37 protein-coding genes are annotated in these 44,901 nt (G+C 66.2%); 23 read left to right on the top strand and 14 right to left on the bottom strand.

Annotation, left to right across the window (positions count from 1 at the left end; genetic code table 11):
• Window positions 1–72 precede the first annotated feature (72 nt).
• A complete protein-coding gene (locus DESFRDRAFT_RS17265; protein ID WP_043795183.1) occupies window positions 73–825 on the top strand; it encodes an RNA methyltransferase in 753 nt (250 codons plus the stop codon).
• 161 nt (window positions 826–986) lie between these two features.
• Window positions 987–2,117 (top strand): DUF362 domain-containing protein, encoded by a 1,131-nt coding sequence (locus DESFRDRAFT_RS17260; RefSeq protein ID WP_005996085.1) that lies wholly within the window; start codon window positions 987–989, stop codon window positions 2,115–2,117.
• A gap of 52 nt (window positions 2,118–2,169) precedes the next feature.
• Here the strand turns inward: DESFRDRAFT_RS17260 and DESFRDRAFT_RS17255 are convergent, their stop codons facing one another.
• The 3 genes from DESFRDRAFT_RS17255 to DESFRDRAFT_RS17245 all read right to left on the bottom strand — a co-directional run bounded on the left by DESFRDRAFT_RS17255 (window position 2,170) and on the right by DESFRDRAFT_RS17245 (window position 6,361).
• On the bottom strand, window positions 2,170–2,496 hold the full coding sequence (locus DESFRDRAFT_RS17255) for a hypothetical protein (RefSeq protein WP_144005073.1): 327 nt from the start codon (window positions 2,494–2,496) through the stop codon (window positions 2,170–2,172).
• Window positions 2,497–2,662: 166 nt separating this feature from the next.
• Window positions 2,663–5,308: a c-type cytochrome gene (locus tag DESFRDRAFT_RS17250; RefSeq protein ID WP_005996083.1), complete on the bottom strand. Its 2,646-nt coding sequence runs from the start codon at window positions 5,306–5,308 to the stop codon at window positions 2,663–2,665.
• Window positions 5,309–5,311: 3 nt separating this feature from the next.
• The gene (locus tag DESFRDRAFT_RS17245; RefSeq protein ID WP_005996082.1) at window positions 5,312–6,361 is read right to left on the bottom strand and encodes a hypothetical protein; all 1,050 of its coding nucleotides are present in this window, start codon (window positions 6,359–6,361) and stop codon (window positions 5,312–5,314) included.
• Window positions 6,362–6,655: 294 nt separating this feature from the next.
• On the opposite strand from DESFRDRAFT_RS17245, the gene DESFRDRAFT_RS17240 reads away from it, so the two are divergent.
• From DESFRDRAFT_RS17240 to DESFRDRAFT_RS17225, 4 genes are all read left to right on the top strand, one after another.
• Complete coding sequence (locus DESFRDRAFT_RS17240) at window positions 6,656–6,841, top strand: hypothetical protein (protein WP_005996081.1); 186 nt, start codon at window positions 6,656–6,658, stop codon at window positions 6,839–6,841.
• The gene (locus DESFRDRAFT_RS17235) at window positions 6,834–7,559 is read left to right on the top strand and encodes a ubiquinone/menaquinone biosynthesis methyltransferase (RefSeq protein WP_005996079.1); all 726 of its coding nucleotides are present in this window, start codon (window positions 6,834–6,836) and stop codon (window positions 7,557–7,559) included. The genes DESFRDRAFT_RS17240 and DESFRDRAFT_RS17235 overlap by 8 nt, the downstream gene beginning before the upstream one ends.
• A gap of 120 nt (window positions 7,560–7,679) precedes the next feature.
• Window positions 7,680–8,111 (top strand): MarR family winged helix-turn-helix transcriptional regulator, encoded by a 432-nt coding sequence (locus DESFRDRAFT_RS17230; protein ID WP_052303504.1) that lies wholly within the window; start codon window positions 7,680–7,682, stop codon window positions 8,109–8,111.
• A 52-nt stretch (window positions 8,112–8,163) separates the two neighbouring features.
• Window positions 8,164–9,180 carry a class I SAM-dependent methyltransferase gene (locus DESFRDRAFT_RS17225; RefSeq protein WP_005996075.1) on the top strand — a complete coding sequence of 339 codons (1,017 nt, stop codon included), beginning with the start codon at window positions 8,164–8,166 and terminating at the stop codon, window positions 9,178–9,180.
• A gap of 214 nt (window positions 9,181–9,394) precedes the next feature.
• Here DESFRDRAFT_RS17225 and DESFRDRAFT_RS17220 read toward each other — a convergent pair whose 3' ends face one another.
• Window positions 9,395–9,598: a DUF2065 domain-containing protein gene (locus tag DESFRDRAFT_RS17220; RefSeq protein ID WP_043795172.1), complete on the bottom strand. Its 204-nt coding sequence runs from the start codon at window positions 9,596–9,598 to the stop codon at window positions 9,395–9,397.
• A 122-nt stretch (window positions 9,599–9,720) separates the two neighbouring features.
• On the opposite strand from DESFRDRAFT_RS17220, the gene DESFRDRAFT_RS17215 reads away from it, so the two are divergent.
• The 9 genes from DESFRDRAFT_RS17215 to DESFRDRAFT_RS17175 all read left to right on the top strand — a co-directional run bounded on the left by DESFRDRAFT_RS17215 (window position 9,721) and on the right by DESFRDRAFT_RS17175 (window position 21,008).
• Window positions 9,721–11,034 (top strand): nucleotide sugar dehydrogenase, encoded by a 1,314-nt coding sequence (locus DESFRDRAFT_RS17215; RefSeq protein ID WP_005996071.1) that lies wholly within the window; start codon window positions 9,721–9,723, stop codon window positions 11,032–11,034.
• A 10-nt stretch (window positions 11,035–11,044) separates the two neighbouring features.
• On the top strand, window positions 11,045–11,770 hold the full coding sequence (mqnB, locus tag DESFRDRAFT_RS17210) for a futalosine hydrolase (protein WP_043795176.1): 726 nt from the start codon (window positions 11,045–11,047) through the stop codon (window positions 11,768–11,770).
• A gap of 14 nt (window positions 11,771–11,784) precedes the next feature.
• Window positions 11,785–12,657, top strand: coding sequence for an MqnA/MqnD/SBP family protein (locus DESFRDRAFT_RS17205; protein WP_005996068.1), 873 nt, complete (start codon window positions 11,785–11,787; stop codon window positions 12,655–12,657).
• A 10-nt stretch (window positions 12,658–12,667) separates the two neighbouring features.
• The gene (locus DESFRDRAFT_RS17200; RefSeq protein WP_005996066.1) at window positions 12,668–13,636 is read left to right on the top strand and encodes a polyprenyl synthetase family protein; all 969 of its coding nucleotides are present in this window, start codon (window positions 12,668–12,670) and stop codon (window positions 13,634–13,636) included.
• A 55-nt stretch (window positions 13,637–13,691) separates the two neighbouring features.
• Window positions 13,692–16,688, top strand: coding sequence for a phosphoribosylformylglycinamidine synthase subunit PurL (locus DESFRDRAFT_RS17195; RefSeq protein ID WP_005996064.1), 2,997 nt, complete (start codon window positions 13,692–13,694; stop codon window positions 16,686–16,688).
• A 228-nt stretch (window positions 16,689–16,916) separates the two neighbouring features.
• A complete protein-coding gene (locus tag DESFRDRAFT_RS17190) occupies window positions 16,917–17,420 on the top strand; it encodes a cytochrome c family protein (RefSeq protein WP_005996062.1) in 504 nt (167 codons plus the stop codon).
• 339 nt (window positions 17,421–17,759) lie between these two features.
• Window positions 17,760–19,772 (top strand): methyl-accepting chemotaxis protein, encoded by a 2,013-nt coding sequence (locus tag DESFRDRAFT_RS17185; RefSeq protein WP_005996060.1) that lies wholly within the window; start codon window positions 17,760–17,762, stop codon window positions 19,770–19,772.
• Window positions 19,773–20,024: 252 nt separating this feature from the next.
• Complete coding sequence (rd, locus tag DESFRDRAFT_RS17180) at window positions 20,025–20,183, top strand: rubredoxin (RefSeq protein ID WP_005996058.1); 159 nt, start codon at window positions 20,025–20,027, stop codon at window positions 20,181–20,183.
• 372 nt (window positions 20,184–20,555) lie between these two features.
• Window positions 20,556–21,008: a PPC domain-containing DNA-binding protein gene (locus DESFRDRAFT_RS17175; RefSeq protein ID WP_005996055.1), complete on the top strand. Its 453-nt coding sequence runs from the start codon at window positions 20,556–20,558 to the stop codon at window positions 21,006–21,008.
• Window positions 21,009–21,071: 63 nt separating this feature from the next.
• On the opposite strand, the gene DESFRDRAFT_RS17170 is transcribed toward DESFRDRAFT_RS17175, so the two are convergent.
• From DESFRDRAFT_RS17170 to DESFRDRAFT_RS17155, 4 genes are all read right to left on the bottom strand, one after another.
• Window positions 21,072–21,347 carry an HU family DNA-binding protein gene (locus DESFRDRAFT_RS17170; protein ID WP_005996053.1) on the bottom strand — a complete coding sequence of 92 codons (276 nt, stop codon included), beginning with the start codon at window positions 21,345–21,347 and terminating at the stop codon, window positions 21,072–21,074.
• A gap of 129 nt (window positions 21,348–21,476) precedes the next feature.
• A complete protein-coding gene (locus DESFRDRAFT_RS17165) occupies window positions 21,477–21,875 on the bottom strand; it encodes a MucR family transcriptional regulator (RefSeq protein WP_005996051.1) in 399 nt (132 codons plus the stop codon).
• 267 nt (window positions 21,876–22,142) lie between these two features.
• A complete protein-coding gene (locus DESFRDRAFT_RS17160; RefSeq protein ID WP_005996048.1) occupies window positions 22,143–22,511 on the bottom strand; it encodes an Hsp20/alpha crystallin family protein in 369 nt (122 codons plus the stop codon).
• 33 nt (window positions 22,512–22,544) lie between these two features.
• On the bottom strand, window positions 22,545–22,958 hold the full coding sequence (locus DESFRDRAFT_RS17155; RefSeq protein WP_005996046.1) for an Hsp20/alpha crystallin family protein: 414 nt from the start codon (window positions 22,956–22,958) through the stop codon (window positions 22,545–22,547).
• Window positions 22,959–23,223: 265 nt separating this feature from the next.
• Between DESFRDRAFT_RS17155 and htpG the strand changes: the two genes are divergently transcribed.
• From htpG to DESFRDRAFT_RS17140, 3 genes are all read left to right on the top strand, one after another.
• Window positions 23,224–25,119 (top strand): molecular chaperone HtpG, encoded by a 1,896-nt coding sequence (gene htpG, locus DESFRDRAFT_RS17150; protein ID WP_005996044.1) that lies wholly within the window; start codon window positions 23,224–23,226, stop codon window positions 25,117–25,119.
• A gap of 447 nt (window positions 25,120–25,566) precedes the next feature.
• A complete protein-coding gene (locus DESFRDRAFT_RS17145) occupies window positions 25,567–27,000 on the top strand; it encodes a DNA-3-methyladenine glycosylase 2 family protein (RefSeq protein WP_005996042.1) in 1,434 nt (477 codons plus the stop codon).
• Between the two features lie 11 nt (window positions 27,001–27,011).
• The gene (locus tag DESFRDRAFT_RS17140; protein ID WP_005996040.1) at window positions 27,012–27,500 is read left to right on the top strand and encodes a methylated-DNA--[protein]-cysteine S-methyltransferase; all 489 of its coding nucleotides are present in this window, start codon (window positions 27,012–27,014) and stop codon (window positions 27,498–27,500) included.
• A gap of 13 nt (window positions 27,501–27,513) precedes the next feature.
• Here DESFRDRAFT_RS17140 and DESFRDRAFT_RS17135 read toward each other — a convergent pair whose 3' ends face one another.
• Genes DESFRDRAFT_RS17135 through DESFRDRAFT_RS17125 form a run of 3 tightly spaced genes read right to left on the bottom strand, consistent with a single transcriptional unit; the run spans window position 27,514 to window position 31,074 of the window.
• Window positions 27,514–28,230: a glycosyltransferase family 2 protein gene (locus DESFRDRAFT_RS17135; RefSeq protein WP_005996038.1), complete on the bottom strand. Its 717-nt coding sequence runs from the start codon at window positions 28,228–28,230 to the stop codon at window positions 27,514–27,516.
• Window positions 28,231–28,243: 13 nt separating this feature from the next.
• The gene (locus DESFRDRAFT_RS17130; protein ID WP_005996036.1) at window positions 28,244–29,413 is read right to left on the bottom strand and encodes a class II aldolase/adducin family protein; all 1,170 of its coding nucleotides are present in this window, start codon (window positions 29,411–29,413) and stop codon (window positions 28,244–28,246) included.
• The gene (locus tag DESFRDRAFT_RS17125; RefSeq protein ID WP_005996034.1) at window positions 29,401–31,074 is read right to left on the bottom strand and encodes an aldehyde ferredoxin oxidoreductase C-terminal domain-containing protein; all 1,674 of its coding nucleotides are present in this window, start codon (window positions 31,072–31,074) and stop codon (window positions 29,401–29,403) included. The genes DESFRDRAFT_RS17130 and DESFRDRAFT_RS17125 overlap by 13 nt, the downstream gene beginning before the upstream one ends.
• 147 nt (window positions 31,075–31,221) lie before the next feature.
• On the opposite strand from DESFRDRAFT_RS17125, the gene DESFRDRAFT_RS17120 reads away from it, so the two are divergent.
• The 5 genes from DESFRDRAFT_RS17120 to DESFRDRAFT_RS17100 all read left to right on the top strand — a co-directional run bounded on the left by DESFRDRAFT_RS17120 (window position 31,222) and on the right by DESFRDRAFT_RS17100 (window position 40,798).
• Entirely contained in the window at window positions 31,222–32,028 is an 807-nt protein-coding gene (locus DESFRDRAFT_RS17120; protein WP_005996032.1) for a hypothetical protein, read from the top strand.
• Between the two features lie 168 nt (window positions 32,029–32,196).
• Window positions 32,197–33,381: a non-hydrolyzing UDP-N-acetylglucosamine 2-epimerase gene (wecB, locus tag DESFRDRAFT_RS17115; RefSeq protein WP_005996030.1), complete on the top strand. Its 1,185-nt coding sequence runs from the start codon at window positions 32,197–32,199 to the stop codon at window positions 33,379–33,381.
• The gene (locus DESFRDRAFT_RS17110) at window positions 33,378–35,669 is read left to right on the top strand and encodes a glycosyl transferase family protein (RefSeq protein WP_005996028.1); all 2,292 of its coding nucleotides are present in this window, start codon (window positions 33,378–33,380) and stop codon (window positions 35,667–35,669) included. Before wecB ends, DESFRDRAFT_RS17110 begins: the two co-directional genes overlap by 4 nt.
• A gap of 173 nt (window positions 35,670–35,842) precedes the next feature.
• Window positions 35,843–39,769, top strand: a complete 3,927-nt coding sequence (locus tag DESFRDRAFT_RS17105; protein ID WP_005996026.1) for a tetratricopeptide repeat protein — start codon at window positions 35,843–35,845, stop codon at window positions 39,767–39,769.
• A 12-nt stretch (window positions 39,770–39,781) separates the two neighbouring features.
• Window positions 39,782–40,798, top strand: coding sequence for a DUF4434 domain-containing protein (locus DESFRDRAFT_RS17100; protein WP_005996025.1), 1,017 nt, complete (start codon window positions 39,782–39,784; stop codon window positions 40,796–40,798).
• Window positions 40,799–40,949: 151 nt separating this feature from the next.
• Here the strand turns inward: DESFRDRAFT_RS17100 and DESFRDRAFT_RS17095 are convergent, their stop codons facing one another.
• From DESFRDRAFT_RS17095 to DESFRDRAFT_RS17085, 3 genes are all read right to left on the bottom strand, one after another.
• Complete coding sequence (locus tag DESFRDRAFT_RS17095; protein WP_043795169.1) at window positions 40,950–43,082, bottom strand: molybdopterin-containing oxidoreductase family protein; 2,133 nt, start codon at window positions 43,080–43,082, stop codon at window positions 40,950–40,952.
• Window positions 43,083–43,265: 183 nt separating this feature from the next.
• The gene (locus DESFRDRAFT_RS17090) at window positions 43,266–43,691 is read right to left on the bottom strand and encodes a DUF1772 domain-containing protein (protein ID WP_005996023.1); all 426 of its coding nucleotides are present in this window, start codon (window positions 43,689–43,691) and stop codon (window positions 43,266–43,268) included.
• Window positions 43,692–43,708: 17 nt separating this feature from the next.
• Window positions 43,709–44,821, bottom strand: a complete 1,113-nt coding sequence (locus DESFRDRAFT_RS17085; protein WP_005996022.1) for a DegT/DnrJ/EryC1/StrS family aminotransferase — start codon at window positions 44,819–44,821, stop codon at window positions 43,709–43,711.
• Window positions 44,822–44,901 lie beyond the last annotated feature (80 nt).

Here is a 44,901-nt window from a genome sequence, read left to right as displayed (position 1 = left end):
TGTGGGGAGGGAGGCCCCTTTTTTCAAAAAGGGGCCTCCCTCCCCACAATCCGCAACCACCAAACCACCGCCATGCTCGAAAATCTCTCCATCGTCCTTTTCCGGCCCAAGTTCTCCGAGAACGTCGGCGCGGCGGCCAGGGCCTGCGCCAACATGGGCGTTTCGCGTTTGCTTTTGGTCGAGCCGTCGGCGTTTGACCTCGACCGGGCGCGCCCCATGGCCACGAGCAAGGGCGGCCTGTTGCTGGAGAAGCTGGAATTTTATCCGACGCTGGCCGAGGCCGTGGCCGGGGCGGAGCTGGTTTTCGGCACCACGGCGCGGCTTGGCGGCTGGCGCACGGGGATCATAACCCCGGAGCAGGCCGCGGCCTCGGCCTGTCCCACGCTGGCGGCCGGCGGCAAGGTGGCCGTGGTGTTCGGCCCCGAGGACGCGGGGCTTTCCAACCACGAAACCCAGCTGTGCGGCCGGCTGGTCAACATCCCCACCTCGGACGCGGCCACCTCGCTCAACCTGGCCCAGGCCGTGCTCGTCATGTGCTATGAGATGTTCAAGGCCGCAACAGGGCACGTTGGCGAACCGGCCGGCCCGACGCCGGCGCGCACGGTCACCCATGCCGAGCGGGAAGCGCTTTTCGCGGCGCTTCGCCGGACCCTTCTGTCCATCGACTTCATCAAGCCCGACAATCCGGATTACTGGATGCTGCCGGTGCGGCGCTTCATCGACCGCGTGGGCCTCAAACGCCAGGAATACAGCCTGCTGATGGGCGTGTGCCGCCAGATCAAGTGGGCGCTCGGTTCGGGCGGCAAAAAGGATCAAGCGGACTAGGAGCTCTCCACCCTCCACGCGGCCGGGGGGAAATACGGGCCGTTCCAACGAGCATTCCCCTCCCGCGCCGCCCGCTTAAACCGCCGGCCATGGACAGGGCTGCGCCAAGCCCGTATCAAACGTGCCATGCCGCCCCGCCGGAAAAAGAGAGGATACGCCCCATGAGTGATGCCGCGCCGCGTGAGCCGGCCAAGGTCTATTTCGCCGATCTGCGGGCCCGCGCCGCCAACAAGAACCGCACGGCCAAGATCAAAAAACTGTTCGAGGCGGCGGGATTCGACAACATCATCGCCAGGGGCGACCTGACCGCCGTCAAGGCCCATTTTGGGGAACGCGGCTGCGACACCCACATAAGCCCCACCCACGCCCGGACCGTGGTCGAACGGATCAAGGCCTGCGGCGGCCGGCCCTTCGTCACCGACACCAACACCCTCTACTCCGGCTCGCGCCACAATTCCGTGGACCACATCGCCACGGCCGTGGAGCACGGCTTCGACTACGCGGTGCTCGGCGCGCCGGTCATCATCGCCGACGGCCTGGACAGCACCAACATCGTGGAGGTGGAAATCCCGGGCAAGCACTTCGACAAGGTGAAGATTGCCGGCGACATCGCCCGTGCCGACGCCCTGATCGTGCTGTCCCATTTCAAGGGCCACGAGCTGGCCGGCTTCGGCGGCGCGGTCAAGAACCTGGGCATGGGCTGCGCCCCGCGCGCCGGCAAGCAGGACCAGCACTGCGTGCGCTTCGTCGTGGAGCCGAAAAAATGCATCGGTTGTGGCCAGTGCGTCGCGGTCTGCCCGGCCGGGGCGGCCACCATGCAGGACAAAAAAGCCTTCATCGAAAAGGCGATCTGCATCGGCTGCGGCGAATGCCTGACCGTGTGCCCGAAAAAGGCCATGCGCATCGACTGGCACACCGAGATCGTGCCCTTCATGGAGCGGCTGGTGGAATACGCCTACGGCGCGGTGGCCGGGAAACAGGGAAAGGCGGGCTTTTTCAACTTTCTGACCAACGTCACCCCGGACTGCGACTGCGTGCCCTGGTCGGACGCGCCCATCGTGCCGGACATCGGCTTTCTGGCCTCCAGCGACCCGGTGGCGCTGGACAAGGCCTGCCTGGACCTCGTCAACGAGCAGGCGGCCTGCCCGGACTGCCAGCTCGAGCACGGGCTCGGCGTCGGCGACGACAAGTTCACGGCGCTTTGGAAGTGGACGCGCGGCGACGTGACCTTCACCCATGGCGCGGCCATGGGACTCGGCACCCCGGAATACGAACTGATCAAGGTCGTCTGACGCATCACTGCCTCGAAACGACAAGGCCCGCCGCGTTCGCGACGGGCTTTTTTTACGGCTTCCGGTGCATGGTGATGGAGCGGATGCAGCCTTCGGTGGCCGAGGCCGCCTTGCGCTGCATGTCTTCCGGCATGACGCCGTGGCGCAGGATGTAGTCCACGGTCCGGGAATTGAGCAGCGCGCCGGTCTGCTGCATGGCGCATTTGCAGATGGCCACGGTCTGGGCCCTGGTGTAGCCCTTCTGGGCGAAGGCGGCCTCCTGTTGCAGGCACTGGGCGGTCAGCTTGCGGGTCAGGGCCTCGCGCATCTCCGGGGTGACCCGCCGGCCCGCCGCCAGGGCGACCGTCGGGACCACAACCAACAAAAGCAGTATCACCATCGATTTCACAGGGTTCCCTCCCCGACAAAAAGCCGAAAGGCCTTTTTGCCATTCTTTCCCCCACATACACCCCTTGAAAAGTTTTTGAAGGGGGTCCAGGGGGAAACTTTTTTCAAAAAGTTTCCCCCTGGCCGCCGGAGGCATCTTCCCAACTTCTCCCACCCCCCTACTCCTTCACCATATTCGGGTGGTGGACCTCGCCGCCTTCCATCTCCACGGTATGGCAGACGTCGCAGCGCTTGCCCGAGCCGACCACGCCGGGCACGCCCATGTACTGCATGCCGGGGATGTTATTGATGTCGACGCCGTAGTCGTTGACCGCGACAAAGGTGGCGTGGGGGCTGCCGTGGCAGGCCGCGCAGGGCACGTTGCCGGTGTATTCCTTGCGGTTGCGGAAAAGCTGCGTGGCGTTGGCCGTCCAGGTGTTAAAGGCCGTGGCGTGCGTGCCCGGCAGCATGAAGTCCTTGTGGCAGGTCAGGCAGTCCGGCTCCTGCATCCAGGCGGCCCGGGGCTTCACGTCGGACACGGCGGCCACGCTTCGCGGCGTAAGCGGCTTCATGAGCCAATCCGCCGCCTTCTTGCCGACCATGCGCTCATGGCGCAGCAGCGACAAGGCGTGGTCCTCCATGTAGCCGTGGCAGTTGACGCAGGTAACCCCGGCCGCGCTGTGGTTGTCGCGCTGGGCCTGGGTCACGCCGTCCGGGGCCGTGGGGTGACAGTTGGCGCAGACCTTGGCGTCGCCGCCGGCGAGGTAGGAGGCGTGGAAGCCGTGGATGGCGGCGGAAAGCGACAGCAGCGCCTTGCCGTCCTTGGCCGAAACGCCGGCATTGGGCCCGGCGTCGGGATGGCAGCTCTGGCAAGCCACGGGATTGCCGGCGGCGGCCCGGGCGGACAGGTCCGTGCCGTTTCGCCGGTCGTGCACGGCCAGAATGCCTTTGGCGGTCTCCGTGGACACGCCGGTGACGCCGTCCACGCCGGGAGCGCCGCCATGGCAGGTGTGGCAGCGCATTTCCGTGGAGGCGGGAGCCACGGCCTTGGTCGCGGCCAGCACCTCGCCGGTCTTGGCGTCCCTGGCCGTCAGGGTGAAAACCGGATAGGGGTTCACGCCGCCCTTTTCGGGATAGGGCGTGACCGGGATGCCGGCGGCGGCAAAGAGCTTGTCTCCGGCCTTCATCTCGCCGTCCGGCCTGAGTCCCGTCAGCGACACGTCGGGCGCAAGTTCTTTGCCGACAAGCGCCTTGGAGTACTTCCAGAAATCCGACCGGGCCGCCGGGTGCTTGAAACCCTCCGGCGCGGCGTAGGCCAGGGTCACGTCCTTGGTCACCACCTCGGGCATGACATCGCGCCTTATAAGCACCGCCTCGAGCGTGTTGCCCGGCACGGACAGCGAAAACGAACCGTCGCAGCCGGCCGTGGCCACCACGCCCAGGCTGTTGAACCCGATCAGGAGATACGGCGAGGATGCGGCGTCAAAGGCCGGAAGATCGACCGTTACCGGTTCGATGGACACGGGTTTTGGCTTTACCGGCTTTTTCCCGTTGATGCCTTCCGCGATATAGGCGGCCAGGGCGTCGCGCTCGTCTTTGTCGCCGAGAAAGGGCGGCATCTGGGTGAAGAGCTTGCCCTGCCCGGTCAGGTAGGCGGCCACGCCGGCCGCGCCGATATGGCCGGTGTAGTCCCGGATGTCCTTGAACGGCCCGCCCACGGAATGGCAGGCCAGGCACTGCAGGTCGTAGAGTTCCTTGCCGGCGGCCAAGCGGTTTTCCGGGGTCACCCGCTTGATCTTGGCCCACTTGGTCCGGGGCAGAAACGGCGCGTCGTAGGGCGCGACGCTCGTGGGCCGGATGTCCGTGGCCCAAAGCTGGCCGTAGACGAGCCAGGGCTTTCTGGCCGCCTCGCGGATGGTCTCGAAGGTCCCGACCAAGCCAAGGCCCAAAAGGAGCAGCACAACGGCGAACACGCGCCGCAGCGGCAGCGGCAGCCGCGTCACCAAGGCCAGCGCCCCGGCGGCCAGGGCCACGAGCAGCGCGGGATAGGCCGCCCGGTAGGAGGCGATCTCCTGGGAACGGTGCAGCACGAAGGCGCGCACCGCGTCCGGCAATACGCCCACGTACCACCAGCCGGAAAGGAGGAGCACCGGCGCGGCCGCGACCACCCAGCGGCAGGACATGCGCAGCATGATCTCCCGGGCCGTTTCGTCGCGGATGCCAAGGGCCGTGGCGAACCCGAACAGCCCGGCCAGAAGCAGAGCCAGGGCCGAGCGCAGAACCAGGGACGGCCAGAAGGTGGGATTGAAAAAGCCGTCCCAGAAATCGAGCGTCACCGGCCATTTCCCCGGGGTAAGCATGAAGCCGATGATGCCGTTGATGGCGAAAAGCGACAGGAAGGCGAAGAGAAAATAGAAAAAGCCCACCCGCATGTGGGTCTTGGCGTCGAGCCGGTCGAAGCCGTAATAATAGACGAGCAGGGCTCCGATCTCGCCGGCGAAAAACGCCCATTCCGTGGCCCAGCCCCAGGCGAAGGTGCGCACCAGCACGAGGGTGGCCTGGGGGGCGAGCGTGGTGATCGTCAGCCAGATGCCCACGCCGGAAAGCCCGCCGAAGACCATGGTGAGAAGCAGGAAAAACCGAGTGTGGCGGTGGAGATATTCCAGCAGGGGCGCGGAGCCGAGCCGGCGCGCCCTGGCCTCGGTCAGGACCAGAAACAGTCCGCCGCCCACGGCGAAATGGGCCACGAACACGTGGAGCACGGCGATGAGGATGATCCAGAAACCGCCGCCGAACGCGGCCAGATGCCAGACGGGATACTCCATGGCCTAGCCCCTCCCCGCCTGGCGGCGATAGGCGGCCACCATCCAGACGGTGACGCCGCCGGCAAAAACGGCGCTGGCCAGAAACATGAAAAACGGGCCCCACTGGGCGAGCGTCGGCAGCGCGGACGGGCTGAAATCCGGGGCCAGATAGGCCTGTCGGACAAGTTCGCGCACACAGGCCATGGCCAGGACCGTGGCCGCTGTCAGCCAGACCGCCGCCCCGACCTTTTCCTTGAGCCCGGCCCAAAGCGAGGCCGCGCCCAGGGCAATGCCGAAAAGCAGCGTGAAGGTGGCCAGTCCGCTGGCGCCGAGAAAGCGCAGCATCACCGCCTGGGGCAGGGCCAGCAGAAACCAGATGCCCACCGCGAACTGGACCATGGTCCCCCGGGTGAACCATGTAAGCCCCGCGCGCAGCCGCCAGGAAGCCGCCTGATCCCCCCGGCCGGCCGCCTTGCGGCTGACAAGCGCCAGGAAAAGCCCGGCCACGGCCAGGGAGGCGGTGACGAAATGGAGCCAGCGCGGGATAAACGTCGGATCGGTCAAATTGACGATCGTGCCCCCGGGATGGTCGAAATAGGCCTTCCACACGTCCGGGCGTTGGGACAGCGTGGACACGTTGACCAAAATGAGGCTCGCCGCCAGCAGCAGACAGGCGGCCGGGACGACGATCGCGTTCGAGCCTCTCCCGGCCAGCCGGGGCTGGGCCCGGTAGAGGAGCGCATAGGCGACCATGACCACCATGAAAAGCGACAACCAGACCGAGGCCGAGAGCACGGCGGCGGTGTAGAGGAAATGGCCGTAGAGCACGGAGGCGAATAAAAGCGGCGCGATGCCGAGGTTGACGGTGATGGCCACGGAGGCCGGCAGGCTTTTGCCCAGGGTCACGGCCGCGCCCCGCTCCGGCCCCGGCGCGAAAAGGAGCAGCAGCGTGCCGCCCAGGGCCACGTTCATGACCAGCAGATGGGCCGCGAAGGTGACCAGCAGCAGAATTTCGAAAAGTCCCCAGGGCGACGGCAGGGCCAGACCGGGAGGGGCGGCGAGAGAAGGATGCATGACAACAAAGCTCCTTGCCCGCGCGCGGCCTAACGGACCGGGCGGTCGCTTGCGGGACCGGCTATTTTGCCGAACCTTACGTGATCAGGCCGCGCCGCACAACAACAGCGCCCGCAAAACCGCCACGCGCCTCCCTCCGGCCCACCCTCGACGTCCGGGCCGAGCCATGCTAGGCCGGCGCAAAAAAGGGGAGTGCCTCCCCTGGTTTTTCCCTTTTCCCGCCCGGCCCTTGCCCTTGGACGGTCCAAGGCCATTTCCCCAACCGGGCGGGTTTTTCTTCCTGGAGGTGAACGCTTGGACAAACGGGAAAACCTGGCCTTGCAGGTGACCAAGGAAATCGTGGTCAAGTTCGTGGAAACGGGGCGCATCTCGCCCGGGAACTTCACCGAGCATTTCGGCCCGATATACGAGGAAGTGCTGCGGGTGATCAGCCGGCCCGAGCCGGCCGGCTCGGCCAAGGACGGACGCGACGATGGCTGATCTGCCAACGCCCGGCGACGCGCGGCGCGTGGCCGGCATGTTCGGCCGCGTGGCCGGCTCCTACGACCTGCTCAACCACCTGCTTTCGGCCGGCTGCGACATCGCCTGGAGGCGGGCCATGGTGCGGGCGCTGGCCGCTCCGGGACTCCCGGCCGGCCCCATCCTGGACCTGGCCGCCGGCACCCTCGACGTTTCCCTCATGCTGGCCGGACAGTGCGACCGGCCGGTCGTGGCCGTGGATCCCTGCCTGCCCATGCTGGCGCGGGGCAAGACCAAGATCCCGCCGCGCCTTGTCCGCCGCGTGCATCCGGTGCTCGGGGACGGACTGGCCCTGCCGCTTCCGGACGCGTCCGTGGCCGGGGCGACCATCGCGTTTGGCATCCGCAACATCCGTCCCCGGGAGGACGCCTTCCGGGAACTGGCCCGGGTGCTGCGGCCCGGCGGGCGGCTCATGGTGCTGGAATTCGGCACGGGCAAGCGCCGGCTGTGGGGCGGCTGCTACAATTTCTATCTGCGCCGGGTGCTGCCGAAAATCGGCAAACTTGTTTCCGGCGACGACGAGGCCTACCTGTACCTCGCCGAAACGATCCGCGAATTCCCGGACGAGGCGGCGCTGGCCGAACAGATACGCCAGGCGGGCTTCGCCGAAGTGTCCTACCGGGCCATGACCGGCGGCATCGTCTTCCTGCACGCGGGGGTCAAGGCGGCCGCCGACTGATCGCCCGCCCGGACCCCCGATTCCCGGACGCTACGGCATTTCCCGGCACCCCGGGATTTCTTCTTGTCAGCCCATCTGTTTAGCTGCTAAACACCGCCCATGCGAAACGAAAAAGAGGTCATGCCCCTTTTCCAGCTGCTCGGCGCGGTGCTGACCAAGTTCGCCTCCATCGAGCGCACACCCGTGGATTTCGGCATCGGGCCAACGCTTTTCCCGGCCGAGGTGCACATGCTCTCCACCATCGAAATGCTCGACGCACCAACCACGGTGACGGCCGTGGCCACCGCCTGCGGCGTCACCAAGGGCGCGGTTTCCCAGACACTCAAACGCCTCGAAGCCAAAAGCCTCATTCAGCGCGACGGCCCGGGCGGGCGCGGCGGCGTGGGCCTGACGCCGCGTGGCCGACAGGCCTGCCAGGCCCACATGGCCTTTCACCGCGAGCACGACCGGGACTTTCTGACGTATCTGCGGAAGCTGCCGGACGAAGATTTCGCCACCTGTCTGGAGTTTTGCCGCCACTTGAAGATGTGGATGGAGCGCTATCCGAGATAATTTTTTTCGGCCCGGTGTTTAGGAACTAAACCTTATCCGACAGGAGACCGCCATGACGCCCACGCGACCCCAAAATGCCTTCGCCCCTATCGAGGATGTTTTTTACGGCGCGGTTGCGGCCCGGATGCTCATCACCGCGCTGGAGATCGACCTTTTCTCCGCCCTGGAGGCGGGGCAGCTGCCACTGGCAAAGCTGGCCGCCCGCACGGGAACCCTGCCCCTTCGGCTGGAACCGCTGCTGGAGGGGCTCACGGCGCAGGGCATCCTTACCCGGGAAGGCGTCGACTATGCCGCCACGCCGGCCGCTTCGGAGTATCTGGTGCCGGGCAAGCCGCTGTACCAGGGGCCGGCCATGATGCTCTTGTCCCATTTCGCCGACTCGCTCCAGGGCAATCTGGCGGAGAGGCTGCGCCACGAGGACGACGCGCGACAGGGCTCGGACAAGGGTTGGGGGATGGAGACCATCATGGAAGGCACCCTGGGCCATGCCCTGACCGGGGCGCTTTTCCGGGTGACGCGCTTTGCGGCCGAACTACCGGGATTCGCCGCCATGCGCACGCTGTGCGATGTGGGCGGCAACCATGGCGCCTACACCATGGCCCTGCTGGATGAAAATTCCGATCTGACCGGAACGGTTCTCGACCTGCCCCACGTCGTCCCCTTCACCAACGAGCGTTGTCGGGAACGCGGGTATGGGGAGCGCATCCGGGCCGAGGCGTTCGATCTGCGGACCGACGGCCTGCCGCGGGAAGGCTTCGACCTGATCGTGACCTCGCATGTTCTTTACGGCGTGGCCGACGACCTGGAAGCGGCCACCCGCCGCCTGGCGACCGGGCTCAGGCCCGGAGGCTGGCTCATAAGCCACCATTTCGCCCCCGGCGAGCGGGACGCCGGTATCGAGGCCGCCCACGAGTTCATGACCCGGCTGGCGGGCTACCCCACCCATTTCCTGTCCCAACAAAGCCTGGAAACGGCCATGCGCGCCGCCGGCCTGGATGACTTCCGGGCCGATGCGCCCACCCCGCCCCTCGGCGGCGGCTTGATCCTGGCCGGACGGAAAAGAGGATAAGACCAGGGGGAAACTTTTTGAAAAAAGTTTCCCCCTGGACCCCCTTCAAAAACTTCTCACGGGGTATCCTTGCAGGCAGGAAAACGACCGGGACAAGATCATCGAAGTTCTTCCGCCACCAACCCCGTAAAGAATTTTTGGGGAGGGTGGGGGTCCGGGGGAGGGAACCCCTTTTTGCAAAAAGGGGTTCCCTCCCCCGGTCGATCACGCAGCCTCAGCCCGCTCCGCGCAGCACGATAATGAGCAGCAGCCCGACCAGCATGGCGGTCATGCCGAGCATGCGCAGTTCGCGGGGCTTGCGTTCGGAAAGCGCGCGCAGCACCTCGGGCATTTTTTCGGCCGCCAGAAAATAGGGCAGGCCTTCGAGAATAAACGCCAGGCCCAGGGCCGTCAGAAAGAGTTTCCATTCAAAATGCATGGCGAGGAGAGTACGGTTTCGGCCGGGACAAGTAAATATGTCCACCTTGCCCCCTGCCCGACTTTGGGCTATCCGGCCCGAAACCGCTTCTCGGCTATCCCCTTATGAAGGAGCACGCGACATTGATCACTTTCCAGGACATCCGCGAGAAGAACGCTTCCATTGCCGTCATCGGCCTCGGCTATGTCGGCCTGCCGCTGGCCGTGGCCCTGTCCCGGCATTTCGACGTGGTCGGTTTCGACATCAAGGCCGCCCGCGTCGCGGAGCTTGAAAACGGCCAGGACAGCACGCTGGAGGTCGAACCGGCCGACCTGGCCGCCGCGACCGTCCGCTACACCAGCGATCCGGCCGACCTTTCCGCCTGCAAATTTTTCATCGTGGCCGTGCCCACGCCCATAAACGCCAACCGGGTGCCGGAACTCGGCCCCCTTGTCGGGGCGTCCGAACTGCTGGGCAAGCGCCTCACCGCCGGCTCGGTGGTGGTCTACGAATCCACGGTCTACCCCGGGCTCACCGAGGAGATCTGCCAACCGCTCCTGGAAAAAGGCAGCGGGCTTGCCGCCGGCAAGGACTTTTTCATCGGCTACTCGCCCGAGCGCATCAACCCCGGGGACAGGGTCCACACCTTGAAAACCGTGGTGAAGATCGTCTCCGGCCAGACCCCGAAGGTGACCGACCTCCTGGCCGACGTCTACGGCGCGGTGGTCACGGCCGGCATCCACAAGGCCCCGAGCATCAAGGTGGCCGAGGCGGCCAAGGTCATCGAGAACACCCAGCGCGACATCAACATCGCGCTCATGAACGAGCTGTCGCTTATCTGCGAACGGCTGGACATCGACACCACCGACGTGCTCGAAGCCGCCGGGAGCAAATGGAACTTCCTGCCGTTCCGTCCCGGCCTCGTCGGCGGCCACTGCATCGGCGTGGACCCCTACTACCTGCTCTACAAGGCCCAGAGCCTGAACCTGCACCCCGAGGTCATTCCGGCCGGGCGGCGCATCAACGATTCCATGGGCAAGCACGTGGCCGAGGCCACGATGAAGCTCATCATTCGCGCGGAATGCCGCGCGGCCACGCCGCGCATCGGCGTGCTCGGGCTCACCTTCAAGGAAAACGTGCCGGATCTTCGCAACACCAAGGTCGTGGACATCGTGCGCGAGCTTTGCGAGTTCCGCATGCACGTGCTCGTCCACGACCCCATGGCCTCGCCCGAGGAGGCCCGGGAGGAATACGGTCTGACGCTTGTGCCCATGGAGGAGTTGCGCGACCTGGACGCCCTCATCATCGCCGTGGGCCACGACGCCTTCAAGGGCCTCTCCCTGACCGATCTCGCCGGCTGGTTCCGGGCGAGCGTCGAGCCCATCCTGGTGGACGTCAAGGGCATTTTCGACCGCGCCGCCGGAGAGGCCGCCGGCTTCCGCTACTGGCGTCTGTAATCCGATGGTCATGGCGCAAGCACAACAGACCTGCTCCCCCCTGGTCATCGTCCTGGCCACGGCCAAGGAGTACAAGGCGGCGCTGTCGCCGCTCGGCGCGCCGGCCGCTCCGGAGCCGGGGGGGAACGTTATCTGGCGGCGCGGCGGGCGCGAGCACCTGGTGTGCGTCACCGGGGTCGGCCCGGTGGCCGCCGCCGCGAGCCTGGGCCTGGCCCTTGGCCGGCTGGGGCCGTCCGTTTCGGGCGTGGTCAACCTGGGCCTGGCCGGGAGTTTCGACTTCGCGGCCGCGCCCCTTGGCGCGCTCGTCGCGGCCACGGCCGAGGCGTTCCCCGAATACGGGCTGCGGGCCAAGGCCGGGGTGGATACCCAGGGCCTGGGCTTTCCCCAGCTCACCCTCGCCGGGGTCCCGGTCTACGACCACCTGCCCCTTGCCCCGGAAGCCGACGCGGCGGCCATGGGTCTCGCCCTCCCCGAAAGCTGCGTCCTGGAAACCGCCGTCACCGTGGCCGGGGTTTCCGGCGAGCCGGACCGGGCCGCGATCCTTTCCCGCAAATACAAGGCCGCGACCGAGTCCATGGAGGGTTTTGCCGTGGCCATGGCCGCGTCCATGGCCGGCGTGCCGTTTCTGGAACTGCGCGCCGTCTCCAACAAGGTCGGCTCGCGCCCGCCGGAAGACTGGGACCTGTCCGGGGCCCTGGCCGCCCTGGGCCGCGCCGCCGACCGGCTTCTTTCCTGATCATCGAGGTCCCCGTGCCAAGCGATGCCGTTTCCGTCGCCATTTCCCCCTGTCCCAACGACGTGGTCATCTTCGGGGCCTGGATTCTCGGCCGGGTGGGCCTGCCGGACGCCCGGGCGACCTTCGCTTTCGAGGATGTGGAAACCCTAAACGAAGCCGCCCTGGCCGGGACCTACGACGTGGTCAAGGTTTCGGCGGCCATGGCCGCGCCCCTGGCCGACCGTTACGCCGTGCTGCCCTCGGGCGCGGCTTTCGGCTTCGGGGCCGGCCCCAAGCTCGTGTGCGACGCCGGCTTTACCGGCCGGCCGAAGACCGTGGCCGTGCCGGGGCTGCGCACCACGGCGGCGACGCTTTTGCGGGCCGCCCTGGCCGACGACGACCCGGCCCTGCCGCCCCCGGACGCCGCGTTTGTCCCGGTGCGCTACGACGCCATCGTCGACGCGGTGCGCTCCGGCCGGACCGAGGCGGGCCTGCTCATCCACGAAACCGCCCTGGCCGCCGCCGACCACGGCCTGCGCCTGGTCCTCGACCTCGGCCGGTGGTGGGAGGCGCGCCTGCCGGATGTGCCCGTGCCGCTGGGCGTGATCCTGGCAAAAAAAAGCCTGGGCCAGGCGCGGTTGACCGCGCTTGGGGAGCTTTTGCGCCGAAGCCTCCTGGCCGCCCGGGAGGAGCCGGAACTGGTGGCTCCGCTGGCCCGGCTGCTGGCCCGGGAAAAAAACGAGGCCGTCATCCGGGCCCACATCGAGGCCTATGTGGGCGAGCTGAGTCTGGCCATGGGCGCAACCGGAACCAGGGCGCTTGCCCGGCTTTGCGAGATCGCGCAAATGGCCAAAGAACGCCATTTGCCGGCCGGTTCCCCCTTGCCAGCCCCGGACCAATCCTGTTAAACGCCAGCGGATGAGCGATTTCGCGGACATATTATCTCGGGAAGTTCCGGCCATAAACCGGCACCTGGAGGACGCCACGGCGTCGTTGAGTCCTCTGGTGCAGCCGGTGGTGCGCCATGTGCTTTTGGCCGGAGGCAAACGCCTGCGTCCGCTGCTCGCCATTTTGGTGGCCAGGGCGCTGGGGCACCAGGAAGACGACGTCTATCCCCTGGCCTGCTCCCTGGAGTTCCTCCATTCGGCCACACTCCTCCACGACGACATCGTGGACGGGGCGACGCTTAGGCGCGGCCGACCCTCGGCTCATACCCGTTTCGGCGCCACCCACACCATCCTGGCCGGCGACGTGCTTTTGGCCCTGGCCAACCGGACCGTGGCCGAATACGACGACCCGGAGCTGACCCGCATCCTCTCCGAGGCCCTGCTCCAGACCGCCACGGGCGAGATCTTGGAAATCGCCCATCTGCGAGACACCGACCTGCCGCTCGACACCTATCTTTCCATCATCACGGGCAAAACGGCCCACCTGCTCCAGGCCGCCTGCCACTGCGGCGCGGTGCTGGCCGGAGTCGACGCCAACCTGTGCGAGGCGGCCAAGACCCTCGGCGTCAACTGCGGCATCGCCTTCCAGCTCGTGGACGACGCCCTGGACTATACCTCTCCGGCCGCGGTTTCCGGCAAACCCACGGGCGGGGACCTCAAGGAAGGCAAGGTCACGCTGCCCCTGATCCTCTACCTCGCCGCCCAGCCCTTCGAGGCGCGTCGCCGCCTGGCCGAGGATTTCCGCCAGGACCAGCTTTCCGGCGAGGACATCGAATACTTGCGCGGCAACATCGTCGCCGGCGGACACGCCGAAAAAACCCGGGAAATGGCCGCCGCCTACCTGGAAAAAGCCCAGGCCGCCCTGGCCGTCTTCCCTCCCTCGCCGGAAGCCGACCTCATCGGCCAGGTGCTGGCGCCCATGCTCGCCCGGGACAAATAGACCGGGCCCGGCCGGCGGCTGCCGGCGCGCATCGGCCCATCAGGAAAGGAACGCCATGCTCAGTCGCGTCGCCGTGGGCCTGCGCCCAAGCGTTACGGACGTCCTCGGCCATCGGGTGGCCGCCAAGATCGGAAACGAACTGCGCCTGCCCGTCACGGCCGTTCGCCTCGTCAAAATCTTTACCATCGACGGCCTGACCGAGGCCGAAGCGGCCGAAGTCGCCGCCGCCGGCGTGCTGCACGACCCGGTGGTGCAGGAAGCTTCCCTCGATCCCATCTCCCCGGCCCCGGAAGCCACGGACTGGGTCATCGAGATCGGCTTTCGCCCGGGCGTGACCGACAACGAGGCCAGGACCGCCCGGGACACCATCGCCCTGGCGCTTTCCCTGCCCGAGGACCGCAAGGCGTCGCTCGCCGTCTACACCGCCGCCCAGTACCACATCGAGGGCCTGTCCGACCGGGCCGCGGCCGAGCGCGTGGCCGTGGACCTGCTCGCCAACGACCTGCTCCAGCGCCACGACATCAAGTCCGGCGACGAGTGGCGCGCCGAGCCGGGCTTTCCCGCCCGCGCCGCCAGGGTGACCGGACAGGCCAGCGCCAAGGTCGAGGCCCCGGACCTGTTCAACATGCTCGAAGCGGACATGCTGGAATTCGGGCGCGCGCGCACCCTGGCCCTGTCGTTGCCCGAGTGGTGGGCCATCCGCGCCTACTTCGGCCGGCCGGGCTTCAAGATGCGCCGCTCGGTCTTCGGCCTTGTGCACAACCCCACCGACGTGGAGCTCGAGTGCATCGCCCAGACCTGGTCCGAGCACTGCAAGCACAAGATCTTCAACGCCGTCATCGACTACGTGGACGAGGAAACCGGCGAGGTCGAGGTCATCGAGAGCCTGTACAAGACCTACGTCCAGGGATCGACCCGCGACATCCGCAAGGCTCTTGGCGAAAACGACTTCTGCTTGTCTGTTTTTTCCGACAACGCCGGCGTGGTGCGCTTTACCGACGAGCTGCACATCTGCATCAAGGTGGAGACCCACAACAGCCCCTCGGCCCTCGATCCCTACGGCGGCGCGCTGACCGGCATCGTCGGCGTCAACCGCGACCCCATGGGCACCGGCATGGGGGCGAACCTTTTGTGCAACACCGACGTCTTCTGCTTCGCCTCGCCGTTTTGGGAAGGCCAGCTTCCCCCGCGCCTGCTCCATCCCCGCCGGGTGCTCGAAGGCGTGCGCGAGGGCGTGGAGCACGGCGGCAACAAGTCCGGCATCCCGACCGTCAACGGCTCCATCGTCTTCGACGAGCGCTACCTCGGCAAGCCGCTGGTTTTTTGCGGCACGGTCGGCACCCTGCCCGCAGCCCTTGGCGGCAAGCCGAGCTACGTCAAAAAGGCCATGTCCGGGGACTACATCGTCATGGTCGGCGGCCGGGTCGGCAAGGACGGCATCCACGGCGCGACCTTCTCCTCCGAAGAGCTGCACGAGGGCTCGCCGGCCACGGCCGTGCAGATCGGCGACCCCATCACCCAGCGCCGCATGTACGACTTCCTCATGCGCGCCCGCGACCTGGGGCTCTACCACGCCATCACCGACAACGGCGCGGGCGGGCTGTCGAGCTCCGTGGGCGAGATGGCCCAGGACAGCGGCGGCTGCGAGCTCTACCTCGACCGGGTGCCGCTCAAATACGACGGTCTGGTCCCCTGGGAGATTTTCACCTCCGAAGCCCAGGAGCGCATGACCCTGGCCGTGCCGCCCAACCATCTCCCGGCCTTCCTGAAGCTTTCCCGCGAAATGGGCGTGGAGTCCACCGAACTCGGCAACTTCACCGACTCCGGGTTCCTGCGCGTCCATTACGGCAAGCGCGTCATCGCCTACATCGACATGGAGTTCCTGCACGGAGGCGCGCCGCGCATGCATCTCGCCGCCGCGTGGAAACGCCCGGAAATCCCCCGCACCGAGCCCGTCATGCCCGGCGGCGGACACGGCAAGCTCTTAAAGCGCATGCTCGGCCGGCTCAATATCTGCAGCAAGGAATACGTGGTGCGCCAGTACGACCACGAGGTCAAAGGCGGCTCGGCGGTCAAGCCCCTGTGCGGCGCGCGGCGCGACGGCCCGTCCGACGGCGGCGTGCTGCGCCCGGACCTGTCGCGGCCCGAGGGCGTGGCCCTCTCCCACGGCATCTGCCCGCGCTACTCCGACATCGACACCTACTGGATGATGGCCGCGGCCATCGACGAGGCCGTGCGCGGCGCGGTGGCCGTGGGCGCGGATCCCGCGCGCCTGGCCGGGGTGGACAACTTCTGCTGGTGCGACCCGGTGGAATCGGAAAAGACCCCGGACGGCCGCTACAAGCTGGCCCAGCTCGTACGCGCCAACCGGGCCCTGGCCCATTTCTGCCGGGCCTACCGCGTGCCCTGCGTTTCGGGCAAGGATTCCATGAAAAACGACTACTCCGGCGGCGGAGCCAAGATCTCCATCCCGCCCACGGTGCTCTTTTCGGTCATGGGATTCGTGCCCGACGTCGCCCGGGTGGTGACGTCCGATTTCAAGCGGGCCGACGACCTAGTCTACGTCCTCGGCGTCACGCGCCCGGAACTGGGCGCTTCGGAGCTTGCCGACGAACTGGGCTTTTCCTCGCCCGACGTGCCCCAGGTCGACGCCACCCCGGCCGCGCGGCGCTACAGCGCCCTGCACGCGGCCATGCGCCGGGGACTGGTTTCCGCCTGCCACGACTGCTCCGACGGCGGCTTGGCCGTGGCCCTGGCCGAGATGGCGCTTGGCGGCCGGCTCGGCGCGGACCTGGATCTGGCCTTGGTCCCGGCCGTTCCGGGGCTCACCGACCTGGAGCTGCTCTACGCCGAGTCGCAAAGCCGGCTGGTGGTGACGGTCGCCCCGGCAAACCGGGACGCCTTCGAGGCGCTTTTCGCCGGAGAGGCCCTTGGCCGCATCGGCGTGGTCACCGACGCCCCGGATTTGATCCTGCGCCGGGGATCGGTCATCTTCTGCGCCGAAACCGCCGACGAGCTGGCCGAAGCCTTCAAGGCCACCCTCGACTGGTAGATCCTTTCGGGCGGGATTCCCCGCCCCTGGTCCGTCGGGGAGATTTCCCCGGAGTTTCCCCGGCGGGTCCATCAACGCGCGTTTCCTCGCTCTTCCCCGTTTCCGCCGCCGTCCGAAGGACGGCGGTTTCGTCGTGATTCATCACTGCCATCGGCCAAACCGTATTGATTGGGCTTTGGAAATAGGCTAATGTAATTTTGATTTTCCACCCGAGCCCAGGAGCATATCATGTCAGTCCGGCTGCGGTCTTTTTGTATGGCTTTGCTCGCGGCGGCCCTGCTCTCCTCTCCCCTCCCCGCCTTTGCCCAACAAAACGGCCAAGCCCCGTCCGCGCCCGCCAACCCCGCCGTCTACGTCGGCTCCAAAGCCTGCCAGGAATGTCACGCCAAGGAATACGAATCGTATTCCAAGTACTCGAAAAAAGCCCACTCCTCCCAATCGGTCAAGATCATGGCCAAAAAGCTCACGCCCGAGGAACTGCGCGGCTGCTTCGCCTGCCATACCACCGGCTACGGCCAGCCCGGCGGCTTCGTGAGCTTCGAAAAAACGCCCGAACTGGCCAATGCCGGCTGCGAGGTCTGCCACGGCCCGGGCTCGGCCCATGTCGCTTCCGGCGGCGACCCGTCCCTCATCAAATCGAAGCTGGCCATGTCCGAGTGCGAGCGCTGCCACAACGCCGAACGCGTGCGCAACTTCAACTTCAAGCCCATGCTCTTCGCCGGAGCGCATTAGTGTTTGGGGAGAAGAGGATGCGAGAGGGGAAACCCTTTAAAAAGGGTTCTCCCCTCTCGCGCTCTCCCCTTCCTAAATCTTTTAAAGGTGTAGCATGGGGAAACCGGGGGAAAAACTTTCCCGGGGTTCGAAAGGAATCGGAGAGAAGCCGGCGAGGCCAAAAGCAGGGATGTGTGCCCAAATATGACGCGAGCGCCCGTCATCCCCAGACGCCGGCCAGCCAACCACAATCTTTTAAACAGCCACAGACAAGGGTTGCACACGGGTATCTAAAAATACATGTGCTGCCCGTGAAACGCGCGCCAACGCCTTTCGCGGACAGCCACCAGGGGGGAAGGGATGGGAGTCGTTTCACGCTCGCTTGGACTCAAGGTGCTCCTGCTCGTTTCGGGCCTGACCATCCTCGCCTTCACCGGCCTTTTCCTGGCCAACGCCCACTGGCAGCGCCAGGGCTCCGTGGCCCAGATCGACCACACCGCCCGGCGCATAAGCGACATCCTGCGCATGGCCATCGAAGAGCCCATGCGCCTCGGCAAGAATGCCGAAACCGCGGCCCAGTTCACCAAGGTGGCCGCGGCCCACACCGACATCCGGGTCTTTCTGACCGACTTCCAGGGCAACGTGACCTACTCCACGGACACCGCCGCCGTGCGCCGGGATTTCACCGCCCTGTCCCCGGACGCGGCCGTCACCGGACTGGTGGGGAAAGCCCTGGCCGACGACTTCCACGGCGGCGACATCCTGCCCTGGGCCGGAACCAGGTCCTTCGTGGCCGTAAGCTCCGTGCGCAACGAACCGGCCTGCCACCACTGCCACGGGGCGTCCAAGCCCATCCTCGGGGCCATGGTCGTGGTCCAGGACATCACCCCGGAAGTGACCCGGCTGCGGGACGACCAGATAAAAAGCGCCGGCCTGTCCCTTGGCGGCATGGCCGCCCTGCTCGTCGCCCTGCTGCTCTTCATGAAGCATTCCGTGGTCGGCCGGGTAAAAAAGCTGGCCGGCCTGTCCGAGGCCATAAGCCACGGTTCCCTCGACCTTTCCTTCGATGTGCCGGGCAAGGACGAGATCGCCCAGCTCGCCGTCAACCTCTCGGCCATGGTGCGCACCATCAAGGACCAGCTCGAATACAACAAGGGCATCTTAAACGGCGTCATCATTCCCATTTTCGTGGCCGATAAGAACCGCCGCTTCGAATTTGTCAACATCCCCCTCCAGCATATCCTCGGCAAGACCGACGCCGAAATGCTGGGCGCACTCGTGGCCGACAGTTTCAAGCGCGAGGACGGACGCTCGGGCTGCGCCGGAGTGCTCGATTCCGGGGAGTGCGCCAGCGGGTTCACCCGGTTCACCCGAACCGACGGCCAGGTCTTTCCCCTGCACTACGAGATTTCCCCGCTCAAAAACGCCTCGGGCGACGTGGTCGGCGTCATCGGCGTGCTCATCGACCTGACCCAGGAGGAAAAGGACAAGGACCGCATCCGCTCCCAGCGCGAGAAACTCCTGGTCGTGGCCGACGAGGTCACCGCCGTGGCCAAGAACCTGTCCGACGCCTCGGACATCCTGACCGCCAGCATGGACGAGCTGACCGGCGGCGTGGAAAACACCGCCCGCGAGACCGAGCGCGTGGCCACGGCCATGGAGGAGATGAACGCCACCGTGATCGAGGTGGCCCAAAACGCCGGCGACACGGCCCAGGCCTCGGACGTGGCCACCAGGGCCGCCATCGACGGCGGCCAGGAGGTGGCCCGCACCGTGGACGAGACCAAGCAGGTCTCGGTCAAGACCGCCGAGCTGGCCGGGTCCCTGGCCAACCTCGAGACCAGGGCCGTCAACATCGGCCAGGTGCTGTCCGTCATCGGCGACATCGCCGACCAGACGAACCTGCTGGCCTTAAACGCCGCCATCGAGGCGGCCAGGGCCGGCGATGCCGGGCGCGGATTCGCGGTCGTCGCCGACGAGGTCCGCAAACTGGCCGAAAAGACCATGACCGCGACCGCCGAGGTGGCCACGGCCATAACCGACATCCAGGACAGCACGCGCCTGGTCGTGGCCGGCATGAACGACACCAAGTCCAAGGTGGAACAGACGGCGGGCATGGCCGAAAAGTCCGGCTTCGTGCTCACGGGCATCGTCGAGCAATCCAACCGCATCGCCGACATGGTGCGCAACATCGCCGCCGCTTCGGAGCAACAGTCCGCCACCAGCGAGGAAGTCAACGGCAGCGTGAGCCACATCAACGAACTGTCCAAGGACATCGCCCGCCAGATCGGCGACGCCAACACCCGCATCGGCGAGGTGCGCTCCATGGCCCATCATCTGGCCGAGCTGGTGGAACAGTTCCGGCAGGAGTAGACCAGGATGCTGGCCACTCTTGACAATTTGGTGCGAACTAAAGGATAGACTTGGGCCGGCGTGATCGCTATCTACAGTCGCATGGACTGTCGGTGGGGACGCATCCGGCGATGCGGCAGGCGCATACGGATGCCTTTTCGGCGCCCCATCGACCAATAACCTTGTTGCCGCGCAGGCAAGGGAGCCATTGCGGCCCCGGCGCTGCGGGCAAATAAGGAATGCCATCCGGCTCAACCCCAAAGGAGCTTTTTCATGGACAAATACGAATGCAGCATCTGTGGCTATGTGTATGATCCCGCCGCCGGCGATCCCGACAATGGCGTGGCTCCCGGCACCAAGTTCGAAGACATCCCCGAGGATTGGGTCTGCCCGGTCTGCGGCGCCCCGAAAAGCGAATTCAACAAGGTCTAGTGTCCCCTCACGGGTAACTCCGCCTCGAGGAAACGACACGAGCCGGTCCATGCCGCGCCGGTTGGCGCGGCCCTTTCCGCAGAATTGCGCGCCATCCCCGGCGATGCGCGCGGATGTCCGCTGGGTGGGGGCCGTCGAAAAGAAGCGTCGCGAGCGCGACGCCTTGACCGCCCCCGCCGGGACAATTCCCAGCCCCTTTTGGTCCGCACATGCAAATGCCGCATGTCGGGAAGGTCGCGGTGAACGCGCCGCGTCGCCCGACCGGAAAACGCGGCGGCGAGAAGGACAGGCCCCCGGCCACATCCGTGGCGCGGCCCGGCGTATCCGCCGTGTACGACGCTTTCGAAACCAGGAACAACCGGAGAGAATGGCATGATCGTATCCGAAGGCCGCATCGGCCGCGTGTTCGTGCTGCGCCTCGGCGACGGCGACCGTATTCCGGACGCCATCGAGGCGTTCGCCGCCGAGCGGGAAGTGACCTCGGCCGTGGTGCTGGCCCTTGGCGGGCTGGGAAAGGGAAAGCTGGTGGTCGGTCCCAAGGACGGCACGGTCATGCCGCCGACGGCCATGTTCGCGGCCATCTCCCGCGTGCACGAGGCCGCTGCCGTGGGCACGCTTTTTCCCTCCGCCATCGGCGGCAAGCCGATGCTGCACATGCACGGCGTGCTCGGGCGCGGCGAGGAGACGCGGGCCGGCTGCGTGCGGCCGGGGCTCGACGTGTGGAAGATTTTCGAGGTGGTGGTGATCGAGATACTCGGCACGGACCTGGCCCGGTCCAAGGACCCGGAAACGGGATTTTCGCTGCTCGGCTGGGCGCCGCTGTAAGGGACCCCATAAAAAAAGGCCGCGGTTTCCCGCGGCCTTTGCTGCCCAAAGGGCAAAAGAAAACTACTTCACGGCGTCCTTGAGGGTCTTGCCCGGGGTGAACCGGACAGCCTTGGAAGCCGGAATGTCGATGGCGTTTCCGGTGCGGGGATCGCGGCCGGTACGCGCCGCCCGCTCGGACACCTTGAAGGTGCCGAAGCCCGTCAGGGTCAGCGCCTCGCCCGCAACCAGGGAATCCTGGATGGCCGCCAGGACGGCGTCAAGAACCTTCCCCGCCTCGGCCTTGGTGGCGATGCCGGCATTGGCCTGGATTTTGGCGATGATGTCAGTTTTAGCCATGTGCGTGCGATCTCCTTCTCGTATGATTGCCGCTGCGCCCCAAACCCTTCGCCCCGGAAACGACGGCGGGGGAATGGTCCGGCGCGGCCAGTCCTATATTCGGATTTTCGGTTAGCAGAAAGTCCCGCGTTAGGCCACAACTTTTCCCTTCTTCTCCCACAACCGCATATCCTTCATCTTTTTGCGCCGATCCCGTTGCAGTGACTTGCAAACAAGCGGCATGGACTTCTTATAGCCGTGCTTGGCCTTGTATTCTTCCGGAGTCAGCCCATGGGAAGCGAGGTGCTTTTTGGTAATCACCTTGAACGACTTGCCGCATTCCAGGCAGGTGACGGATTTTTCCTTGATCGCCTTCTTCGGATCCATGCCGACGGCCTGCTGCGCTTCCTCGGCCGGAGCCTCGCCGCTGATGTCACGAATGCCGATGGCCAGCCGACGAACCATGGAGGTGATCTCCTCGTCGGTCATGTTGCGCACGGACGCCTGCGCCTTGACGATCTCCAGAGCGCTTTTCAGATACTCTTCCATACCATCTCCTTGAGATATTCCTGCGAAATGCCGCAATGGCGACGGACAGTGCTGCTCTTTTCCCTTCTTGTCAACACGAAGGCTTCAAAATGCCACTAGTACCTTTTTTTCACATTTCAAATCCCAAGCAGTATCCAACGCCATCCAAACATTACATTTTTGAAATCTTAATTATTCCTCTTCACAGGCAGGACAAATCCTTTCCTCCCCCACAAACGACAAAACCGGGATGCGGTTTTCCGCATCCCGGCCCTGCCTGTACGGCTTTTAACCGGCCTGGATCTCGATTTTGCGGGGCTGCGCCTTTTCCTGGCGTGGCAAATGCAGTTCCAGCACCCCATCCTTCAGCGTGGCCTTGATCCGTTCCTTGTCCACGATGTGCGACACCGTGAAACTGCGGAAATACTCGCCGCCGCCAAACTCCACGTGGGCGAGCTTTTGTCCCTCGGGCAGCACGTACTCCGCCTTGCCCGAAACCTTGAGCTCGTCCTCGTTGAGGTCGATGACCAGATCCTCCTTGGTCACGCCCGGCATGTCGACGTAAATATAAAACCCGTCTTCCTTTTCGATGATATCCGTGGCCGGCTTCACCCGGGGCAACCGGCGCTCCTCGTTCTTCGCAACGGTCTCCGTCATGGTCGTCCTCCTGCGGCAACTGCGCCGGCGCGTCTACACGGCTTCGATGTTGATCTTCTTGGGCCTGCTCTCATCCGACTTGGGCAAAACGACTTCCAACACCCCGTCGCGCATGGACGCCGTCACCTTCTCCCGGGCCACGGCGGCTTGAATGTTGACCACACGCTGGAAAAAGCCCGTGGGCCGCTCCTGGCGATAATACTTGCCCTTGACCGCCTTGCGCTCGCCTTTGATGACCAGGCTCGAATCGGTCAGCGTCAGATCCAGATCGCCAATGTCCATGCCCGGAATCTCGCAGCGCACGTAAATATTGTCGTCGTCCTCGCCGATATTGATCGGCGGATACGCCATGCTGCGCTGGCTGATGGACATGGCCGGCCACAAGGATTCGAACAGCCGGTCAAAAGGCGTGTTGGCGCCATAAAACGGACTGAGATCAATAACCATATACGCACCTCCGACAAAGGTTGCTCTTCACAGCCGAAAATAAACAACCGCCCCGGCCTGTCAATGGGTCGCGCCTCCTTTCCCGACGTCTCCGCCCGACGTCCCGCCGCGCTCTTGACACAACGCCTTCCCTGCTTATCTCCCTCCTTATATTTCTATTTCTCCGAGCTGGGGCATCCCCCCACAGGCCCGACCCGTCCAAGGGGTGCGAGCCTTTTTTGCGGCCGCCCGCCGGCCGGCCAAACCACGCAACAAGGAGTGACCCATGACCGCCGCTTCCGGGGAAACCCACGAATTCAAAGCCGAAATCCGTAAGCTCCTCGATATCATCACCCACTCCATCTACACCAATCGGGAAATATTTCTCCGCGAACTCGTCTCCAACGCCTCCGACGCCCTGGACAAGCTGCGCTTCGAAATAAGCAAGGGAACCACCATCGCCGACGCCGAAGCGCCCCTTGAAATCCGCATCACCACGGACAAGGACGGCGGCAGGCTCACCATCGCCGACACCGGCTGCGGCATGACGCAAAACGAACTCATCGAAAACCTCGGCACCATCGCCAAATCCGGCACCGAGGCCTTCATGAAGTCCGTGGCCGAAAACAAGGACGCCGCCTCGAACCTCATCGGCCGGTTCGGCGTGGGATTCTATTCGGTCTTCATGGTCGCCGACAAGGTCACCGTCACCTCCCGCTCCTTTAAGCCCGACGCCGCCCCGGCCCGCTGGATCTCCGACGGCTCGGGCAGCTTCTCCGTCGAGGACGTGGAGGGCGACGCCCCGCGCGGCACCACCATCGAGATCGAGCTGAAGGAAGACACCAAGGAGTACGCCGATCCGCAGCGCGTCAAGGACGTGTTGCGCAAGCACTCCAACTTCATCTCCTTCCCCGTCCTGGTCGACGGCGAAAAGACCAACACCCTACCCGCCCTGTGGCGCGAGTCCAAATTCAGCGTCACCCCGGAACAATACAAGGAATTTTATAAGTTCCTGACCTACGACGAAGAAGAACCCCTGGCCACCATCCATATAAGCGTCGACGCGCCGGTGCAGTTCACCGCCCTGCTCTTCGTCCCGGCCAAGGGACTCGGGCCCATGGCCTTCCGCGATGCCCTGCACAACGGCCTCGACCTCTACGTGCGCCGGGTGCTCATCTCCAAGGAAGTCAAGGAACTCATCCCCGAATACCTGGGCTTCGTACGCGGCGTGGTCGACACCGAAGACCTGCCGCTCAACCTCTCGCGCGAAACGCTCCAGGAAAACCTGGTGCTGCGCAAAATCCAGACCGTCATCGTCAAGCAGATCCTCGACAAGCTCAAAAGCCTGGCCAAGGAAGACCCGGACAAGTACGCCGCCTTCTTCAAGGAACACGGGCAAGCCCTCAAGCTCGGCTACGGCGACTTCGCCCACCGCGAAACCTTCGCCGAACTCATGCGCTTCGACTCCTCGGCCATCGAACGCGCCGACAACGACACCTCGCTCGCCGCCTACGTCGAACGCGCCAAGGAAGGCCAGAAATCCATCTACTACCTGTCCGGCCCATCCCGCGATGCCCTGGACTTAAACCCCCACCTGGAAATCTTCCGGGCCAAGGGCCTCGAAGTCCTCTACCTCTACGAGCCCGTGGACGAGTTCATCATGGACTCCATCCGCACCTACAAGGACCTGACCATCAAATCCGCCGAACTGGTCGAAGCCGGCGAACTGGACGCCTTCGAAGGCGAAGCCCCCAAAAAGGAAACCCCGGAGCTGTCCAAGGACGAGGAAGGCTCCCTCGACGACTTCCTCAAAAAGATCAAGGACCTTCTCGGCGACCGCGTCACCGAGGTGCGCCTGTCCACCCGGCTCACCCAAAGCCCGTCCTGCCTGGTCTCCCCCGACGACCACATGACCTCGAGCATGCAGAAAATCATGCGCATGGTCACCAAGGACACCTCGGTCCCGAAAAAAGCCCTGGAGCTCAACCGCGACCACGCGCTCATCCGTAACCTGCTCGCCATCTACCGCAACGACGCCGCCGACCCGTTTCTCGGCAAGGCCGTGGAACAACTCTACGACTCCGCCCTGCTCCTCGACGGCTACCTGTCCGACCCGCACCAGATGGTCGCCCGCATCAACGACCTCCTCGCCGACGCCAGCGCGTTGCATGTGAAGGAGTAGATAAGGCACCCGGGGGAGGGGACCCTTTTTTGAAAAAAAGGGTCCCCTCCCCCGGACCCCCACCCTCCCCAAAAACTTTCAAAGGGGTAGGCAATCACAAAGCCTCTTCCAAGGCTTCCAAAAGTAAAATTCCTTATCCTTTCGCCCCGAAGGGGCGGACGGCGTGGTGGCGGCGGCATTTGCCGGCGACGAGCTTGTCGCGAAGCGACATGCACCGTCCCGGCAAATGCCGCCGCCATCTTCTCCCCTCCGACCTCCCGCCAAACCAGCCAAGCCTCCGCCCGGCCAAAGCCGAATCGGGGGGTCCGGGGGGCCCGTGGCCTCCCGGCGGGTCCAGGGCAGCGCCCTGGCGGGGTCCGGGGCAGCGCCCCGGCTCCCTTTCCGCCAAGCCACAGCCATGTCCGAAAACGGCTAGCCACGTCCATGGGCAAGCGGTAGCCTGGGTGCATGTCGCTTGATGCCGCCAGTTGTTACCGTGCCTACCAGGCCAGGGACGCCCGATTCGACGGCCGCTTCTTCGTGGGCGTGACCTCGACGGGGATCTATTGCCGGCCTGTTTGCACGGCCAGGCTGCCCAAACCGAAGCATTGTCGTTTTTTCCCCAGCGCGGCGGCGGCCGAGGCGGCGGGTTTTCGGCCGTGCCTGCTCTGCCGGCCGGAGAGCGCGCCGGGGCTGTCCACGGTCCGGTCCGGGCAGCGGCTGGTCGAGGCGGCGGTGCGGCTTATGGGCGAAGGGTGTCTGGAGGATGGCGGCATCGAAGGGTTGTGCGCCAGGCTTGGCGTGACGGCCCGGCATTTGCGCCGCGTCTTCAAAAGCCGCTTCGGGATTTCGCCCGTGGCCTTCGCCCAGACGCAACGGCTGCTTTTGGCCAAAAAGCTGCTGACGGAGACGTCGCTGCCGGTGACGGACGTGGCCTTTGCCAGCGGTTTTTCCAGCCTGCGGCGCTTCAACGCGCTTTTTGCCAGTCGCTACCGCATGCCGCCCACGCGCTTGCGCGCCAGCGCCGCAGGCGAGTCCCCGGCCACGGATGCGCCGGGCCTGGAGCTCGGCTATCGTCCGCCCTACGATCTGGCGGGCCTGCTCGCTTTTCTGGGCGCGCGGGCCGTTGACGGCGTCGAAGCGGTGGAGGGCGGCATCTACCGCCGCACGGTGCGGCTCTCGCGCCACGGCGCGGACCATGCGGGATGGATCGCCGTGGGCCAGGCGGCGGGGAAAAACGCCTTGCGGGTCACGGTGTCGGCCGGGCTCATGCCGGTTCTGCCGCCGGTCCTGGCCCGGGTGTCCCATCTTTTCGACCTGGATTGCGATCCTTGGGCCATTGCCGACGGGCTTGCGGGCCTTGCCGCCGGGCATGAGGGCGTGCGCCTGCCCGGGGCCATGGACGGCTTCGAAGTGGCGGTGCGGGCCATTCTCGGCCAGCAGGTGACGGTGGCCGCCGCCCGCACCCTGGCCCGCCGGTTCGCGGCGGCTTTCGGCGAACCGTTGGACACGCCTTTTCGGGCGTTGACCACGGTATTTCCGGCCCCGGAGCGCGTGGCGGCGTTGTCTCTGGACGCCATCGCCTCGCTCGGCGTGATCGCCGGGCGGGCCCGGGCGATTCTCGCGCTGGCCCGGGCCGTGCGCGACGGGGAACTCGTCCTGTCGCCAGCGGCGGCCCCGGAAACAAGCCTCGAGGCGTTGCGGGCGTTGCCCGGCATCGGGGAATGGACGGCCCAGTACATCGCCATGCGGGCGCTGGGCTGGCCGGACGCCTTTCCCCACACGGACCATGGCGTGAAAAAGGCCCTCGGCGAGGCCGATGCCAAACGCGCGCTGCAACGGGCCGAGGTTTGGCGGCCATGGCGGGCCTATGCCGTCATGCACCTGTGGCGCACATTATAAGGAGGCTGGCCGTGCGAACCGCTGTCCGTCACGACACCACACTCGGACCCATGCTGCTCGTGGCCGAGGACGATATGCTGCTCGGAGCCTGGTTTTTGGGGCAAAAGCATTTTCCGGCCACAGCGCCGACGCCGGGAGCCGAACCGCCGGGGGACGTATGCCTTCGGGCGGCGGCGCAGATCGACGCCTATCTGGCCGGCCGAAGCATGGACTTCGCCATCCCGCTTGCCCCCAGGGGCACGCCGTTCCAGAAGGCCGTCTGGCAGGCGCTTCGCGCCATCCCTTACGGCGAGACGACCACCTACGGGGAGCTGGCCCGGCGGCTCGGCCGGCCAAGCGGCGCGCGGGCCGTGGGCGCGGCCGTGGGGCGAAATCCCCTTTCGATCCTCATTCCCTGCCACCGCGTCATCGGCGCAAACGGCGCACTCACCGGCTACGCCGGCGGGCTCGATCGGAAAAAGGCGCTGCTGGCGCTGGAAAAGGCGACCCGGCGGACGTGATCCTCGCGCCGGCCTAGCCGCGATGGAGCAGCCCGAAGCGGATGATCCACCAGAAGGCGGCGATGCCGTCGCGCCAGCCGATTTTTTTGCCTTCCTCGTAGGTGCGGCCGTAGTAGGAGACGGGCACTTCGTAGATGCGGGCCCGGAGCTTGGCCACTTTGGCGGTGAGCTCCGGTTCGACGCCGAAGCGGTCGCTTTGGATGTGGATTTTCTGGAGGATCTCTCGGCGGAAGACCTTGTAGCAGACTTCCATGTCCGAGAGGTTGATGTCGTTTAACATGTTGGAAAAAAGCGTCAGCAGCCTGTTGGCCACGGAGTGCCAGAAATAGAGCACGCGGTGGGGGCCACCAAGGAAGCGGGAGCCGAAGACGACGTCGGCTTTGCCGGAAAAGATGGGTTCGAGCAGCACGGGGTAGTCTTCGGGGTCGTATTCGAGGTCCGCGTCCTGGATGAGCACCACGTCGCCGGCGGCGGCGGCGAATCCGGTGCGCAGGGCGGCCGCCTTGCCCTGGTTTTTCTCGTGGAACAGCACGCGGATGCGGTCCGAGCCGTCAAGCCCTTGCAGGTACTGGCGGCTGCCATCGGTGGAAGCGTCGTCCACAAGGACCACTTCCCAGGTTTCCGGCCGGGCCAGCACCTTGGCCAGCACGACGGGGAGCGTCTGCATCTCGTTGTAGACCGGGATGACGATGCTGACGGTCAGAGGGGAAGAGTTGTGCGGCTCGTGCATGGATGGCTCCGTATCAGGCTTTGTAGCGCGCAAGCGTTTCGAAATAGCGGGCGCGGCAGGATGTTTCGATGGCGCACAGGGCAACGAGGGCTTTACTAAAGTCGTCGCGGCCCATGGTGAAGACGCCGTGGCCGAGAACGACCACGCCGCGCCGGCCGACAAGCGCCGGGGGCATGGTGTGGACGAGGCCCCGGGGGCCGCAGCCGACCTCGCCCGGCACGATGGGAATGTCGTCCAGAAAGCGGGATTTGTCGCAGGCGACGTGGCAGGCGTCGCGGTTGCGGCAATGGGGCTCGTCGCAGTCCATGGACATGATGACGGCGAATTTGGGATGGCCGTGCAGGATGGCCTTGCGGCCGTCTTTTTCAGCCAGGGCGGCGTGGGCCGAGAGTTCGCTCGAGGCGGTGAGCCCGGCGCAGGACGAACCGTCGAGGGGGCACAGGTCGATGGCCCCTTCGAGGGCGTCCAGGGCGCTGCCGGTCTGGCTGATGGCCAGCGTGCCGCGCAGGTTGTAGGAGATGTTGCCGAAGACCGAATCGACCAGCCCCAGGTCCACGGTGGCGCGTCCGGCCTGGGCCATGGCGGCCAGGGCGGCCTCGCGGTCGGCGAACGGGCCGGGCATAAGCGGCGGCACGCGTTCGGGCGGCGGCGGCAGGTGGGCCACGGCGGTCTCGAAGGCGCGATCCGCCCCGGCATCGCGAACGCCGGCGCGGCGGGCGGTGAGATAATCGGAAAAAAACTTCACGAATCCGGCAAAGGCCACCGAGGACACGGTGATGAAGGCCTGCTCGGGCGACAGCGCGCCGTGGGCCAGGATGCCGTGGCCGGGCAGGTAGGCCCCCTTGCGCCGGGACAGGGCCTCGGCGACCAGCGCCGCGTCCGGGCGTTCGATGACCGGGATATCGTGGAAGAAGGTGCGCGTCTCGCAGTCGCGGGGGCGGATGGCCGGGGCCTCGCGGGCGGCCAGGAATTCCAGGATGGCGCGGTAGGGCTCGGCCGGGGGCACGAGCATGAGGCAGGCCGCGCCGAGGCGGGTCGCGGCTGCGGCCAGCATCGCGTTTTGCGGCGCGTCGTCGCGGGAAAAGGTCACGGCGTCGTCGCAGCAGACAATGGCCGCCGCGCCGGGCGCGCACAGGCCGGCCCGGGCCAGCCGGTCGGCGAAAAGGCTTGTCAGCGCGTCCATGGCGCTTCCCTGGGAGCCGCCAGCGGCAGTCCCTCGGCGGACAGGCCGCACAAGCGGTAATATTTCGCCCGGGCGGCCAGAAAGGCGGCGCGATCGAGCGGCGGCACGTCGATGCCGTCCCCGCCCGAGCCGGGTTCGACGAAAAAACGCTCCGGCAGGTCGTCATCGGCGGCGGTCAGGCCGCACCGGACGTTTCGGGCACGCTCCCGGGCCACGACCGTTTGGCCCAGAGCGGCCAGATCGCCGGCCGCGACCGGTTCGCCCGTGACGGCGGCCAGGGCCAGCGCCCATTCCTCCAGGCTTATGGCCAGCCCCAGCCAGGGACAGCCGGCCAGACAGGCGACGGCGGCCACGGCGGCCTCGCCCAGAAAGACGGCCCGGGCCTTGCCTTCGAAGGTGAAGCGGTCCGTGGCCACGGGCTTGCGCAACAGTTCATGGGCCAGACAGCCGGCCCGCCAGGGATCGGGACCGGAAGCGCCGACAGCCAGGGACAGGGCCAGACCATAGGCCCCGCGCGGATCGAAGGCGGGCAGCTCCACGCCCCTCACCCGCAGGGCCGGCGCGGCAACGAGCGCCCGGCCGACCGCGTCCATGGCCGCAAGCGAAGCGACCCCCCGGCGCACGCCTTCGGGCGTCGCGGCCTCCCCGGTCCGTTCGGCCTCGGCGGCCAGGACCACCGCGCAGCCCGCCGCGTCGAGGCCCTGCTCCAGGCAGTATTGCCGGGCGAAAACCGCCAGATCCGGATCGGCCAGCCCGAGCAGGGCCGTGAAATGGGACAGCGCGTCCACATCGGGCAAAAGCCGGCCGCGAGCGTCCACCCGGCGGCAACCGACCGGACAGCCCGGACAGGTTTCGCCGTGTCCCTGGAAAAGCGCCTCCAGGCGCGGCGCGTTGACGGCCGGGGCTTCGGGGAAAAAGGTGCGCCGGAAATTGTCCGTCGGCTGCATGCGCCGCCCGGCGGTCAGATCGACCAGGGCGGCGGTGCCGAACCGGCCGAAGCCGCACGGACCGGCCAGCGCCGGGGCGGCGGCGATAAGGCGCTCCATGGCGGCGCGGGCCACGGCCAGACCGGCCGCGTCGGCCGGACGGATCTCGGCCGTACCGGAAGCGGCCAGAAAGACGACGTTTTTCGCGGCCAGAGCCGCTCCGCCCCCCGTGCCGCCGGCATCGTGCCAGCGGTCGGCCGCCACCGTGGCCAGGGGCGAGCCGGCAAGCGCCGCCGGGCCGGTCACCGCCGCCGCGTCGTATTCCCCAAGCAGGCTGTCGAAAATTTCCGTGGTGGTCCGGCCGGCCAAGCCGGCGGCGTCGACGAAGCGGACAGCGTCGTCGCGGATGGCCAGCCCCACCGGACGGGCCGATCCGCCCGTGAGGACCACGCCGGCAAGACCCGCCCGGGCCAGGGCATGGCCCAGGGAGCCGCCAAGGGTCGCGACAGCCGCCCCGCCGGTGCGTGGGGAGAAAAAAGCCAGGGAAACGTGTCCGGCCCCGGGCAGATCGAACCCGGCCAGCCGGCCCGGCGCAAAACAGACGGCGGCATCGAGCGCGCTTTCGTCCAAAAGCAGTCCGGCCATCCCCCTGCCGCCGACAAGGCCGGACGCGTCGCAAGGAACGCGGCGCGACGTCGCGGCGGTCAGGTCAATATGGAGGATTTCCGGATGCAACGGGGATGGCCTGCTTTTCGTTGATGCGCGGTTTTGTGCAGGGGACCTACCAGAAGGGGATGCACGAGGCAATGCGGCCGCCGGCCTAAAGCCCGGGCCGAACCGGCCGATAGGCTTCATTAAGGATTGCGTCGTCGAGGAACGTCCATGGAGATTACAGCCCTTCATACCCAGCAGTCCGGTCTCTCCAGTCTGCTCCCCCAAACCGACAAGGCGGACGCCCGGGGGCTCAAACTCGGCCGCTATTCCGAGCAGGCCGAGACCACGCCGGTGCTGGCCGCCAAATCCTCCGGCACGACCTCGGACACCTTTGCCGCCGAAATCCTGCGCCGGCTCCAGGACGCCCAATCCGCCAGCAACGCCGGGGCGCTCATCGACAGCGGCGCGGCCGGGGACCTGCAAACCTCGCTGTCGGAGGCCATCGACGCCATCCGGGAAAAGCACGGCGACGCCGCGGCCACGGCGGTCATGGGCATCATCGTCAAGGGCGTGGGCGACGGCTCGGGCGGCGAGGACGCCGTGGGCAACGCGCTTGTCTCCTCGCTCAAGTTCATCGACCGCAATTTCGGCATCGCCGCCGGCGACGCGGCCATCGCCAACTTCAACGGCGCGCTCAACGACGCGGTCAACGGCTATTTCCAAAACGGCCACAACGAGCTTTTCTACGCCTCGGACGGCACCGGGACCACGGATACCATCCAGTCCACCCTGGCCTCGGCCATCGACGACGTGTCCAAGCGGTTCGGAGACGCCACGGCCGACGCCGTCTCGGACATCCTGACCGCGAGCCTCGAAGCGACCGGTACGGACCGCAAGGGCCTCGGCACGGCCCTGTCCGCCGCCGACGCCTACCTGCAAGGCCAGTACGGCGACGACGCCGGCATCGATCCGGGCGTCCTACCCGGAGTCCAGGCTTCCCTGGCCAAGGGCTCCGTCCTGGACCTGACCATCTAGCTCTCCTCTTTCCCCTGCCTCCGCACACTCCGGCGGCACGTAGGGCCCCGATGCGGCCATGCCCCCTTGCGTCCTCTCCGGGCTTGGTTATTATATTGATTGATTTCAGACCGTTTTTATCCGAAATAAGGAAACCATGTCCACGGTCTGATCCCGGAAGGAGCAGGCATGTCCGAAAAATACCATGTCGCCGTCATCGTCGGCACGCGGCCGGAAGGCATCAAAATGGCCCCGGTGATACACGCCCTGGCCACGCGTGGCGACACCTTGCGCCGCAGCATCGTCTCCACCGGACAGCACCGGGAAATGCTGGCCCAGGCCCTTTCGCTTTTTTCCATCGAGCCCGATGTGGACCTGGCCCTCATGACGCCGGACCAGAGCCTGTCCGGCCTGACCCAGGCCGCCATCGGCGGACTAACGGAATGCCTCTCCCGGCTGCGACCGGACATGCTGCTGGTCCAGGGCGACACCACCACCGTGTTCGCCGCCTCGTTGGCCGCCTTTTATGGCGGCATCCCGGTGGGGCACGTGGAGGCCGGGCTTCGCAGCCACGACATGGCCAATCCCTTTCCGGAAGAGGCCAACAGACGCCTGACCAGCGTATTGGCGGGGCTCCACTTCGCTCCCACCCCCCTGGCCAGGGAGGAACTGCTGCGGGAGGGACACGACCTGGCGCGCATCATCGTCACCGGCAACACCGTGGTCGACGCCCTGCTCGGGCTATCCGAAACCCTGGGGCCGGGGCGCTGCCCGCTGCTGCGGGAACTCGCGCCCCAAGCCGGCCGGTTCGTGCTGGTCACCTCCCACCGCCGCGAAAGCTGGGGCGAGGCGTTGCGCCACATCTGCGCCGCCGTGGCCGACCTGGCCCGGGCCTTTCCCGACGTGGCCTTCGTCTACCCGGTGCACCGCAACCCCCATGTGCGCGAGGTGGCCTTCCCCACCCTCGGCGGGCTCCCGAACGTGCTCCTGACCGATCCGCTCGATTACCGGTCCTTTGTGCCGCTCATGCGCGACGCGACCCTCATCCTGACCGATTCCGGCGGCGTGCAGGAGGAGGCCCCGACCTTTCGCACCCCAGTGCTGGTCTTGCGTCAGGTCACCGAACGGCCCGAGGCCTCGCGCCTGGGGCTGGCCAAACTGGTCGGCACGGACCGGGCGACCATCGTGGCCGAGGCGACGCGGCTGTTGACCGATGAAACGGCCCGTGAAGCCATGCGGCGCGGCCCCAATCCCTACGGCGACGGCAGGGCCGCCGACCGCATCGCCGAAGCGATCTGCCGCTTCGCCGCCGGCGACCGGCCCGTGCTTCCGACCGACCAACAGTTCCAAGACCAGGAGGGCCCGCAGCCATGACCACCTTCGAACTCATCATGCCCTACGCCCTGCTCGGGCTCCAGCTGTTGCTGATCGGACTTGGCGTCATTTTCCTGCTCAGCGGCTTCGACGAACTTTTCATCGATATCGTCTACATGCTGCGCCAAGCTTACCGGTACCTGATCATCCGGCGCAAACACCCGCGCCTGACCGAAGAGCAGCTGCTCGCCCCGCCGGAAAAGCCCGTGGCCATCATGATCCCCTGTTGGGACGAATCGGCCGTCATCCGGCGCATGCTCGACAACACCATCCGCACCCTCAACTATTCCAATTACCAGATTTTCGTCGGCACCTACCCCAACGACCCCAAGACCCAACGGGAAGTGGACCTGGCCCGGGAGGCGTACGGCAACGTCAACCGCATCGTGTGCCCCAAAGACGGCCCCACCAACAAGGCCGACTGCCTCAACTGGGTCTACGCCGGCATCAAGCACTACGAAAAGGAACACGGGACCACCTTCGAAATCTTCGTGATGAACGATTCCGAGGATCTGGTCCATCCCCTGTATTTGAAGCTCTTCAACTACCTCATTCCCCGCAAGGACATGATCCAGCTGCCGGTCTTCCCGCTCATCCCCAAGTGGTGGCGCTTCACGCCCGGCCATTACGCCGACGAATTCGCCGAAAACCACGCCCGGGACATGCTGGTGCGGGAAATCCTGAGCAAGTCCGTGCCCTCGGCCGGGGTGGGCAGCGGCTACAGCCGCCGGGCCCTGGAGATGCTGGCCGAGGCCAACAACAACCAGCTTTTCAACATCGATTCCCTGACCGAGGACTACGATTTCGGCCTGCGCATGCACAAATTCGGCCTGCGCCAGGTGTTCGTACGCCAGGTGCTGCACCGCCGGGTCAGCCGCAAGAGCCGTTTTACCGGCAAGCCCCGCGCCGTGACCAAGCCGGAATTCATCGTCATCCGCGAATACTTTCCCCGCACCTTCCGGGCGGCGGTGCGCCAGAAATCCCGCTGGATCATGGGCATCGCCCTGCAAGGCTGGGCCAGCCTCGGCTGGCAGGGGGGCTTCTGGACGCGCTACATGCTCTACCGCGACCGCAAGGCCCTTCTCACCAACCAGATCAGCATGCTGGCCAACTGCATCGTCCCGGTGGTCGCGGCGCTTTGGCTCTACCAGCTCCTTTTCCCCGACGCCTACCATTATCCGCCCATCGTCGAGGCCGGGACCTGGCCCTGGTATCTGCTTCTGGCCAACATCTTCTTCTTTTTCTGGCGCGCGGGCATGCGCATGCTCTACGTCTGGCGCGTCTACGGCTTCTGGCAGGGGCTGCTCTCCGTCCCCCGGCTCATCTGGGGCAACACCATCAACTTCGTGGCCACCATGCGGGCGCTGAGGCTCTATGCCCGCTTCCTCGCCACCGGGAAAACCATCGCCTGGGACAAGACCGACCATGTCTATCCTTCGGAAGCGGAACTGGTGAGCTACCGCCGCCGCCTGGGCGACCTGCTGCTGGACCGGCGCTTCGTCACCGTGGCCCAACTCGACGCCGCCCTGGCACGCCAGAAGGAGACCGGCCAACCCCTCGGGCAGGTGCTTTTGGACATGGGACTGACCAGCCAGCACGAACTGGTCCAGGTATTGGGGCAGCAATTCCGTCTGGAACCCCGGGAAATCGATCCCTATCTGGTGCCCCTGGACGCCATCGCCGCCCTGCCGCGCGAAGTGGCCGTGGCCAACGGCGTCTTTCCCCTGGAAATCCTGCCGAGCGGCTCACTGGCCGTGGCCGTGGAGAGCCCGCCCTCACCCCAGGCCCTCATGGACATGGAAAAGGCCGCCGGCCGGTCCATCGAGCTCTTTTTGGCCGCCAAAAGCGATCTGGCCTTCGCCATCCGGCGGGGCTTCGAGCGGCTGGACGAAAGCACCACGCCGGAGGAACACTCCGTCGGGAAATTTCTCAAGGACCGCCAGATGGTGACCGAGGAGCAATTCGAAGACGCCGCCCGCAAGCGCCGCGCCTGCTACACGCGCCTCGGCGACATCCTGGTGCGCGGGCAGGTCCTCGACTATGCGCGGCTCCAGGAAGCCGAGGCGCGCTTCCGTTCCCGCGCCCAGTCCACGGGCCGCTTCGGCGATTTCCTGGTCGGCCAGGGCTACATCACCACCGACCAACTGGCCCAGGCCCTGCGCGAACAGGAAACCTCCTGTCCGCCACTGCGCGAGGTGCTGTGTCAGCTCGGCTACGCCACACCGGACATGTTGGCGGACGCCGCCCGGGAGATGGATGCGGCGTCGCCCGCCCCTGTCACAAAATAAAACAAACACGGGGCGGAGATTGAATCAAACAAACGGGAGGGACGCGGCACCCACCCTCCCGTAATATTTTCCCTTCTTTTTCTGCAAGATACGATTCATGCGGTTTTGGACTGGTTCTTGCTTTTGCGAAAGCGGCCCCGCTGTACCAACCCAGGCCATACGTGGACCACACCATGCAAAGCACCCGTTGCCGCATCATTTTCGTCCTGCCCCTCCTGGTCCTCTGCCTCGCGGGCGGACAGGCCCTGGCCGCGGGGAATGCCCACGAAGTCGGCGCGACCGACGGCAAAGACAAGAGCTGGATCGGCAGGCAGCTGTCGCATTTCAAGGCCTATCCGCATCTGGACATGGCTTACCGCCGCATGAAGGAAAACCGGCTCGAGGACGCGCAAAAAGAATTCGAGCTCTATCTCAAGCTCCAGCCGGACGACCTTGCCGCGCGCGGCGATTACATGGACCTGCTCTACGACCTGGGCCGCTACGACGCGGCCATGGCCGAAGCCCATCGCATCCTGGCGGCCAAGCCCGACAACGCCGCCGCCCTGCTCACCTCGGGCCTTTGCCTCATGCGCGCCGGCGACCTCAAATCCGCCGTCGCCCCCATGGAGCAGGCCGTGGCCCTGACCAAGGACAAGCCCGTACCGCACCGCGTGGCCGTTTTGGCCACGGCCGACGTGCTGGCGAAGCTCGGGCGCTACCAGCAAGCCCTGTCCCTGCTCTCCGGCCTGCCCGAAACCGCGGACAACTACGCCCTCGATCAGGCCAAGGGGGTGCTGTGGGCCAAGAAGGGGGACGCGGCCCAGGCGGTATCGGCCTTTGAAAAGGCCCTGGCCGCCGCCGGAAACGACAAGGAAAAACTCGCCACACTGCGCGCCCTGGCCGTGGCCAGCGCGGACACGGGCGATGCGCGAAAGGCCGGCGCGTATCTGACCGAAGCCCGCGCCCTGGCTCCGAAGGATCCCGATCTTTTGCACCAGCAGGCCGTCCTGGCCAACAAGGCCGGCCGGTTCGAAGAGGCCGCCCGCCTGGGCCAGGAACTGACGCGGCTGGCCCCGACCCTGGAAAACAAGCTCTTTTTGGCCAACGTCCTGGCCTCGCTCAAGCGCTACGACGCCGCCGCCGCCGAACTCACGCCGCTTCTGGCCCAAAAGCCCAAACCCAAGGAAGCCTACCGCCTCAACATGCGTCTGGGCGTGCTGGCCATGCAGGCGGACAAGCCCGACGAGGCGGCCGCCTATTTCCGCGCCGCCGTGGACCTGCGCCGCGAGCCCCTGGCCCTGATCCGGCTGTCCCGGGCCGAACAGCGCGCGGGGCGCACCCAGGAAGCCGCCCAGGCGCTGCACGAGGCCGTGAGCATGGGCGCGGACCCGAACACCCTGCTCGAACTGGCCACGCTGCTCACCAAGCTCGACAAGAATACCGCCGCCATCACCTATCTCGACAAGGCCCTGGCCGAAGCCAAGGACCCGCAACAGCGTTCCCATATCCTGGCCATGAAGGCCACGCTTTTGGCCGAAACCGGGGACAACGCCGCCGCTCGCAAGGTCCTGGAGGAAGCGCTCCAGGCTCCGGGCGCGGACAAGGCCCGGCTGTTGACCCAGCTTGGCGAGACGAACCTGCGCCTGGGCGACGCCCCGGCGGCCGTGGCCGCCTTCACCCAGGCCCTCTCGGCCGGCGCGGGGCAGGATATCCAGGCCTCCCTGGCCGAAGCGCTCGTCAGGGATGGGCAGGTCGAACGGGCGCTTGGCATCTACAAGACCCTGGTCGAGAAGGCCGCGACCCCCCAAAAGCGCGACGCCTACCGCCTGGCCGTGGCCAACCTGCTTTCGCGCCTGGGCCGCAACGCCGAGGCCGCCCCCATCTTCAAGGAACTGGCCGCCGCCGGGCAACCCGCCCTGCTGCGCCAGGCCGGCGAGAGCTTCGCCGCCGCCGACATGGACAAGGACGCCATCGCCAGCCTCGAGGCCTTTACCCGCCAGGACATCAGCCCCGCCGACAAGGCCGAGGCCCTGCTCGCCCTCGGCAACGTCTACGCCGGCCGGAAAAATGCCGCCAAGGCCTATGACGCCTTCGAGCAGGCCTCGCGCCTGGCCTCGAACCTGCCCCGGGACAAGCAGGCGGAAATCGCCCTGGGCCTCGGCACCTCGGCCGCGCTTTCGGGTCGGCCGGCCAAGGCCGTCGAACCCCTGAGCCGGGCCCTTGGGCTTCTCGATAACGGCCCGCGCAAGGCCAAGGCCATCATGACCCTGGCCCAGGCCTACGGCACGTTGGGCAACAGTCAAAAAGCCATCGCCTTCTGGCGGCAGGCGGCCGCCGCGCCCGGGGCGCTTCGAAGCGACGTCGCCGCCTCCCAGGAAAACCTCGGCTACGCCCTGACCGGGGCCGGCGACCTGCCCGCCGCCGAAAAGGCCTTCCGCCGCGCCCTGGCCCTGTCCGGCCCCAACTGGCGGCTGCTCTCCGCCCTGGGCCAGATCGCCTACAAGACCGGCCGCTACCAGGAAGCCCTGGACGACTTCACCAGGTCCCTGGCCCTCAATCCCGACCCGGCCACCCGCATCGCCATGGCCCTGTGCTACGAAAAGCTCGGCAAGCCGGGTCTGGCCCTGGTCGATTACGACAAGGCCGCCCCGGACCTCGCCTCTCTCTCGGCCCAGGATCGCCGCGCCTATTACCGGGCCCAGGGATTCCTCTACGCCGGGGAATCCCGCAACGAGGCCGGCATCGAGGCCTTCAAGGCCACCTTGGAACTCGGCTACGATCCGGAAACGGCCACGCGCCTCGGCCGTCTGGAACGGCTGGCCGGCCATCCCGAGGAAGCCAAAAAGACCCTCGAAGCCGTGGACCCGGCAACGCTTCCCCCGGACCTCAAGATCATGCGCCTGTCCGAGCTGGCCAGCCTGGCCGAGGCGGACAAGGATTACGACAGGGCCCGCAAGTTCCTCGAAGCGGCGCTGGCCATACGCCCGGACGCCGACACGGAATTTCGCCTGGGCAACGTGCTGCGCGACAGCCACCACGTGAAGGAAGCCATCGAGGCCTACCGCCGGGCCGTGAAGCTCGACGACGCCAACCGCTACCTGACCGCCCTGGGCTACGCCCTAAGCGAGGACAAGCAGTACGCCGCGGCGGCCGAGGTGTTCGAGACCGTGCTCCACCGCGACCCGGACTACCTGCATCTGTGGGAGGACCTCGGCTACGCCTACATGCACGAGTGCGAAAACAACAAATCCGTGGACCGCTTCAAGCGCGCCATCGACAACGCGCCGCTGCGCCCGGTGGACAGCCCGGCGGACCGGGAAAAGCTGGACAAGGACGTCTACCGGATGCGCAAGGAAGTAACCAAGCTGGAGACGCACTTCACCACCACGGCCTACATGTCCTACATCGCCGGGGACGCCGGGCCGCTGCCCTCCTCCGGGGGCGACTCCATGGACACCATCCGCTCCGGGGCCGGCGCGGAGTTCGCCTGGATTCCGCCCAAGGTCGGCTTTCGCGACGACCGCATTCTCCAGGTCATCGGCCGGGTGACGGCCAGCTTCAACAAGGACAGCCTGGAAATCGACGACAAGTCCTGGCAGGGCGCGGCGGGACTGCGCTACAAGCCCTTCAAGACCCAGAACCTCAACGTCGGCGTCGAGCGGCTGTTCAAACTCGGCAAGGCGGCCGAGGACAACTGGCTGCTGCGGGCCATGTATTCCCTGACCGACGGCTACGACGTCAAACCGAAAGAAAAATACTGGAATTATTCATACTTCTACGGTGAATACGACTACTACACCGAAAACGACCCGCGCAGCATGTTTTACGCCGAAGGCCGGCAGGGCATCTCGTTCAACGTCCGCGACCGCTTCCTCATCACGCCCCACGTGGTGGCCGACGTGCGGGTCTGGTCGCCGGACCTCAACGAGTCGTCCTACGTGGAAGGCGGCGGCGGGTTGTCATTCAAATACCTCTTCAACCGCGCCGACTACGAGGTGGAACGCTCGTCCCTGGAATTCCTGCTGCAATACAAGTACGGGACGCTTTTCAACAAAACCAAGGTCACGGACAGGGAAAACGTCATCAACGCCCTGTTTCTGACCACCATTCTCAAATTCTGATCGGAGGGGGCCATGGCAAGCGCTTTTCGCCGCATCGTCCCGGCACTGCTGTGCCTCCTTGCGCTGCTCGGCCCCACACGGCCGGCGGCCGCCGAGACGCCGGGTTTCACCGGCACCTTTCTCCAGCTCCTGGCCGACCATGATTCCTGGGACGCCAACCGTTGGCAGGCGCTTTTCACCGCCCTGCGCGCCATCGGCGTGGATGAAGTGGTGGTGCAGTGGAGCGTCAACGATAAGGCTCCCACCTACCAAAGCGAGCACTTCACCGCCCCGCCGAACATCGCCTTGCCGGCCGTGCTCCAGGCGGCCAGGGCAAGCGGCATGCGCCTCATGCTGGGGCTCGTGCACGATTCGGCCTACTGGGAGAAAATCAAGCGGGACCCCAAGCTCGTACGCGTCTATTTCCGCCGGCTGCTCCTCGAAAGCTTGGCCGCCGCCAAGGAGCTTGCCGCGCTTACGGCGGAAGATCCGACCGTCGTCGGTTATTACATTCCCCAGGAAATCGACGACCGCAGCTGGCTCGAACCCGATCGCCAGGACGTGCTGGTGGAATACCTGACCGATTTGCGGGAAGGCCTGCGCCAGATCGCGCCGGGCCTGCCCGTGGCCGTGTCCGGATTTTCCAACGCCTTTGCCGAGCCCCTCGTGCTGCGCCGGCTCTGGACGCGGATTCTCGGCGCAAGCGGCATCGACCGGGTGCTCTTCCAGGACGGCGTGGGCGTGGCCAAGCTGCTCCACGGCGAAACCGGCATCTTCCTGACGGCGGTTTCCCAGGCCGCCCAGGAGACCGGCCGGGCCTTCACCCCGGTCGTCGAAACCTTCACCCAGGTCGCCGGACCGCCGATCAACGACAAGCCGTTCCAGGCCATTCCCGCGCCCCTCGAGCGCCTGAAAAAGCAGCTCGACACGGCCGGACGCCTGCCCCACGACGGCATCGTCGCCTTCAGCCTGCCTGAATACTGCTCGCCCTTCGCTGGCCCGGCCGCGGCGGCGCTCTACGCGCAGTACAAAAGCGCCTTCATCCACTGACAGGAAGAGGGGAGAAGAGAATGCGAGAGGGGAAACCCTTTAAAAAGGGTTCTCCCCTCTCGCGCTCTCCCCTTCCTAAAGTTTTTATCTTTTAGTTGGTTATAGAGAATACGTTTTTCGAGGGAAGGATAGGGAGCCGATTGGGCGGAGGCTAGCCCGGCTCCTTTTCCACGGCGCAGAGAAGTCCGCGCAGCTGGTACGAGCCGAAAGCCGGATCATAGGGCGGGCCGTCATTGGTCAGGACGTTGGCGTTGGACTCGAAAGCCCCGAAATCGAACCCGCCGCGCTCGGGAAACCACCAGCCGTGGTCGACGCTGACCACCCCTTCCCGGATGTCGGCCGTGACCTTGGCCCGCATGCGGATGGCCCCGCGCGGGCTTTTGACCCGCATCCAGTCGCCGTCGACGATGCCGAAGCGGGCGGCCGTGGCCGGCCCAAGCTCGGCCAGGGGATCGGGACGCCTCTTGCGAAGCCCGGCCACCTGCCGGCCGTCGCTGTGGAAAAATTCCAGCCGCCGCGCCCCGGTGGTCAGAACCAGCGGGAATTCGCGCGCCACCTCCGGCGCGGACACCGGACTTTCCGGCGGTTCGGCAAAGGACGGCAACGGATCGTAGCCCAGCCGGGCCAGCGCCTTGCAGGATAATTCCACCTTGCGACTCGGCGTGCGAAAGCCCTTTTCCGCAAACCGCCGATAGACGGGTTCGGCCATGACCATGAACCGGTCGGCCAGCTCGTCGAAGGTCAGGCCGATGGGCTTCAAGCGCTGGTCGAGAATGTCGGGGAGCGTCTCATCGGCCCCGGGAAGTCCCAGACGCCGGGCCAGGTCGCTTAAAATCAGCTCGTTTTGCCGACACTCGCCCACATGCGCCAGCTTGCGATGGGCAAAGACCGCGCGCGGGGCCACCAGCGGCAGCTCGATGATCTGGTCGATCTCGGGCCAATAGGCCGAAGGCAGCACGTAATCGGCCAACGCGGCGGTCGGGGTCATGAAATGATCGGCCACGACGAGCAGGTCCAGGGCGCGAAGGGACCGCAGTACACCCAGGCTGTTGGCCACGGTGGCCAGGGGATTGTTGCCGAAAACGAGCAACGCCCGCACCCGGTAGGGCTCGCCCGTGCGCATGGCCCCGAAAAGCCCGGGGATGTGCGCCGCCGGCATGAAGGCCCGAAACCCGCCCAGAAGCTTGAACCGGTCGGCCCCGATGCGCTTGGCCAGGGCGTCCGGCGGCAGGGCTTGGCGCATGACCGGATAGGCGGCCACCAGGTCGTGGCCAAAGACATCCCCGCCCGGAATGTCCAGATTGCCGGTCAGCCCGCGCAGGATGGCCACGGCCCGCACGGTTTGCAGGCTGTTGGGGTTCTGCTCCAACGACACGCCCCACTCGAGGATGGACGGCTTGTCCAGGGCGTAGCGCCGGGCGGCCTCGAGAAGCGAGGCCGCCGGCACGCCGGTCACCTCCTCGGCCCACTCGGGCGTGGCCTCCCCCACCCGCTCTCGAAGCGCCTCGAACCCGGAACCGTAGGCCTCAACGAACTCCCGGTCGTACCAGCCCTCTTCAATGATGGCCCGGATCATGGCCATGGCCAGCGCCGCGTCGGTGCCGGGCCGGATCGGCAGCCACAGGCCGCAACGCCTGGCCGTCTCGCTGCGCCTGGGGTCGACGGCGATGCCGTAGGCTCCCCCGGCCAGGGCCTTTTTGATCGGAAAGGCCAGCTCGCCGTCCGGACCGGAGACCAGCGGATTGTGGCCCCAGAAAAGGATGGTGCGCGGCGGCACGTCGCCGTAATAGTCCCCGGCCACGAAGCCGCCATAGGTCAGGTTGCAGGCCGTGATGCGCGGAATGAAACAGTTGGCCAGCCCCGGCTCGTACCAGTTGGGCGTGCCGAAGGTGTTGGCGAAGCGGATGACGTGGAAATAATGGTGCCGGCCGGTGCCCTGGCCCAGGGCCACGGACTCGGGGCCGGATTCCCGGCGAAACGTATCCAGGCGGGCGGCGATGTCGGCCAGGGCCTCGTCCCAGGAAACGCGGACGAATTTCCCCGCGCCCCGTTCGCCCACGCGCTTAAGCGGATAACGCAGCCGGTCCGGATGGTACATCGCCTCGGGCGTGGACAGGCCCTTGACGCACATGCGGCCGCAATTAAAGGGCGATCCCGGCCAGGGTCGCACCCGCGTCACCCGTCCGCCGACAACCGTCACCCGGGTCGCGCAACCGCCGTGACAGACACGGCAGACGCTCCGGAACTCGCCGTCAGGCCAAAGGGAAGTGGCAAGAGAGGACATAGGAACCGGGGGGAAACCTTTCTGGAGAAAGGTTTCCCCCCGGACCCCCTTTCCAAAGACTTTTAATGGAAACAAAATGTTCCCCATAGCCCACCCGTAACCATTATAAACTTTAGGAAGGGGAGAGCGCGAGAGGGGAGAACCCTTTTTAAAGGGTTTCCCCTCTCGCTATCTTCCCTCCCTCTAAAGCGCAGCAAAAAAACTCAGTACGGCCAGGAAACCGAGCCCCGTGCGCACGACGTGGAGAATGTTCCACTTTTCCAAAAGCGCCCGGATGCCGGCATCGGCGTCCTCGGCGTTCGTCGCCATGAGCGTGGTATTGAGGGGCATGATCCACTTGCGCGTCACCACCCAGATGGCGCAGGTGAAAAGCGAGCCCGTCAGATACAGCCCCTTGCCCGTCCAGAGAAGCCCGACCATGCCGAAAAAGAAGCCGGCCATGACCAGGTATTCCTGCATCCGCCTGGCTCTCGGGTAGCTGCGCTGCCACTGGGCCAGCATGTCGGCATCCAGGAAAACGCGCCGGGCGGGATGCTCGACGATGTTGATATACAGGGCCGCGCCGGTAAAAGCGGCCATAATGGCCAAAGCGATGGCGCCGAATTCCACGGGGAAACTCCTTGGGCTTAGGCCCCGACCGCGTCCAGGGTGTCGCGCAGGGCGGCGATGGCCGTATCCTGCTCGGCGTCCGTGAGCGACGGGTACATGGGCAACGAAAAAATCTCCTTGGCCGCCCGCTCGGTTTCGGGCAGGTCGCCTTCCTTGTAGCCCAGATACGTATAGCCCGTCATGGTGTGGATGGGCCAGGGATAGCTGATGTTGACGTTGACGCCCCGCTCCTTGAGCCCGGCGATCACGGCGTCGCGCTTTTCGTGGCGCGCCACGTACAGGTAATAGGCGTGTTCGTTGCCGGGGGCCACGGCCGGCAGGGTCAGCGGCGTGTCGGCGAGCTCGGCGTCGTAACGCGCGGCCAGCTGCCGCCGGCGGGCGATGTAGTCCGGCAGGTGCTTGAGCTTGCCGAGCAAAATCGCGGCATGGATCTCGTCCAGGCGCGAATTGTAGCCGTGCTCCAGGGCGTAATAGGTCTTTTCCATGCCGTAAAAACGCAGGCGCTTGAGCTTTTTCGCCGTCTCTTCGCTTCCCGTCAGCACCATGCCGCCGTCGCCGTAAGTGCCGAGAATCTTGGTCGGGTAAAAGGAAAACGAGGCCGCGTCGGACATGGAGCCGGCCACCCGCCCGTTTCGCGCCGCGCCATGGGCCTGGGCGCAGTCTTCCACCACGCGTAGCCCGTGGCGATCGGCCACTTCCCGCACAGCCTCCATGGCCGCGCACTGGCCGAAAAGATGCACGGGCAAAATGGCCCTGGTGCGCGGGGTCACGGCCGCTTCCAGCTTGCCCGCGTCCATCAGATACGTGGCCGGATCGATATCCACGAACCGCGGCACTCCCCCGGCGCTGACAATGGCCGAAACCGTGGGCACGGCCGTATTGGCGACGGTGATCACCTCGTCGCCGGGCTGTATCCCCACCGCCAGCAGCGCCAACATCACGGCGCTCGTGCCGTTGTCGCAGCCCACGCCGAACCGCGTCCCGCAATAGCCGGCAAACGCCTCCTCAAAGGCGGCCACATGCGGCCCCAAAATCAGCTTGCCAGACTCCAAAACAGCGGTAACGGCGGCCAGGATCTCCTCCCGCTCCGCTTCATATTCCTTCAAATATCCCCAAACATTGACCGCCATAGTCGTTCCTTGTGAGGAGAGGAGCGGAGAGAGGAACCGGGGGGCGGGAACCCTTTTTTGGTAAAAAAGGGTTCCCGCCC

The sequence above is a fragment of the Solidesulfovibrio fructosivorans JJ] genome, assembly GCF_000179555.1.
Lineage (GTDB): Bacteria > Desulfobacterota > Desulfovibrionia > Desulfovibrionales > Desulfovibrionaceae > Solidesulfovibrio > Solidesulfovibrio fructosivorans.
The sequence above is the reverse complement of the archived record's forward strand: the minus strand, read 5'-3'. Positions and strand labels throughout refer to the sequence as shown.

What these genes read in the sequence shown, in the direction of transcription:
- DESFRDRAFT_RS17265 (WP_043795183.1), top strand. Translation starts at nt 73, where the DNA reads ATGCTCGAAAATCTCTCCATCGTCCTTTTCCGGCCCAAGTTCTCCGAG.
- DESFRDRAFT_RS17260 (WP_005996085.1), top strand. Translation starts at nt 987, where the DNA reads ATGAGTGATGCCGCGCCGCGTGAGCCGGCCAAGGTCTATTTCGCCGAT.
- DESFRDRAFT_RS17255 (WP_144005073.1), bottom strand. Translation starts at nt 2,496, where the DNA reads ATGGTGATACTGCTTTTGTTGGTTGTGGTCCCGACGGTCGCCCTGGCG.
- DESFRDRAFT_RS17250 (WP_005996083.1), bottom strand. Translation starts at nt 5,308, where the DNA reads ATGGAGTATCCCGTCTGGCATCTGGCCGCGTTCGGCGGCGGTTTCTGG.
- DESFRDRAFT_RS17245 (WP_005996082.1), bottom strand. Translation starts at nt 6,361, where the DNA reads ATGCATCCTTCTCTCGCCGCCCCTCCCGGTCTGGCCCTGCCGTCGCCC.
- DESFRDRAFT_RS17235 (WP_005996079.1), top strand. Translation starts at nt 6,834, where the DNA reads ATGGCTGATCTGCCAACGCCCGGCGACGCGCGGCGCGTGGCCGGCATG.
- DESFRDRAFT_RS17230 (WP_052303504.1), top strand. Translation starts at nt 7,680, where the DNA reads ATGCCCCTTTTCCAGCTGCTCGGCGCGGTGCTGACCAAGTTCGCCTCC.
- DESFRDRAFT_RS17225 (WP_005996075.1), top strand. Translation starts at nt 8,164, where the DNA reads ATGACGCCCACGCGACCCCAAAATGCCTTCGCCCCTATCGAGGATGTT.
- DESFRDRAFT_RS17220 (WP_043795172.1), bottom strand. Translation starts at nt 9,598, where the DNA reads ATGCATTTTGAATGGAAACTCTTTCTGACGGCCCTGGGCCTGGCGTTT.
- mqnB (WP_043795176.1), top strand. Translation starts at nt 11,045, where the DNA reads ATGGCGCAAGCACAACAGACCTGCTCCCCCCTGGTCATCGTCCTGGCC.
- DESFRDRAFT_RS17200 (WP_005996066.1), top strand. Translation starts at nt 12,668, where the DNA reads ATGAGCGATTTCGCGGACATATTATCTCGGGAAGTTCCGGCCATAAAC.
- DESFRDRAFT_RS17195 (WP_005996064.1), top strand. Translation starts at nt 13,692, where the DNA reads ATGCTCAGTCGCGTCGCCGTGGGCCTGCGCCCAAGCGTTACGGACGTC.
- DESFRDRAFT_RS17190 (WP_005996062.1), top strand. Translation starts at nt 16,917, where the DNA reads ATGTCAGTCCGGCTGCGGTCTTTTTGTATGGCTTTGCTCGCGGCGGCC.
- DESFRDRAFT_RS17185 (WP_005996060.1), top strand. Translation starts at nt 17,760, where the DNA reads ATGGGAGTCGTTTCACGCTCGCTTGGACTCAAGGTGCTCCTGCTCGTT.
- rd (WP_005996058.1), top strand. Translation starts at nt 20,025, where the DNA reads ATGGACAAATACGAATGCAGCATCTGTGGCTATGTGTATGATCCCGCC.
- DESFRDRAFT_RS17175 (WP_005996055.1), top strand. Translation starts at nt 20,556, where the DNA reads ATGATCGTATCCGAAGGCCGCATCGGCCGCGTGTTCGTGCTGCGCCTC.
- DESFRDRAFT_RS17170 (WP_005996053.1), bottom strand. Translation starts at nt 21,347, where the DNA reads ATGGCTAAAACTGACATCATCGCCAAAATCCAGGCCAATGCCGGCATC.
- DESFRDRAFT_RS17165 (WP_005996051.1), bottom strand. Translation starts at nt 21,875, where the DNA reads ATGGAAGAGTATCTGAAAAGCGCTCTGGAGATCGTCAAGGCGCAGGCG.
- DESFRDRAFT_RS17160 (WP_005996048.1), bottom strand. Translation starts at nt 22,511, where the DNA reads ATGACGGAGACCGTTGCGAAGAACGAGGAGCGCCGGTTGCCCCGGGTG.
- DESFRDRAFT_RS17155 (WP_005996046.1), bottom strand. Translation starts at nt 22,958, where the DNA reads ATGGTTATTGATCTCAGTCCGTTTTATGGCGCCAACACGCCTTTTGAC.
- htpG (WP_005996044.1), top strand. Translation starts at nt 23,224, where the DNA reads ATGACCGCCGCTTCCGGGGAAACCCACGAATTCAAAGCCGAAATCCGT.
- DESFRDRAFT_RS17145 (WP_005996042.1), top strand. Translation starts at nt 25,567, where the DNA reads ATGTCGCTTGATGCCGCCAGTTGTTACCGTGCCTACCAGGCCAGGGAC.
- DESFRDRAFT_RS17135 (WP_005996038.1), bottom strand. Translation starts at nt 28,230, where the DNA reads ATGCACGAGCCGCACAACTCTTCCCCTCTGACCGTCAGCATCGTCATC.
- DESFRDRAFT_RS17130 (WP_005996036.1), bottom strand. Translation starts at nt 29,413, where the DNA reads ATGGACGCGCTGACAAGCCTTTTCGCCGACCGGCTGGCCCGGGCCGGC.
- DESFRDRAFT_RS17120 (WP_005996032.1), top strand. Translation starts at nt 31,222, where the DNA reads ATGGAGATTACAGCCCTTCATACCCAGCAGTCCGGTCTCTCCAGTCTG.
- wecB (WP_005996030.1), top strand. Translation starts at nt 32,197, where the DNA reads ATGTCCGAAAAATACCATGTCGCCGTCATCGTCGGCACGCGGCCGGAA.
- DESFRDRAFT_RS17110 (WP_005996028.1), top strand. Translation starts at nt 33,378, where the DNA reads ATGACCACCTTCGAACTCATCATGCCCTACGCCCTGCTCGGGCTCCAG.
- DESFRDRAFT_RS17105 (WP_005996026.1), top strand. Translation starts at nt 35,843, where the DNA reads ATGCAAAGCACCCGTTGCCGCATCATTTTCGTCCTGCCCCTCCTGGTC.
- DESFRDRAFT_RS17100 (WP_005996025.1), top strand. Translation starts at nt 39,782, where the DNA reads ATGGCAAGCGCTTTTCGCCGCATCGTCCCGGCACTGCTGTGCCTCCTT.
- DESFRDRAFT_RS17095 (WP_043795169.1), bottom strand. Translation starts at nt 43,082, where the DNA reads ATGTCCTCTCTTGCCACTTCCCTTTGGCCTGACGGCGAGTTCCGGAGC.
- DESFRDRAFT_RS17085 (WP_005996022.1), bottom strand. Translation starts at nt 44,821, where the DNA reads ATGGCGGTCAATGTTTGGGGATATTTGAAGGAATATGAAGCGGAGCGG.